We start from the raw sequence: 50,802 nt of genomic DNA, 5'->3' as shown, positions 1-50,802 counted from the left end.
GCCCACCGGGCGACACCCCGGCGGTGGTACCCGGGGGGGGGGGGGGGGGGGGGGGGGGCGGCCCCCCCCCCCCCGCGACCCGGACACCCGCCCGGACGCGTTCGCGACCTGCCCACGTCCGTACGAACGAAAGGTTTTCCGATGAGCGTCACCGCACCGTCTCGCTCGCCCAGTGCGGCGATGCGGGGCCGGGGCCGTGCCCGCGGCCGCAAGGCGCTGCTCGGCTGGCTCTACGCGACACCGACAGCGGTCTTCGTCGCGGCGTTGTTCGTCGTGCCGCTGCTGCTCGTGGTCAGGATGTCGCTGTCGAGATGGCCGTTGCTCAGCGGCGACCAGGGGATCAACGCCCCCGACAACTTCGTGAAGGCGGTCAACCACCGCTTCTTCACCGACTCGGTGGTGTTCACCGTGAAGTACACCGTCCTCGCCACGGTGCTCCTGCTGGCTCTCGGGCTGGGGCTCGCCCTGCTGGTGCAGGAGTCGAGCCGGTGGAACAACCTGCTCCGCGCGTCGTTCCTGATCCCCAGCGCCCTCGGGCTGGCCTCGGCGTCCCTGCTGTTCTACGCGCTCTACTCGCCGTACGCGAGCCCGCTGGCGCCCGTCATGGAGAGCCTGGGCTTCACCTTCCTCGGCTCGCCCACGGCGGCGCTGGTGTCGACGACCTTCCTCATCGTGTGGCGCTACGCCGGCTTCTACATGGTGCTCATGCTCGTCGGCCTGCAGGGCATCCCCGCGGACGTGTACGAGGCGGCCCGCTCGGACGGCGCCAGCCGCTGGCAGATCTTCCGGAAGGTCACCCTGCCGCTGCTGCGCCCGACGCTGGCCCTGACGACGGTGCTCTGCGTGACGGGCTCCCTGCTCGCCTTCGAGCAGTTCTACATCCTCACCAAGGGCGGCCCGGACAACAGCACCATCACCGTCGTCCAGCTGATCTACATGGTGGCGTTCCAGGGTCAGAACGACCTGGGTCTGGCGGCGGCCATCTCCGTCATCGTGCTGCTCGCCCTGATCCTCATCAACGCCCTGCAACTGCGCGCCTTCCGCACCGAGGAGAGCTGACGCCGATGGCCGTCGTATCCCGATCCCCCTCGACCGCCACCGACGGGTCCCCGCCCCGGCACGGCGGAAGACCCGGCCCGGCGGCCAGGTCGACAGGTGTGACCATCGCCGGCATCGCGCTGCGGACGCCGTACTGGGTGTTCACCGGGGCGGTGGGTCTGATCTTCCTCGCCCCGCTGCTCTGGACCGCGGTCGCCTCGGTCGCCCCACAGGCCGGCACGAACCAGGTGGACGGCTGGGGGTTCGGCAACTACGAGACGCTCACGAGGTATCAGGCCGGCATCTGGCGCTACCTCGCGAACTCGGCGTTCGTCTCCCTGCTCACCGTCGCCCTGACGCTGGTGATCTCCCTCCTCGGCGGCTACGCGTTCGCGCGCTTCCGCTTCCCGGGCCGCAACATCCTGTTCCTGGCCACGCTGGCGATCCTCATGGTCCCGTACGCGACGTTGCTGATCCCGCTGTACGTGCTGCTCAACGAGGTGGGCCTGCAGAACTCGCTGGTCGGTGTGGCCCTGGTGCTCACCATGTTCCAGCTGCCCTTCGCGACCTTCCTCATGCGCATCTCGTTCGAGGCGGTGCCGCGTGAGCTCGACGAGGCCGCGATGGTCGACGGCTGCTCGTCGTTCAGCGCGCTGCGGCGGGTGCTGATGCCCGCGGTGAAGCCGGGCCTGATCACCGTGGGGCTGTTCGCGTTCCTCGCCGCCTGGAACGACTTCATGGCGCCGCTGATCCTCATCAACGACACCGAACGCATGACCCTGCCGCTCGCGGTGTCCAACCTGCGCGGCCAGGTCCAGGGTGTCGTCGACTACGGGGCGACCGAGGCGGGGGTGGTCGTCCTCGCCCTGCCGTGCATCGTCCTGTTCCTCCTGCTCCAACGCCACTACGTCCGCGGCTTCATGTCCGGGGCGATGAAGGGATGACCATGAGCGGCACCGCTCTTACGGCCGCACCCGTGCTGCCTGTCCGCGGACGGCTCCGGCCGCTGGGCCTCGACGAGGTCCGGATCACGGACGGGTTCTGGGCCGAGCGCCAGTCGATCAACGGCGTCGCGACGCTCGAACACATCGCGCACTGGCTCGAACGGGAGGGGTGGATCCGGAACTTCGACCTCACCGCGCGAGGCGGCCCCTCGCACGAGCGCCGGGGACGCGAGTTCTCCGACTCGGAGATCTACAAGTTCCTCGAGGCGTTGGCGTGGGAGATCGGCCGGACGGGCGACGCCGGCCTGGAGTCGACGTTCCGCGACACCGTCCGGCGGGTGGCCGCGGCGCAGCAGCACGACGGCTACCTCAACACCAACTTCGACCGCCCCGGCCAGGCGCCGCGGTGGTCGGATCTGGAGTGGGGCCACGAGCTGTACTGCGTCGGTCACCTGCTCCAGGCGGCGGTCGCCCGGGCGCGGACGCGGCCCGGCGCGGACGACGGTCTGGTCGAGGTGGCGCGTCGTGCCGCGGACAACGTCTGCGCGACGTTCGGGCCGGACGGCATGGACGGCATCTGCGGCCATCCGGGGATCGAGACCGCCCTGGTGGAGTTCTCCCGGGTCACCGGGGACGACCGCTACCTGCACCAGGCCGCTCTCTTCGTGGACCGGCGCGGCCACGGGCGGCTCGGTGACGTGGAGTACGGCCGGGAGTACTTCCAGGACGAGCAGCCGGTCCGGCAGGCGACGGTGCTCCGCGGGCACGCGGTGCGGGCGAACTACCTCGCGGCGGGCGCCGTCGACGTCGCGGTCGAACTCAAGGACGCCAGCCTGTTGGAGGCGGTGCGCACCCAGTGGCGGAACGCGGTGCAGCGCCGGACGTACGTCACCGGCGGTCAGGGCTCCCGCCACCAGGACGAGGCCTTCGGCGAGGACTGGGTGCTGCCCCCGGACCGGGCCTACTCGGAGACGTGCGCGGGGGTCGGCTCGGTGATGCTCGCCTGGCGGCTGCTGCTCAGCGACGGCGATCCCCGCTACGCCGACCTCATCGAGCGGACCCTGTTCAACGTGGTGTCGACCTCGCCGTCGGCGGACGGGCGCAGCTTCTTCTACGCCAACACGCTGCACCGCCGCCGGCTCGGCGCCCGCCCCGAGGACGACCGGCCCAGCATCCGCGCGGCGGCCAGCCTGCGGGCGCCCTGGTTCGAGGTGTCCTGCTGTCCGACCAACGTGGCCCGCACGCTGGCCAGCCTGGGCGCCTACGTCGCCACCACCGACGACGAGGGTCTCCAGCTGCACCAGTACGTCCCCGGCACGGTCGCGCACCGCCTCCCCGACGGGCGCAAGGTCGGCCTGACCGTCGCCACGGAGTACCCGCGTGACGGGCAGATCCGGGTGCGGATCGACAGCGACGACCCCCGCCCCTGGTCGCTGTCGTTGCGGGTGCCCGGCTGGGCGACGCGGGGCGCGACGGTGACCGTCGACGGGGCCACCCGGCCGGTGGGGCCGGGCGTCGTCACGGAGCACCGGTCGTGGCGCCGCGGCGACGAGATCCTCCTGTCCCTGCCGACGGCCCCGCGCTTCACCTTCCCCGACGAGCGCGTCGACGCGGTCCGCGGGTGCGTCGCGGTGGAGCAGGGCCCCCTCGTGCTCGCCGTGGAGTCGGTGGACGTGCCGGGCGTCGAGACCGTCGACGAGCTCCGCGTCGACACCGGGCAGCCGCCCCGCGTGGTCGACGGCCGGGTGACCGTGCGCTGCCGCCGCGTGCGCCACCGCGACCACGACTGGCCCTACCGCGCCGACGGGGCCGAGGCGGCACCGACCGCGGGCGAGGTGCTCGACGTGCCGCTCGTGGAGTACCGCGCCTGGGCCAACCGGGGGCCCTCGACGATGCGCGTCTGGCTCGCCACCGACGCCGGGCAGGGCTGACGGCCCGCCGGCATGGCACCGCGACGGACCCGATCCGTCCGGTCCCGGATGTTAACGCTCACAACGTCCCGTCACCCGCTCCCGCACCGACGACCGACAGTCCAGCCGCACCGACGACAGGGAGGAAGGCCATGACCCGTAGACGCGTGAGGAGGGTGCCCCTCGGGGCAGCCCTGGCCGCGCTCGTGCTCGCAGGGACGGTCGCCGTAGGCTCACCGGCCCACGCCGACGGCCCGGTCCTGCCCGGCAACGAGGGCGACGTCGGGGTCTACACCGACGGGCGGAGCCACGCCATGGACATCGGCGACCCGGTCTACAGCAACCTCGGCGACGTCGCCGACCAGCTCAAGCCCGGTGTGCCGTTCACCGCGGGGAACATGCACCAGTCGATCTTCGAGAAGGACCTGGCCGCGGGTGGCACGGACTACTACCTCGACCGGATCCTGGGAGTCCAGGGCACGATCGGGTCGCCGGTGCTGATGACGCGCGGTCGCAGCCTCTACCTGCGCGGCTCCAGCAACACCAACTTCACCGTCATGGGCTTCGCCGGCAGCGCGTACGTCGGCGGACCCAACAACCTCGGCAACCTCTACACGGTCACCGTGCCGGGGCAGACCGTCACCGAGGTGAACGCGAACCGGTTCAACGCGCCGAGCCACGCGAAGAGCCGCTACACCGTCGGCGGCACCGGGGTCACGGCCAAGCTGACCAAGTTCATCACCTACGACAACGTGGCCGTCACCGCCGTCGAGTTCGACAACCCCGGCGACGCCCCGGCCACGTTCACCGTCCGCGCGGCCTCGCCACTGGCCACCCAGCCCGGTCGGAGCGCGGCCGAGCTGACCGGCACCCGCACCATCACGAGCGGGTCCAACAACGGGCTCGTCGACACCGCGTGGGACTCGATCCGGATCGACCTCACCGGCGCCGGCTTCACCCGCTCCGGGACCAACCTCGACCGGGAGGTCACCGTGCCCGCCGGCGGCTCGGTGTCGGTGTCGGTCGTCGGCGCCGTCTCCTCGGCCACGCTGCCCGAGACGGTGGAGAGCTACCAGGAGTACGCCGCCCTGTCGCCGGCCGAGGCGGTGCGCGCCGGCATCACGGCGTTCCACCGCCGCTGGGCTCAGGACGTCCCCTACATCGACGTGCCCGACCCGGCGCTGGAGAAGGCCATCGTCTACCGCTGGTGGGGCGAGCGCTACAACAGCCTCGACGCCAACGCGTCCGGCCACGTCTACCAGTACCCCACCACGATCGAGGGGGTGAACCTCTACCAGAACGCCGTGGCGCTGACCCAGCCGATGCACCTGCAGGACACCAAGTGGCTGCGCACGCCATACCTGCCGTACGGCCAGGTGCTCAACATCGGTGAGCTCTCCGGCTCCTCGGCGTTCCTGGACAGCCCGGGCCACACCAGCTGGAACAACCACTACTCGCAGTACCTCGGCACGGCCGGGCTCGAGGCGTACAACGTGCACGGTGGCGGCAAGGAGATCGCGCGCAAGTTCGCCGGCTACTTCGAGGGCGACGGCGTCGGCCAGCTCGAGCACTACGACGGCAACGACGACAAGCTGATCGCGTACGACACCAACTACATGCCCGGCAACGACGCCGACGCCATCACCTTCGGCTTCCCGAAGGCGAACGCCGGCGCTCCCGGGGCGCGGACCATCGAGCGCCCCGAGTCGGCGTACGTGTGGGGCGCCTTCGACGCCGCCCGCCAGCTCTACCAGCTGGCCGGCGCCGACCAGGCCAAGGTGGACCAGATGGCCGGCAGCGCCGACGAGATCCGCACCGCGATCCTCGACCGGCTGTGGAGCCCGGACATGCGGATGTTCCTGGCCGGGACGTCGCACGGCGCCACCAGCGCCGCCACCGCCAACGGGCGGCCCAACCCGCTGCCCGCGACGGCCCGGGACCTGATCCCGGCGCGGGAGTCGAACCTCTACGACGTCTACGCGGAGAACCTCATCCCGTTCGACCAGTGGCAGACCTACGTCGACGGGTTCCGCTTCCTGACCTACGGGGACAACTTCCCGATCTTCCCGTTCTACACCGCCAACCAGTACGACCGGACGGCCTACGGCATCGGCGGCTCCAACAACTTCTCCAACATCAACTTCACGGTCCAGTACCGCGGTGTCCGCTCGGCGCTGCGCCACTACGACCCGGAGCAGAAGTACATCGACCCGGCGTACGCCAAGCGGCTGCTGGACTGGATGGCCTGGAGCATCTACCCGAACGCGGACCTGCGCGCGCCGAACCAGGCGGAGTACTACTCCAACTGGAACCCGAGCACGAAAACCTACAACCGCAACAACCCGAACCACGTGATGCTCGGCAACATGAACTACATCTTCGTCGAGGACATGGCCGGCCTCCAGCCGCGTTCCGACGACAAGATCGAGCTGTGGCCCATCCAGTTCGGATACGACCACTTCATGGTCAACAACCTGCGGTACCACGGGCAGGACGTCACCGTCGTGTGGGACCCCGACGGCAGTGAGTACGGCCTGGGGGCCGGCTACAGCCTGTTCCTCAACGGCGAGAAGAGGGTCAGCACCGACAAGCTCGGCAAGCTCACCTACGACCCGAACACCAACCAGGTCCAGGCCGGGGAGGGCCTGACCGTCACGTTCACCGCCGAGGGCGGCACCGAGTTCCCGAGTGCGGTGGACACCCCCATCACCGACGAGCGGGTCGTCTCGTACCTCAAGACGGCCGGCATCGACCTCACCGAGGACGCGCCGAACCTGGCGGCGGGCGCCGACCTCAGCTCGTCGTACACCCAGCAGGGCATGCGGCCGACGCCGTGGCGGCAGTTCCACACGCCCGGCTGGAGCACCACCTCCATGAACTACACGCCCGGCGCCGTCAAGGAGACCGAGCGCCCGGTGTCGCTGGCGGCCGTGACCGACGGCGTCACCGCCAACGAGCCCTACTGGGGCAACTACGGCACGAACGAGAAGAACGGCTACGTCGAGCTCGACCTCGGCTCGGCCCGCTCCTTCGACAACGTCAAGGTGTTCTTCGTCAGCGACCGGCAGGCCGGCGGCTACCGCGAACCCGCACGCTGGTGGGTGCAGGTGCCCGACGGCGACGGCGGCTGGAAGGAGGTGCCGGGCCAGTTCAAGAACCCGACCGTCCCGTCGGCGAAGTTCAACGAGGCGCTGTTCCGGACGGTGACGTCGGACAAGCTGCGCATCGCGTTCACGAACAACCCGACCCACTTCACCGCGATCTCCGAGATCCAGGTCTTCGACTCGGGCCGCGACGTGCCGGAGGTCTCCAACCGGGCGCCGGTCGTCACCGCGGCACGGGACGGCTCCGCGGACGGCAACCTCTCCACCCGGCTGGTCGGCACGGCGACCGACGACGGCATCCCGTACGACGACGAGCTCACCTTCGGCTGGGAGACCGTCTCGGCCCCGCAGGGCGCGGGCGTCATCTTCGCCGACCAGAAGGCGTTGGCGACCCGGGTCACCGGCACCGTCCCCGGCGACTACGTGTTCCGCTTCTTCGCCACCGACGGGGAGAAGCGGACGGAGGCGACCGTCGCCGTGACCCTCGCCGAGCGCGACATGGTGGCGGAGTTCGGCGGCTCGGCCGCGATCACGACGAGCGGCACCGCGTCGTGGGAGAACCACCAGCGGGTCAACGAGAGCACCACGCCGAGCAGCTCGAACCCGGGGGCCGGCAACGGCTGGGGCAACTGGGGCCAGACCCAGAACGGCACCAGCCTCGAACGGGCGGCGTGGATCCAGTACCGCTGGACGGCACCGGTGCGGCTGTCGTCGACCGACGTCTACTGGTACGACGACAACGGCGGCACCCGCCGGCCCACGGCCACGACGTACGCCGTCGAGACCTCCGCGAACGGCACCGACTGGACGCCGGTCACGCTCGTCAACGGCTCGACGTACGCCGGTGGGCTCGCCACCAACACCTACAACCGCTTCGAGTTCGAGCCGGTCACCACCAGCTACCTGCGCATCCGCATCTGGGGGGTGCAGGGCGGCGGCGCCGGCACCGGCGTGCTGCGCTGGCGCGCCAACGGCGAGACGGTCGACTCGGTGCGCTCCCCGGTGCTCATCCGCACCGGCGTCGGCCAGGTGCCGACGCTGCCGAGCACCCTCGACGCGGTGTACGCCAGCGGCGCGCGCGGCACCGTGTCGTTCAACTGGCAGCCGATCACACCGGAGATGGTCGCCGAGCCCAACGTCGACCCGTTCGTGGTCTACGGCACGAACGACGCGTACGGCCTGATCGCCGAGGCGCGCGTCTACGTGCGGCCCGAGATGTCCAGCGGCGGCATCTCGATCCAGGGCGCCGAGACCTTCGAGCAGGCCGTCGACGTGGGAGAGCTGCCCTACCTGCCCGACAAGGTGGAGGTCTCCTACAACGACGGGTCCCGGGACAACCAGGCCATCGGCGTCGACTGGAACTTCGACGAGAGCGTCGTCGACACGCCCGGTCGTTACACGATCATCGGCGACCTGATCCTGCCCGACTACGTCAGCGAGGCCGGCACCACCCGGACCACACTGACCCTCACCGTGGGTGACCCACCGCCGACCTGGGACGTGGAGGTGCAGGCCCGCACCCAGTGCACCGGCGGCAACGTCTACGTGGCGGTCAGCGCCCGCAATGCCGACGACGTGCCACTCACCATCGAGCTGGTCACGCCGTACGGCTCGCGCACGGTGACCGACGTGGCACCGGGCAGGTCCGCCTACCAGGCGTTCAACACCCGTGCCAAGACCGTGTCGGCCGCGACCGCGACGGTGAAGGCCACCGGCGTCGTCGACGGTGAGCCGGTGACCGCCGAGCTGCCGGCGCCCTTCGGCGCCCTGAGCTGCGGCTAGCCCTCCGGGGTGGCGGCGCTTCCCGGCGCCGCCACCCCCGGCTCGACAGTGAGGAGATCGACACCGTGAACACCAGCGTGGTGCCCGGCGGCGCTCCACCCACGCCCCGGCGGTGGGGCCGGTTCCGCAGGGCGGCCGCCACGGCGGCGATCGCCGGCCTCGTCGCCGGCGGCCTGGCCGGGGTCGCGACGCCGGCGCGGGCCGCCGACTCGTACACCTTCACCAACACCACCAACCCGATCCTCGGCGACGGCAGCTACTACTCGGCCGACCCGGCGCCGCTCGTCGTGCCGGCCGGCGCGCCCGGCAACGACGGCGGCGCGGACCAGCTCTACATCTACACCGGCCACGACCAGGCCGGACCGTCCACCAACGACTTCGTCATGAACGAGTGGGGCGCCTTCCGGACCACCGACGTCGAGGCCGGCGAGTGGACCCACTACCCGTCGCTGATGCGGCCGGAGCAGGTCTTCGCCTGGGCCACACCGGGCCGCGCGTACGCGGGTCAGGTCGTCCGGGGTGTGGACGGCCGCTACTACTGGTACGTGCCGATCAACGAGCGCGACAGCCCGGCGTCGGACAGGTTCGCGATCGGCGTGGCCGTCTCGGACAGCCCGACCGGGCCGTGGACCGACCACGCCGGCGGGCCGATCATCTCGCAGCGGGTGCCCACGCCCAACACCATCCACAACATCGACCCCACGATCCTCATCGACGGCACCGCCCCGAACCAGCGGGTGTACGTCTGGTGGGGCTCCTTCAGCCAGCTGCGGATGCAGGAGTTCCAGCAGGACATGAAGACTCCCGTGGGCCCGCAACGGACGGTCACCGGGCTGACGGGATTCTTCGAGGCGGCCTGGATCTTCAAGCGCGGCGCCACCTACTACCTGGCGTACGCCGGGAACAACGCCGGCCCGACCTCGCAGTGCACCCCGGCGAACTACCACGCCTGCATCGCCTACGCGACGGCGTCCTCGCCGGAGGGCCCGTGGACCTACCGGGGGACCATCCTGCGCCCGGTCTCGTCGACGACGAGCCACTCCGGCATCCTGGAGTTCGACGGCCGGTGGTACATCGCGTACCACACGGCCGACGCGGTCGGCGGCGGCCACTTCCGCCGCTCGGTGGCCATCGACCCGATCGAGTGGGACGACACGCAGAACCCGCCGCGGATGAGGCCGGTCACCGCGACACCGGTCAGGGGACGTGACCTCACCCCGCGGCCGAACATCGCCCAGGAGGCGCGGGTCACCGTCTCCAACGAGCCGGTACCCACCCAGTACTGGGTGAAGGCCCTCAACGACGAGATCGTCCGCGCCAACCCGCTGCCACCGGACATGTGGGGGACCTGGACCGGCAACAACCCGCCGCAGCAGTGGGCGCAGTACACCTGGGACCAGCCGATGCGGATCACCGGTTCCGAGATCGACTTCTGGAACGACCAGCCGCAGGGCACCGGTGTGGGCGTCGCGGCGCCCGCTCGCTGGCGCCTCCAGTACTGGACCCTCGACACCGGCCAGTGGGCCGACGTGCCCAACCCGAGCGGGTTCCCCACCGGCACCCAGGGCCCGCAGACCACCACGTTCGATCCGGTGACCACCACGCAGGTACGCGCGGTCTTCGATGCCTCGACCAACGGCAGCACGTACTCGGGGGTCGCGGTGGAGGAGTGGCGGATCCTGGCGGCGCAGCCGGAGTCCGCCGTGGTGGCGCCGCCGGTGACGGTGGAGGTGGGGGAGACGGAGCTGCCCGACGGTGTCCCCGTGTCGTTCGGCGCAGAGACGCTGCGGGTGCCCGTGTTCTGGGACGCGGTGACGCCGGCGGACGTCGCCGCGCCCGGGACGTTCACGATCCGGGGCACAGTGCTCGGTTACGCCGCCGAACGGGTCTCCGCCCAGGTCACGGTCATCTCACCGGGTGACACCGACGGCGACGAGACCCCGCCGACGCTGACGCTCACGCCCAGCGGCAGTGCGGGTGGTGCCGGCTGGTTCCGGTCCCCGGTGCGGGTCCGCGTCGCCGGTGTCGACGACCGTGGCGGTCGGATGACCATCTCCTCCAGGGTGGACGACGGCCAGCCGAACGTCGCCACCGACGTGCGGTTCGTGGACGTCACGGTGTCCGGCGACGGCCGGCACACGGTCACGGCGACCGCGACGGACCGCGCCGGCAACACGTCGGCGTCGGCGGACCTCGCCGTACGAATCGACGCCACGGCGCCGGTCAGCACGGCGACCGTGAACGGTGCCACCCGTGCGGTCACGCTGGCCGCGAGTGACGCGACCTCCGGGGTGGCCCGGATCGAGTACGCCATCGGCGCGGGTGCGTGGGCGACCTACACCGGTCCGGTCGCCGCGCCCGACGCGAACCGGAACACCCTGGCGTTCCGGGCGGTCGACGCGGCCGGCAACCTGGAGACGGCGAAGACCGTCACCATCCCGGCGGACCTGTCCGGGCCGCTCACCGGCAACATCGGGCCCATCGGAACGCCGACCGCCTCCTACACGGCGGGCTGGAACAGCGTCACCGCGCTCAACGACGGCGCCGACCCGCCGAACCCCAGCCAGGCCCAGATCTGGGGCACCTGGTCCGGCACCCGACCGGCGACTCAGTGGGTGCAGTACGACTGGGCGCGCCCGGTGCGCCTCACCGGCACCGAGCTGAAGTTCTGGCGGGACTCCAACCGGGGGACCGGCGAGGGCGTCGCCGAGCCCGACGGCTGGGTGCTGCAGTACTGGGACGAGACCGGCGCGACCTGGCGGGACGTGCCCGGCGCGTCCGGCTACGGCACCAGCACGACGGCGTTCAACACCGTCACCTTCGATCCCGTCACCACGCCGCGGGTGCGCGCCACGATCCGGGCCAACGGCAACGGCACCACCTACTCCGCGGTGGCCGTCACGGAGTGGCGGGTCTTCGCCGACGACCCGGGTGTCCGAACGGAGCTGCCCGTGACGGTCAGCGCCCAGGCACGGTGCGTCGCCGGCAAGGCGTACGTCGCGGTGCGGGCGCGCAACGACCACGACGCACCCGTGGACGTCGTCCTGGAGACCGCACACGGGAAGCGGACATTCGAGGACGTCGCCGCTGGCGGGAACGCGTACCAGTCGTTCGCCACCCGGGCCGCCTCCGCGGCCGCGGGAGAGGCGACGGTCCGCGTCACCGGGTCCCTCGACGGCGCGGAGCTGACGACCGTCCGCACCATCCCGTACCCCGGCGTCAGCTGCGCCGGCTGATCCCTTCTGCCCAGTAACGACAACGGACGATGGAGCATCGAATGAACAGATGGAGTCGTAAGCGGTTGCTGGCGGCCGGTGCCACGGGCGCGCTCCTGGCCGGGGCGGCGGCGTTGCCGTCCCCGGCGGTGGCCGAGCCCGGGGACAGCGCGGACGTGGAGGTCACCGTCGACATCGAGGAGATCGAGGAGCCGGGTGTGCTCGCCATGTCCATCGCCGGTGACTCGGTGGCGCTGGCGGAGGACGGCTCGACGCTGCTGGTGCGTCAGTTCGTCGGTCGGCTGCCGACGGTGACGGTGACGGACACGCGGACGCCGGAGGAGGTGCCGGAGAACGCGGCGTGGGCGGTGCTCGGTAACGCCACCGACTTCGTGGGCAGCGCCGGCCAGGCCCCGATCGGCGCCGGTCACCTCGGCTGGAGGCCGCGGTTGATCGACGGCGGTGACACCGGGCTGGTCAGCGAGGGCGAGGAGGTGGTGACCGTCCTCGACGAGCCCACCCAGCCCGGCAACAACGTCGGTCTGGTCGACCAGGAGCTGCTGGTCTCGACGTTCGACTCCGGGGCGGTGGCGGGTGACGCGTACTCGGTCGACGCCGACCTGTTCCTGCGGACGCCGGCCGACGTCGAGGCGGGGTCGTACACCTCGACGTTGACCTTGTCCCTGTTCGAGTAAAACGATGGTGGGGACCGCCCCGGCGGTCCCACCCCACCCCGCCGCGTCGGAGGCGCCGCCATGATCCGAACCGTGCCGCGGACACTGGCCGTGCTGGCCGCGGTGCTCGTCAGCGTGTTCCTCGCGCCCCACCCGGTGACGGCGCAGCCGGCGAACCCGACGCTGACCTGGGCGGTGCAGCCCGCCGACGAGAACGGGCCGGACGGGCGCCGGTGGATCGAGGTGACGCTCGACCCCGGCCAGGTCGTGACCGAGCACCTGGCGGTGCGCAACCTCAGCGACAAGCCGGTGGTCTTCGCGTTGAAGGCGGCGGACGGCTACCTCACCGACAAGGGCCGGTTCAACATGCTTCCCTCCGACCGCCGGTCGGTGGACGGCGGCACCTGGATCACGGTGCGGGAGACGGTCACCGTCGGCGCCAAGCAGACCACGGTCGTGCCGTTCACCATCACGGCGCCGCCGGACGCCACGCCCGGGGACCACCCGGCCGGCATCGCGGCCACGGTCACGAGCAGCGGAGGCACGGTCGCGGTCGAGAGCCGGGTGGGGTTCCGGGTCATGCTGCGGGCCAGCGGCACCGTCACGGCCGCCGTGGCGATCGGCGACGTCCGGGCCACCTACGAGCGGTCGTGGAACCCCTTCTCGGCCGGCACCCTCCACGTCCGCTACACCGCGCGGAACGAGGGCAACGTGGCGGTGACCGGCGACGGCCGGGCGAGCGTGGCCGAACTCTTCGGTCTCTCCCGGTCGGAGGCGCCCGCCGACGTGGCGGAGCTGCTCCCGGGCGACAGCCGGGCGGCCGAGGCCCGCGTGAGCGGCGTGTGGGGGTGGGGTGCGCTCCGGACGACCGTCGAGGTGACCCCCGCCGTGGTCGCGGGGGGCCGGGCCGGGGCCGAGATCAGGGCGGGCTCCGCCACGGCGACGGCCTGGGTGCTGCCGTGGCCGCAGCTGGCCCTCGCGGCGCTCCTCGTCGCGCTCGTCCTGGTCTACCGGGCCGTCCTCCGCCGACGGCGGCGGCGGTTGGCGCGACTGCTCGCCCGCGCCCGGGACGAGGGTCGGGAGGAGGCCCGCAGGTCCGCCCTCGCGGGCGACTCCTCGACGGCCTCCTGATCGACGCCCAGCTTTTGCTGAGAAATCAAAAAGTTTCGTTCTATCTATCTAAAGTGGTAGTGTCAGCGATCGATCTTTCGTGTCGGGAGATCGTACTGACCGGTCCACGGGAGAACGTGGCACGGCTCCTCTCCGGCCGGGACCCCCACCCACAGGAGGAACCTTGACCGCACCCAGCCGACGGCGCCGACGCCGTCGATCCCTGCTCGCCACCGCGGGCGCCGCCCTGGCGACCCTGCTCGCCAGCGCCCCCGTCACCCCCGCCGCGGCGGCACCCGCCGCCGACGTCCCGCCGCAGGAGCCGGGCGTCACCCTGCGCTCGTACGACATGGGCGTCCCCCTCTCGGCGCTGTGCACCCTGAAGCCCGCGCAGACGCCGAACGTGGACCGGCTCATGCCGCAGATCAACTGGACCACCACCGACGAGTTCGGCCTCTCCGACCGGTTCATCACCCACGCCATCGGCAACCTCGCCGTGCCCACCGACGGCACCTACACGTTCCGCCTCACCAGCGACGACGGTTCGCGCCTGACCATCGACGGGCAGCGCGTCATCGACCACGACGGGCTGCACGGCGAGACCTCCAAGGAGGGATCGGTCACGCTGAGCGGCGGCCTGCACCCGCTGTTCGTCGAGTTCTTCGAGAACGGCGGCGGCCAGGTGTTGCGGCTGGAGTGGCGGCCTCCGGGCGCGGACACCTTCTCGCTCGTGCCGACCACCGCGCTGAGCACCGACGCGGGCGTCGTCCGCGTCACCGCCCCCGGGTGGAAGTACTGCGAGGGCGCGACCGACTCGGCCGGCGACGGCCTGCCGCTGGACCGGGTGCACCCCGGCTACACCCTCACCGACCTGCGCCCCGAGGGCTTCCAGCCGCAGGTCACCGGCATGGCGTTCCGGCCCGACGGCGACCTGGTCCTCTCCACCTGGGGCGGCACCGACAACGCCACCGGCGAGATCTACGTCGTCGAGAACGCCACCGGCCCGACCGGGCCCGAGCGGGTCACCTACCGCAGGTTCGCCGACGGGCTGCGCGAACCCCAGGGGGTGGCGGTCGTCGACGACACCGTCTACGTCAGCCAGAAGCACGAGCTGACCGCCCTGCGCGACACCGACGGCGACGGCGTCGCGGACACGCGGCGGACGGTCGCGACCTGGCCGTGGGGCGGCAACTTCCACGAGTTCGCCTTCGGCCTGCTCTACCGGGACGGCTACTTCCACCTCAACCTCTCCGTGGCCATCAACCTGGGCGGCGCCACCACCGTGCCCCAGCCCGCCCCGAACCGCGGCACCTCGATCAAGGTGAACGCCCGGACCGGCGAGATCACGTACGTGGCCGGCGGGCTGCGCACGCCCAACGGCATCGGGTGGGGCCCGCGCGGCGAGGTCCTCGTCACGGACAACCAGGGCGGCTGGCTGCCCGCGTCCAAGCTCGTGGAGATCAGGAAGGACGCGTTCTTCAACCACTACACGACCCCCGACGGGCCGTTCGACGACCAGCCGGTGACGCGCCCGATCGTGTGGCTCCCGCAGAACGAGATCGCCAACTCGCCGTCGACCCCGGTGCTGCTCACCAAGGGGCCGTACGCGGGCCAGCTGGTCGTCGGCGACGTGACCTACGGCGGCCTGCAACGCGTGTTCCTGGAGAAGGTCGAGGGGCAGTACCAGGGCGCGGTGTTCCGGCACACGCAGGGCCTGGAGGCCGGCGTCAACGAGGTCACGCTCGGCCCGGACGGCGCGCTCTACGTGGGCGGGCTGGGCGCCGGCGGCAACTGGGGGCAGGAGGGCAAGCTCACGTACGGCCTGCAGAAGCTCACGCCCAACGGCACGTCAGTGTTCGAGGTGAAGCGGATGCGCGCCACGCGGGGCGGGTTCGAGCTGGAGTACACCGAGCCGCTGTCGGCCGAGACCGCCGGGGACCTCGCCGAGGCGTACCGGGTCACGCAGTGGCGCTACGGCGCGACGAGTCAGTACGGCGGGCCCAAGCTCGACCAGGAGACGCTCACGGTGACCAGGGCCGACCTGTCGGCCGACCGGCGCACCGTGCGGCTCACGATCCCGGGTCTCAAGGAGAACCGGGTGGTGCACGTGCGGTCCCCGCGTCCGTTCTCCTCCGCCGACGGCGAGGAGCTGTGGAACACTGAGGCCTGGTACACGCTCAACGAGATCCCGGGCCGGGTGGTGCAGCCCCAGACCTTCTTCGAGGCCGAGGAGGGCCGGACGGTCGGCGTCGGCATGGCGACCGACCACGCGGCCTACTCCGGCTCCGGCTTCGCCGCCGGGTTCGCCGAGGACGGCTCTTCCACCCGCATCTCGGTCGACGTCCGCAAGACCGGCACGTACGACCTGGCGATGCGCTACAGCAACGGCCCGAACCCGTACTCCGGCGAGAAGCAGCTCAGCCTGTACGTCAACGGCCGGCGGGTGGAGCAGACCGTCTTCCCGTCGACCGTGACCTGGGAGGAGTGGGGCACGGTCACCACCACGGTGCGCCTGAAGAAGGGTCGCAACGTGGTCGAGTACCGCAAGGAGGCCGCCGACTCCGGGCACGTGAACCTCGACGTGCTCGCCGTCCGGCCGCACGGCGAGCGCATCAGGCTGTTCGACGGCGGTGACCTCACCGAGTGGCAGCACACCGACGGCCGGGAACCGGAGTGGTCGGTCGCCGACGGCGCCATGACGGTCCGCAACGGTGACCTGCGCACGGTGGAGGCCTTCGGCGACTTCCGGCTGCACGTGGAGTTCAACCTGCCGCTGTACCCGCCGGACGTGACCGGCCAGGCCCGCGCCAACAGCGGCGTCTACCTGCAGGACCGCTACGAGATCCAGGTGCTCGACTCGTTCGGCATCGACCCGCCGCAGGTCAACGACGCCGCGGCGATCTACAACCAGAAGGCCCCGGACGCCAACGCGGCCCTGCCGCCGGAGACCTGGCAGACGTACGACATCGTCTACCGGCAGGCCCGCTACGACGCGGCGGGCAACAAGGTCGAGAACCCGCGCGTCACCGTCGTGTGGAACGGCGTCACCGTGCAGGACGACGTCGAGATCCTCGGCCCGACCGGCGGCAGCCGGCCCGAGGGTCCGGCCGCGGGCGCCATCCGGCTCCAGGACCACGGCAACCCGGTCCAGTACCGCAACATCTGGATCGAACCGCTCGACCGGTAGCTCCACCGACGGTCGGACCTGGACGGCCGGGCACCGCTTCGCCGGGGCCCGGCCGTTCGCGTTGCCGGCGGCGGGCCCCGCCGCCCGCCGTTCTCGCGCTGCGTCGAAACTTCCCTTCCGGAGAGTGAACCCGGCCGGCCTTGGGCGCGTGCCTCCCAGTGGGGCCAACGGTCCCGGCGCGGCCTCGCCGGGGCCGCGCCGACAGGTGAGCCGGCCTCTGGTCCGGCCGGTCCAGCGGGGCACGGGCTCGGTCGTCGCCGTCGGGCCCGCCCGGCCGTATCACCCCGGGCCCGCGCCCGCGTTGGACGAGAGGGGGTCGCCACACCGCACCGCGTACTCGGCGGCGCCGGCTCCAACCGGCCGGCGCCGCCCCGGAACACTCTCTGCCACCCGGCAGGAAGGAGCTCGGCATGCACGTACGACATGTCCGCACCGTCCATCCACGTCGCACGGCCGCGCACGCACCGGAGGGATCACCGGGCGGGAGCGGGGCGGCGCGGCCGGCCCGCCGTCGCGCGCGAGCTACCGTCACGGTGCTCGCCCTGGCCGCGTCGGTGCTCTCCGCCACCGCGTTCGGGGCCCCGGCCAACGCCGAGGCGGACGGCCCGACGATGCTGGACCCGCGGCTCGCGGTGCGTACCACCGTCACGGGCCTGGTCACCCCCACCGGTATGGCGTTCCTCGGCGACGACGACATGTTCGTGATCGAGAAGTCGACCGGGCGGGTCCAGCACGTCGTCGACGGCGCCATCGTGGGCACGCCGCTGGACCTGGCCGTCAACTCCGCGTCCGAGCGAGGTCTGCTCGGGATCGCCCTGCACCCCCGCTTCCCGGCCGACCCGGGCGTCTACCTCTACTGGACGGAGAGCACGACCGGGGCGGACACCACGGCCGTCGCCGAGACGCCGCTGCTCGGCAACCGCGTCGACCGGTTCGTGTGGAACGGCAGCACCCTCACCTTCGACCGCAACCTGATCCGCATCCGTGCCGTGCAGGAGGACGCCGGCCAACCCGCACGCGGCAACCACAACGGCGGGGTGATCACCTTCGGCCGGGACCGGAAGCTGTACGTCTTCACCGGCGACCTCGGTCGCCGCGGCCAGTTGCAGAACCTCACCTGCGGCCCGACCGCCGTCTGCCCCGGGCCACGGGTGCCCGACGACCAGTTCGGTGGCCCGAAGCCGGACGCCGCACACCTCAGCGGCGTCGTGCTGCGGCTCAACGACGACGGCAGTACGCCGTTCACCAACCCCTTCTTCCGGGTCGGGGCGGTGATGGGCGGCGAGGTCGGCGCGACCGTGCAGAAGATCTACTCGTACGGCCACCGCAACGGCTTCGGCATGGCGGTCGACCCCGACACGGGGAACGTGTGGATGCAGGAGAACGGCGACGACAGCTTCAGTGAGCTGAACCGGCTGGAGCCGGGCATGAACGGCGGCTGGATCCAGATCGCGGGGCCGGTACGCCGCGTCGCCGAGTTCAAGGAGATCGAGACGACGTTCGGCGGGCAGAACCTCCAGCAACTGCGCTGGCCGCCGAGCAACATCGCCGACACCCCGCGCGCGGCGCTCAGCCGGCTGTTCCTGCTTCCCGGCGCCCACTACAGCGACCCCGAGTTCAGCTGGAAGTGGGAGGTGGCGCCCGGCGGCATGGGCTTCCTCGACAGTCGGGCGCTCGGCCCGCAGTACGACGGTGACCTTTTCATGGGCGCCGCGACGCCGGCCCTCGACGGTGGGTACCTCTTCCGCTTCAACCTGACGGGCAACGGCCGAGCGATCGCCGTCGACGACCCGCGGCTGCGGGACCGGGTGGCCGACAACCTCGCCAAGCACGACATCACGGAGAGCGAGAGCCTCCTGATCGGCCGGAACTTCGGGGCGGTCACGGACGTCGAGACCACCCCGGACGGGGAACTGGCCGTCCTCTCGCTGACCAACGGCACGATCTACACCATCCACCGCCGCTGACCGGTGACGGCCTGCCTGCCGCACCACGGGGCGGGCAGGCCGTCACCCGGCCGCACAAAAGGGATGCCGTCGGTCCGCAGCGGGGCGGGGCCTCCCCGGCCACGCCTCGGTCACGGGCTCCGCGGCGGAGCCGACCGCCGCGGAGCCCGTGACCGCCGACGGTCAGACCGCCGGTTGCGCCGCCTGGCGCGGGACACGCTCGCCCGGCCGGTAGCGCCGCTCGACGTGACCCCGCAGGTCCTCCGGGTAGAAGTAGACCGGCCGGAGGTCGCCGCTCGCGTAGCGTTCGGCCTGGTCGTTGAAGTGCGGCGAGTCGGGGTGCCCGCTGGCGCCGCCGGCCGTCACGGCCCACGCGCGCACCCGCTGCCCGAACTCGACGACCGCCACGAAGCTGTTGCCACTGGTGCCGTAGTACCGCTTCGTCCCGGGGTAGCGCCGCGCGCCGAACGAGGCGAGGGAGCCCCACTGCGCGGACGTGAAGGGCACCGGGATGCTCGGCTTGGTGTCGTCGAAGGTCTGGACGATCTCACCGTCGTTGCGCTGGAACCGGTTGATCTCGCCCCAGGGCACCTGCCAGCTCCCGAAGTCCTGCGTGAGCCGGTCCACCGCCGCGTCGAGCGCGGTGAGCCGCTGCGGGTCGGTGGCGCGCTCGGCCAGGTAGTCCCACATCGACATGCCCGCGTCGCGGGCGGCCTGGGCCAGGGGTGCCCAGAGCGCCTCGCCCCAGAACACGGCCAGCGACGTGGCGGTCGACTCCGCGCCCCACCGGTGGTCCCAGTCGCGCAGCAGGCCGACCGGCCCGGCCAGCCTGGCCCGCTGCGGGTCGCCCTCGGGCAGCGCGTCCCAGGCGGCGACGACCTGCGGCACGAGCCGGGCGAAGGCGGTGAGGTAGCGGTCGAAGGCGGCCTCGATCAGGGTCTGCGGGGTGAACCGGCGGCGGGCGGTCAGCACCCGGATCGCCTGCGGCCCGCGCGGGTTCTCGCCGGCCTGGTCGAAGTAGCGCGGGTAGTCGGCGGCGTCGGGACTGTCCGGGCCGGCGGCCGTCCAGGGCCAGTTGTTCGTGTTGAACGCCCAGCCGGTGCGCGGGTTCACCGCCTGCGGCAGGCTCCGCAGGGTGTGCAGCCCGCGCCAGTCGGTCGCCGGGTCGCTGCCGTCGACCGGCCTGCGGTAGTCGAAGCGGTCGTCGCGGACGGGCATGAACTGCGGCACCAGGAAGGCGATCTCGCCCTTCGAGTCGGCGAAGAGCGTGTTGTTCGAGCTGTTCGCCTTGAGCCCGGCCACCTGGATGAAGTCCGCGTAGTCCCGCGTCTTGGTGCGCAGGAAGCTCTGCTGCAGCGCCTCGACGGGCCGGTTCATGAGCGCGAACGCGATCCACTTCCCGTCCGCCTCACGCACGATGGGGCCGTGGTGGGTGGCGAAGGTGGTGAAGGTGCGCCGGGCCCGGCCACCGTCGGCCGTGCGGTACGACAACGTGATCGTTTTCTTGGTGACCGGCCGTAGGTCGTCGCCGTAGCGGTAGAAGCGCCTGCCGTCGGCGCGGGTCACGATCGTCTCGGCGAACTCGTCCACGTTGTCCACGCCGCTCGACGTGTGCATCCAGCCCGTGTGCTCGTTGAAGCCCTGGTAGATGAAGAACTGGCCCCAGGTGGCGGCGCCGTAGACGTCGAGCCCTTCCCGGCTGGTCACGTGCTGTTCGGAGCGGAAGAAGAAGCTGGTGTGCGGGTTGATCAGCAGCAGCGCGTGGCCGTCGCGGGTGTGGCTCGGCGCGATCGCCATGCCGTTCGAGCCGCTGGGCTCGCGGAACAGCAGCCCCCGCTCCTCGTCGGTCATCTCCACCGGGCGGTTGTCGTAGAAGGCTTCGAGCTGGGTGAGCGGCACCCGCTCGATGTCGCCGCCGATGCTGCCCTCCGAGAAGCTCAGCGGCATCCACGGCTCGAACCGGGTGATGACCCGCGGACGCACCTCCGGGTGCGTCGCGAGGTAGTAGTTCAGCCCGTCCGCCCACGCCTGCATGAGTGTGCGCAGCCAGGCCGGGCACGCCGCGTACTCCCGCTTCAGGGCGCCCGGGTCGATGAAGAGTCGCTGGCGCAGGTCCTGCCAGATGGCGCTCTCGCCCTCGGCCTCGGCGAGGCGGCCGAGGCTCACCAGATAGTTGCGCTCGATCCGGTTGAAGTCGTCCTCGGCCTGGGCGTACATCATCCCGAACACCGCGTCCGCGTCGGTGCGGCCCGTCACGTGCGGGATGCCCCAGTCGTCGCGCGTGATCGTCACGTCTGCCGCCTGCCGACGCCAGCGGGCGAGGTCGGGCGTGGTGCGCGGGGGAGTGGCGGACGCGGCGCCGGGGTGCAGGCCGGTCGCGGCGGCCGCGGCTCCGGCGGCCAGCCCGGCCGCCGCGCCCAGCACGCGGCGCCGGCTCAGTGCTGGCTTCTGCCCGTGGTTCATGCGTTGGTCACCTTCCTCGGCGTTGCGGGATCGTGCGGGATCTCCGGGCGCCGGTGCGGAGCGCCGACCGGTCTGTCCACCTCGGCCGGCCCCGCGCCCGTGGGTCGTGAAGAGGTCGGGGCATCGGCGAGCGTATGTTGTATACGACGACAGGCGCAAGACCTGCGTCGATGCGACGACGAGGCCTCCTACCGGGGCGGGGCCGGTGCGCCCGCGGTGACCCGCCCGTCGCGGAGCACCGCGTGCGCGCCGACGGTCTGGTTGACGATCTGCGTCACCCGCACGTCGACCGCGACGCTGGCCAGCGCCACCGCGTCCGGTCGGCTGATGTCGTACCGGCGCTGCATCAGCGTCAGCATCGAGTCCAGGGCCATGAACGTGGCGTCGTCGAGGGTCGCGCCGACGCCGAGCGTCAGCCAGGCGTCCGCGGTCCGGGCCACCGGCCCGGTGACCGGACAGTCGTCACGGATGTCGAAGGTCAGGGTCACCTCGTCCATCGGGCACTCGATCGCGGTGCCGCCGACCTCCCCGTCGCCCTGCGCGGCGTGCCCGTCACCCACCGAGAACAGCGCGCCGTCGACGGGGATCGGCAGCAGCAGCGTGCTGCCCGCGGTCAGCTCCCGGCAGTCCAGGTTGCCGCCGAAGGGCCGGGGTGGGACGGTCGAGTGCCGCCCCGGCTCGGCGGGTGGCATGCCGAGCACTCCCATGAAGGGACGCAGCGCGACGGTGTGACCGTGCTGGTTGCGCCCGGTCATCCCCACCGGGTCCAGGTCCCACGCGTGCACGACCCCGTCCTCCTCGACGCCGTACCGCTCGTTGAAGCCGCTCGGCCAGCCGCCGGCCACTGTCGTGCCCCAGCCCGCCGGGACGATCGCGTCGATGCGTACCTCGAGGGTCTGGCCGGCCCGGGCGCCGCGGACGGCGACCGGCCCGGTCAGCGCGTGGCCGCAGTCCGGCTGGTACTGCGGGACCCGGGGACGCTCCCGGTGCCGCCCGCCCGCGTAGGGGCCGGCCGACCACCAGCAGTCCAGGGTGCGGTAGGTGACCGTGTCGCCGGGATCGATCGTGAGCACCGGCGGAAGGTCGGGGGAGAAGTGGCCGTGCAGGGTGTCGTCACCCGGTACGAGAGTGTGTCGCATCCGGGCAGGCTAGTACCGGAGCCGTCGATCGTCGTGCGCCCCCGGCCCCCGGTCTCCGCCACCGGCGGTTGCCCGCCCGGTTCCCGGTCGCGACCGTGGTCGTCGGCGGGCTCCACGCGGTCCTCGTGGCGCGGGGCATCGGTGCGCTCACCGTCCGCCAGCTCTCGGCCCGCCTGCCGGAGGCCTTCGCGCGCCCGCGCCGTCCGGGGCTGGCGCCGCCCCGGCGCCGCGGCGGCCGGCTCGCCGGCCAGACCGGGACCGAGGCGGTCAAGGCCGCCGCCGCGAGGGCCAGGACGGGAGGCTGAACCCGCCGTCCGCGCCGACCGGCGCTCCTATCCGCCGAAGCTCGACCTCGGCACGGTCGCGCGTCGCGTGATCCGGTTCGGCCCGGCCGGCGAGGGGCGTACGTCGAAGTCGAACATCGCGGTGGGGAGGTAGACCGTCGCGCACGAGTTGGGGATGTCCACCACGCCCGAGAAGCGGCCCTCGATCGGCGCGGCGCCGAGGATCAGGTACGCCTGCTCCGGGCTGTACCCGAATGTCGTCAGGTAGTCGATCGCGTGCAGGCAGGCCCGCTGGAAGGCCAGCTGCGAGTCCAGGTAGCGCTGTTGGCCGTCGAGGGTCACCGAGACACCGGAGAAGGCCAGCCACTCGGAGTACTGCGGCGGCGTGTTGCCGGGCAGGAACATCACGTTCTCCGTGATGCCGTACGTGCGCATCCCGTCCTTGAGCACGTCGACGTGCAGGTCGATGAACCCACCCATCTCGATCGCGCCGCAGAAGGTGATCTCGCCGTCGCCCTGCGAGAAGTGCAGGTCGCCGACCGACAGGTTGCCGCCGGGCACGTAGACCGGGTAGAACGCCCGCGAGCCCTTCGTGAGGTTCTTGATGTCCTGGTTGCCGCCGTTCTCGCGCGGCGGGGCGGTCCGCGCCGCGACGGCGGCCGCGCGCTCGTAATCGGCGCCGGTCAACGAGCCGAGGATCGCGTCCCGCGCCAGCGGCGGCAACGACAGGGGTGGCACGCGGTCCGGGTCGGTCTCGGCCAGCGCCCGCTCCCGGCGGTTCCACCGCTCCAGCAGCTCGGCGGAGGGCGCCGTGCCCATCAGGCCGGGGTGGATCATCCCGGTGAACGAGACCCCGGGGATGTGCCGCGAGGTCGCGCGCTGCCCGGTGAAGTCCCAGATCGCCTTGTACGCGTCCGGGAACTGCTCGGTGAGGAATCCGCCGCCGTTGCGGGTGGCGAAGATGCCGGTGTATCCCCAGCCCTGGCCGGCGAGCGGGCCGGAGTCCTCCTGCGGGATGGGTCCGACGTCCAGGATGTCGACCATCAGCAGGTCGCCCGGTTCGACGCCCTGCACGGCGAACGGCCCGCTCAACGCGTGGACGATGGACAGCGGCGCGTCACGCACGTCGTCGGCGGAGTCGTCGTTGTGGATCTCACCGTCGAACCACTCCCGGCAGTGCACCCGGAAGATCGCGCCGGGCTTGACCGTCGCCACAGGCGGGATGTCGGGATGCCACCGGTTGTGGCCGATCTTCTCCTGCTCCCGGAACCTCTTCGTCGAGTCGAGCGGAAAGATCACCTCAGGCATCGCAGCTTCCCTTCGTGCCACCCCGGGCCGCGGCGCCGGCCGGCCGGCGCCCGCCCTCGGCGGCGTTCCTCGTGCCCGACGGTGACGAGCCCACGCGCTGGTGTCTCGGTGGTGTCAGATCCGGGGCAGCTGGGCGCGGCCCGGGTGGCGGGACGCCGTCGCCGGCGGCCCGCCGGGGATCCGTGACACCACCTCGGGCGCCTCCGCGCTCCGCTCGGCCCGGTCGACCGCGGCCCGCAGACCGCGCGGCACGCGGGCCAGCCGCGGCGGGGACCAGATCCGAGAGGCCTCGCCCTGGCAGGTGCCGCAGCGCGCGACCCGGGCCGCCTCGCCGAGGGGGAACCGGAGTTCGAAGTCGCCGTCGACGGGACAGCGGTACTCGTACGTCGCCACGCCGTCTCCTCCCGGGCATCACCGCCGCCGGTCGACCACCGTCCGCCCGGACGCCGCGCCCGGGCAGGTCAAGCATCCGACGCCCCGGAGCGCCCCGCAGGCCAACCTTCAGGTCGGCCGCCCGGGCCGCCCGATCGGGTGACCTGTCACGACCGGCTCCGGGCACGTCTTCGACGCGCTCGGCACGGTCCGGCGGTGAAGAGGCGCGACCACCGCGTGCCGAGGCGACGGAGCCGGGCTGCCCGGCGGCCGGTCAGCCCGGCGGCGCCGGAGGCCGGGCGGAGGGGCGGCCGGCCGGCACCCGGGCGAGGTGCAGGCGGACGCCCTGGCCGGCCAGCTCGTCGAGGACGTCGCGGGGGGCGGTCTCGTCGGTCACCAGGTGGTCGATCTCGTCGGCGGGGACGGTCTGCGCCATGGTGTCGACTCCGATCTTCGTGTGATCGGCGAGCACGACGACCTCCTCGGCGGCGCTCGCCAGGGCACGGTCGACGTGGGCGACCTGGAGGTTCGGCGTCGAGAGCCCGCGCAGGGCCGTGAGGCCGTTGCCGGAGATGAAGGACCGGCGCACCCGCAGCCGGGCCAGCGACTGCTCGGCGGCGCTGCCGACGAGCGCGTGGATGGCGCCGCGCAGCGTGCCGCCGGTGAGGACGACCTCGACGCGTGGCGCGTCGGCGAGCGCGTGGGCCACCAGGAGGGAGTTGGTCACCACGGACAGGTCGGTGTGCCGGGTGAGACGCTGGGCCAGCAGCTGGGTGGTGGTGCCGGCGCCGATGACGACGGCGTCGCCGTCCTCGACGAGGGAGGCGGCGAGTTCCGCGATGGCGGCCTTCTCGGCGGCGGCGACCTGGGCCTTCTGGGCGTAGGTCGGTTCGCGGGACAGCGCGCCGGGCAGCGTCGCGCCGCCGTGGTGGCGGTGGAGGAGCCCGTCGGCCGCGAGGACCCGCAGGTCGCGCCGCACGGTGACCTCGGACGAGCGCACCGCCCGGGCGAGGTCGCGCAGCGAGGCCGCGCCGTTGGCGCGCATCAGCTCGAGGATGCGCTGCCGCCGTTCCGCCGCGAACATGCTGCGCCGGCCCTCCGTCGCCGCCCGGCCGTCGTCGCCCGGTGTCACGGATTCTCCGCTCCCGAGAAGAAGAGTGGGGTCCGATCGTACGCGTCCGGGGCCGATCGCGGGGATGCGCGTACCGGACCGGTTCTGACCGATCGGGGATCGAAACTGATCGGATGATATTGACTACGGATCGATGACAGTGGTTGATTGGTAACCCACGGCTATTGACGGGTGTCTACCCGACGCGGCCGGCGCCCTCGGGCCCGCTGTCCTGGCTGACCGGCCTGCCCTCACGTCCTCCGTGAGAAAGGGGTCCTGACCCATGAAGGCATTCACGGCGCTGGTGGCCGCCGCGCTCGTGCTGACCGGCGCGCCCACCGTCGCGCGCGCCGACACCACCTGGCAGCCGGGCACACCACCGATCGCCACACCGTGGACCGACGAGGTCTCTCCCGACAACGCCCTCCCCGAGTACCCCCGCCCCCAACTGGTCCGGGCGAGGTGGCAGAGCCTCAACGGCGTGTGGCAGTTCGCCGGCGCCGCCGAGGGCGAGGCCCCGCCGCTCGGCGAGCAGCTCGCCGAGCGCGTCCTGGTGCCCTACCCGATCGAGTCGGCGCTCTCCGGCATCCAGCGGCACGAGGACCGGATGTGGTACCGGCGCACGTTCCAGGTGCCGGCGAGTTGGCAGGTCGGGAAGGGCGACTCGCGGCTGCGGCTCAACTTCGGCGCGGTCGACCACGAGGCGACGGTCTGGGTCAACGGCGTCCGGGTCGCGGAGCACCGCGGCGGGTTCGACGGCTTCAGCGTCGACGTCACCGACGCGCTGCGCGGCCGGGGCAGCCAGGAGCTGGTCGTGGGCGTCACCGACCGGACCGACCAGACGTGGCAGCCGGTCGGCAAGCAACGCAACGTCCCGGACCGCGGCATCTTCTACACCTCGGCGTCCGGCATCTGGCAGAGCGTCTGGCTGGAGCCGGTGTCGGCGAGCCACGTCGAGCGGTTGCAGATGACGCCGGACCTCGACGACCAGAGCCTCCGCCTCACCCCGCACCTCGTGGGTGGCGACGGCACCCGGGTCGAGGCCGTCGCGTACGACGGCAACCGGGTCGTCGGTCGCGCCTCCGGGCCGGCCGGCGCCGAACTCCGCGTTCCGGTGCCGAAGCCGAAGCTGTGGTCGCCGGACTCGCCCCACCTGTACGACCTGAAGGTCCGCGTGCTGCGCGGCGCGAAGGTCGTCGACGGGGTCGACTCCTACTTCGGCATGCGCGAGGTGGGCAAGGCCAAGGGCGCCGACGGCAAGCTCTACCTCACCCTGAACGGCAAGATCCTGTTCAACATGTCCACCCTGGACCAGGGCTACTGGCCGGACGGCATCTACACGGCGCCCACGGACGAGGCGCTGCGGTTCGACATCGCCGAGACGAAGCGGCTCGGCTTCAACACGATCCGCAAGCACATCAAGGTGGAGCCGGACCGCTGGTACTACTGGGCCGACCGGCTGGGCCTCATGGTGTGGCAGGACATGCCCTCGATGCGCACCGGGGGCACGCCGCCCGCCGACGCGCAGCAGGAGTTCGAGCGGCAGCTGCGGGAGATCGTGACCGAGCACCAGAGCTGGACCTCCATCACCGTCTGGGTGCCGTTCAACGAGGGCTGGGGCGAGTGGGACCGCGCGGCCACGGGCCGGATCGCCGACGAGCTCCGCGCCCAGGACCCGAGCCGACTCGTCAACGCCCACAGCGGCGTGAACTGCTGCGCCTCCAAGGGGGACTCCGGCCGCGGCGACATGATCGACTTTCACCAGTACGTCGGTCCGGCCGCCCCGTCACCCACCGCCGACCGGGTCGCCGTGGACGGCGAGCACGGCGGGTTCGGGCTGGAGGTCGAGGGCCACATGTGGTTCGGCGAGGGCCACGCCTACGAGATGACCCCGGACAGCGCCACCCTCACCCGCCGGTACGTCGAGAACCAGCGGGACCTGCTGACCGTGGCGAACCGGTGCGGGCTCTCCGGCGGCGTCTACACCCAGACGACGGACGTGGAGCACGAGGTCAACGGGTTCTACACCTACGACCGGCAGGTGCCGAAGATGGACTTCGCCCGCGTACGGGACGTGAACCGGGCCATCATCCGCTCGGTGGACGGCACCGGTGAGAACGTGCCGCCGCCCGCGCCCGGCACGCCGGGGCTGACCGGTGTGGGGTACTGGCCGCTGGACGAGGGCAGCGGCACGGTGACCGAGGACCGGGCCGGCGACCACGACGGGACGCTGGTCAACGGCGTCGGCTGGACGGCGGGCCGGACCGGGAACGCCGCCCAGTTCAACGGCGTGAACCAGTACGTGGACACCGGCGCGGCGATCCTCGACACCACGGGCAGCTACACGGCGTCGGCCTGGGTGCGGCTGGACAGCCTGGGCGGCTTCGCCACCGCCGTGAGCCAGGACGGTGACCGGACCAGCGCGTTCTTCCTCCAGTACTCCGGCGCGGACAACCGCTTCGCGTTCAGCTTCGCCGGGGTGCGGGCGCTGGCCCCCACCGCGCCGGAGCCCGGCCGCTGGTACCACCTGGTGGGCGTGCGCGACGCCGCCGCCGGCTCGCTCACGCTCTACGTGGACGGTCAGGTGGCGGGCACGGCGAGCTCCTGTCTCGGCGAGGCGTCCACCGGCCCCACCGTGATCGGTCGTGCCCGGTTCAACGGCGGGCCCGTGGACCACTGGCGGGGCGCGATCGACCAGGTGCACGTCTACGACCGCGCCCTGACGGCCGGCGAGGTCGCCCAGCTCCACGCCTCCGGCCAGTGACCGGCTCGGGCAGGGGGTAGGGCGCCGGAGCGTCGGGCCGTGGTCACCACGGCCCGACGCCCGCCGTCGCGCCCGAACACGTGCGCGGGGGCCGGCCGGTCGCGCGTCTGCCGCCGTCTCACCCGGGACGTGCACGGGGCACGGCGGCGATGTGGTGACCCGGCGCCGCGCCGACGGCTCAGCCCGCGGCGTCGACGGGCCGGGCCGCCCATTCCGCGGCGACCCGCCCGGGGTCGCCGACGCGGAACTCCGGCTGCTCGTGCATGAGGAAGCCGTGGTGGCTGATGTTCCAGGCGTACGCCCCGGCCATGCCGAACGCCAGGACGTCACCCACCCCGATCGGCCCGGCCCCCGTCGCCCGCGACAGCACGTCCTTGGGGGTGCAGAGCTGCCCGACGACGGTGACCGGGCCGCCGTCGGTGCGCGGCCCCGCGGCCACGGCGCGGCGGTGCACGGTGAACGGCTGCGCGTGCCCCTTCGCCGCCGGGGTGCGCAGGTGGTGGGTGCCGCCCGCCACCACGACGAACCACTCGCCGAGAGACCGCTTCACGTCGACCACCTCGGTCAGGTACGCCGCGCAGTAGACGGTGACCGACCGGCCGGGCTCGACCCGCAGCACCAGCTCCGGGTGCCGGCCGAGGACGCCGGCCAGCCGCCGGCCGTAGCGGGCCCAGTCGAAGCGGGTGGTCGGGTCCGCGTAGTCGACCGCCATGCCACCACCCACGTTCACCTCCGTCGCACCCGCCTCGGACACCGCCCAGTCCACCACGGACTCGGCGACGGTCGCCGCGGTGTCGGCGTCGAGCCCGCTCGCGAGGTGGGCGTGCACCCCGCGTACCCGCACCCCGTCCGGTGGCCGGCGCAGGCACCGCAGCGCGTCGTCGGGTGACATGCCGAACGGGCTCGGCGCACCGCCCATCACGAGCACCGCGCCGGTGACGGTGACCGGCAGGTTGACCCGCAGCAGCACGTCGGCGGCCGTGCCCGCCGCCCGGGCCAGCCGGGCGAGCCGGTGCAGCTCGGTGGGGGACTCGACGTGGATCCGGCGCACGCGCGCGGCCAGCGCGGCGCAGAGGTCCTGGTCGGTCTTCCCCGGGCCGGCGAGGGCCGCGGGCGCGACGCCCGGCAGCACCCCGCCCAGGTGTCGCAGCTCCCCGCGGCTGGCCGCCTCGAAGCCGTCGACGATCGGGGCGAGGGTCCGCAGCATGCCCGGATCCGGGTTGGCCTTCGTCGCGTACAGCAGCTCCACCCGGCGCGGCACCGCGGCCCGGATCGCGGCGGCGTGCGCGGCCAGGGCCGCGAGGTCGTGCACGTAGACGGGACGGGTCACCGGGCACCGCCGAACGGGTTGGGCACCGGCACGTAGGGCGCCTCCCGGTCCGGGGCGCGGTGCCACCGCACCAGCAGGTTGGCCTTCGCCACCAGCGGCGCACCGGCCAGCAGCTCGGCCAGCTCCGGCGGGCCGCCGAGCCCGTCGGCGACCTCGGCCACGACCTCGCGCACCACCCGCCACAGCCGCGGTTCGACCCCGGGCCGGGTGTCGGCCAGGGCGGTGCAGAGCGCGGCGAGGTGGTTGACGAAGAGGCAGTAGAGGACCCGCCGCCGGGCGTCGGCGGGCGCGTACGCGACCTGCCGGGGCAGCCCCTCGGGCCACTCCGGCCAGCGGCCGGTGTCGAGCTTCACGCCCTCCAGGTCACGCAGCAGCAGCCCGACCGGCCGGCGGTGGGCGTCGAGCACCACGAGGACATTCTGCAGGTGGGCCTCGTGCACCACGCCGTGCGCGAGCCAGAGCCGCAGCACCGCCGGCACCAGCAGCCGCACGTACGCGCGCCACCACCCGACGGGGTCGGGCACGCGCAGCGCGGTGGCCGCCAGGGCGCCGGCGAGCACCGGCGTCTGGCCCGGTCGCAGGTGCGGCCGCAGCCCGGCGCGCAGGAGCGTGCCGTACGCCTCGTCGGCGCCCGGCAGGTCGACGGTGCGATAGGCCGGCTCGGCGAGCAGCCGTACGCCGGCGGGCAGCGGCAGGTCCGCGAGCAGGCGGCTCAGCGCCACCGCGCCGGTCAGCTCGTAGCGGGCGTTCTTGCGCAGGCAGTTGGTGATCCGCACGTGCAGGCTGGTCTTGCAGAACAGGTCGGCGTCGGGTGCGTAGCAGGTGCGCACGCTGGCGGTCGGCCGCACCTGCACTCCCGCCAGGCCGAGGACGCGCAGCCGCCGGTCGCCGGGCGGCACCAGAGCGAGCTGCCACGGGTGCACCGGCAGCGCCCGGTGCCCGGCCGGCACGGCGGGTGGGTCGAGTGCCGCGATCAGCTCGTCGAACGGCCCGGCGCCGGCCGCCAACTCGTCCGGCACCGCCAGCCAGTGCAGCCGGAACGCGGCACGCAGCTCCGGGGCGTACCGCCGCCAGTGGCCGACCGCGCCGGTGCGCCACTTCGGGGTCGGGTGCTGTGGGTGCCCGAAGAGCAGGGACTGCTCGGAGTCGACGTACGCGTCGATCACCGGATCGCCGGTCGGCGTGGGGTCCCGGTGCGGGCGCTCGGCCAGCAGCTGCGTCGTCGTGGCGCGGCTCTGGGCGACCTGGTCGACGAACTCGTCGTTGCCGACGCCGGTGCGCGCGGTCAGGTCGGCCGCGAGCAGGCCGGCCAGGTCGGTGGCGGTGATCGGCTGCCAACCGCGGTGCGCCCCGCCGGCCGCCGCGGTCGCCCCGCCCGGCGGGGACGACGCCGGGTCCGCGTCGCGCCGGTGCACGGGGCCCTCGTACCGGTGGGCGTGCACCGGTGACACCCGCGCGACCGCGCAGCGCAGCACCACCCCGAGCTGCCGCAGCCGGATCCGTGCCTCGCCGCCGCCGACCTCGGCGTCGCCGGCCGGGACCGCCACCTCCCGGAGGTGGCAGCCGAAGAGGGCGTGCGCTGCCGCCAGGTCGGCGATCCGCTCCGGCGCGTCCGGCCGGTCGTGCCGGGACCGGCACGCCGCTGTCCGCGCGGCGGTCACGCGCCCACCCGCAGGTAGTTCGGGCCGGTCCGCCGGTAGTACTTGTTCACGTCGGCGCAGCCGAGCCGCTGTTTGGGCAGCAGCGTGCCGGCCGTGAGCATCGCCTTGACCGGCAACGCCTGCGCGTCGAGCACGCGGTCGACGAGCCGACGGTCGCGCGGGCTGTCGGCCCACCGGTCCCGCGCGGCGCGCAGGAGCGGCGGCAGCGCCTCACCCGGTGACGGCACCCGGAGGCCGCGCTCGGCGAGCGCGCGCAGCGGTGCGGCAGCGGCCAGGTGCAGGGTGATGGTGACGAACATGTCGGCCAGCTCCTGGAGATCGTCGACCCACATGCGCCGGTCGTGCAGGGCCGGCCCGCCCGCCCCCGTGGCGTGCCGGCTGTGCAGCCGGGCACCGTCGTTGTCCTTGTACAGCAGGCGGACCCCGCCGTCGGGGTCGATGAGCAGGTGGACGTTCTGCGGGTGAGCCTCCAGGGCCACGCCGTACCGTAACCAGAGGCACACGTGCCAGTCGAGCAGCAGCTCCAGATAGGAGCGCAGCACCGGCAGCGGGTCGCCGCCGCTGACCCGTTCGACGACCGTGCCGCCGTCGGGATCGGCGGCGGCCAGCGCGGCCACGGGAACGACCCGCGAGCCGGCCAGCTCCGGCGGGAACCGGCGCAGCAGGAACGCGCGCAGGTCGTCGGTGCCGCAGTGCCCGTACGTGCGCTCGTCGGCGTGCAGGATCCGGCCGGTGAACGTCGGCTCGGCGGCGGCGATCCGGTCGAGCAGCCCGGCCACGGCGGCGCCGTCGTCCAGGGTCTCCGGGGCGAGGGCCCGCCGGTTGCGGGCGCCGAGGGTCGCGGTGGCCAGCGGCAGCTTCAGATGGGTGTACGGGTCGCAGGCGACCGCCACGGTCCGCATGGAGAGGGTGGGGCGCACCGCGATCCCGGGCCGCGCCACGACCGGCAGGCCGGCGCGGACCGCGGTGACCGGGTGCACCGGCAGCAGCAGGTCGCCGTCGCGCTCCGGCGCCGGCCACCAGCCCGGCAGGTCGCCGGTGAGGCGTACCGAGGCGGCCGGCACCGGCAGCCAGCGCAGCGGGAAGGTCGGGGCGTGCTCGGGGGCGTACCGGCGCAGCTCCTCGGCGTCCAGCCCGTGCCGGCACCGGTCCGTGGGATACACCGGGTGCCCCGCGTGCGCGGCGAGCACGTCGTCGTCGAGCGCCCCCGCCATGCCCGTCGCGACGCGGCGACCGGCGACCTCCGCGTACACCCGGGGGCGGCTCGCCGCGGCGAGCCGGCGGGCGAGCAGGTCGTCCCGGCACTCGGCGGCGAGCGTGCGCCAGCCGGCCTCGGCCTCGGCGTCGCCGGTGGGAGCGAGCAGGTCGAGCAGACCGGCCACGGTGTCCACCCGGTACGCGGGCCCCCGGTCGGGGTGGACGTGCACCCGCGGCGCCGCCGCGCGGACCGGGTGCTGGAAGCCGTCGGGCCGCACCGGGATGCGCAGCCGGCCGGTCGGGTGCGCCACCTGCCACCAGTCCGGCCCGTCGGAGTGGCCGCGGCTGGTGAGCCCGAGGTGGTCCTCGCGCAGCAGGGCGTCGAGCACGCGGGCGAAGAGTTCCCGCTCGGCGGCGTCGGTCACGGCTCGATCCGCCAGCACAGGTCGTCGCGGAACTCCGCCAGCGCCCGGCGCACGGCCGCGGCGTCGGGCCCGACGCCGTGCAGCGCGGCCAGGTAGTCCCGGTTGGTGCCGGTCCGCTCGGCGGTCACCCCGGTCGCCCGCAGCGGCCGGCAACCGAGCCGCACGCCGTGACGGTGCGCGTCGACGGCACCGGGAGCCGCGACGAGGGTGCCGGAGCGGTCGGCGCAGACGTACTCGACGCGGGCGTGCCGGTCGACGGCGACCGGGTCCGGCAGCGTGAGCGCGGTGAGGGGTTCGCCCAGGTGCAGCCGGATGACGGCCGCGAAGAGGGGGACGTCGATCAGTTCGGCGAGGACCAGGTCCATCCGGTCGCCGATCAGCCGGTAGTTGACCTCGATGAGCCGGATCCGGCCGTCCTGCACGACGTACTCGGTGTGGCAGGCCCCGAGGCCGACGCCGAGGGCGTCGAGCTGCGCGCGCAGGCCGGCGGACGTCGCGGCGGGGGGAGGCGCCCAGTCGAGGGCGAGTTCGGTGAAGGTGGGCGGCGGGCCGAGCGTCGTCCGCCAGCCGCCGATCACGCACAGGTCGACGCCGTCGCCGAGGGTGTCGTGCGTGCGTACCTCCCCGTCCAGGTACTCCTCGACCACCAGCGACACGTCCGGCCGCCGTCCCCGGATCCCGGCGACCCGAGCGGCCAGCTCACCGGCGTCGGCGACCAGGTAGGCGTCCTCGCTGGCCACACCGTCGCGCGGTTTGACCACGGCGGGGAACAGGTCCGCGTCGACCGCGGCGGGCGCGCCGGGCTCCAGTACGGCCGTCCGCACCACGTCGAGACCGGCGGCGGCGAGCGCCCGCCGGGCGGCGGCCTTGTCCTTGCACCGGCGGGCCGCGTCGGGGTCCTTGCCGGGCAGCCCGAGCCGACGCGCGGCGAGGGCCGTGGCGGCCTGGAGATGGTCGCTGTTGGACAGCAGACCCGCCGGGGGAGGGCCGGCGCGGACGGCCGCCTCGACCGCGCCCGCGTCGCGGACCTCGCACGGCGTGACGGGCGTGCCCGCCGGCCACCGGTCCGGTCGGTCGGTCAGCACCGTGACCGGCAGGCCCAGCGTCTCGGCCGCGGGCAGGAAGCCCTCCCGCACGGCGTCGGTCGGGTTGAGCGCGGTCAGGTACAACCGCCCGGTCGCCCCGCTCACCGCGACCTGCCGGCGGGCGCCCAGGCGGCCGGGTACGACCCGGCCCCGGCGGCGACGGCGGGTAGCGCCGCGCCGAGCTGGGCGAGGCACAGTACCGCGAGGATCAGCCACCGGGAGGGGAGCCGCGCCGCGGTCGTCGGGGCCCGGCCGCTGTGGGCCGGGCTGGCGACGCCCGTCACCGGGCACCGGCGGCGTCGCCCACGACGGCGGGTGCCGGCGCCGCGACCGTGACGTCGAGGGACGGGCGGCGGTAGCGGCGCTGGTGCGCGACCCCCACCACCACGCCGGCGGCCACCAGCACCGTCGCCGCCACCGCGACCGCCGGGTAACCCGTCCGGCTCGCCACGGCGAGCCCCACCGAGGACGCGAGGAACGAACAGATCAGCCCGAACGACGACAGCACGGTGAAGTCGGTGCCGCCGGTGCCCGGCCGGGAGTAGTCCATGTTGACCGTGTAGAGCACCACGTTGGCGGCCGTGTAGGCGGCCATGAAGCAGCCCAGGGCGGCCACCGTCAGGCCCCAGGGCGCGTGCCCGTTGAGCAACGGCAGCATGAGCACGGTGGACAGTGCCAACCCGGCGCCACCCGTGACGAGGACGCCCGCCCGGCCGATCCGCGAGACCAGCGCCCCGGCGAGCAGTCCGGCCAGGATCGCCGGGACGCTGATCACCACGCCGGTGACCACACCGATCCGCTCCAGGGACCAACCGGCGTCCACCAGGGCTGGCGTCACCAGGGCGTACGCCGCGCCGGCACCCACGTAGACCAGCGGTACGGTGCCGAAGGTCCACCAGCGACAGCCGGGCTGGCCGAGCACCGACAGCAGCGCCCGGTAGGCCTGACCGGCGGTCACCGGCCGGTCCTCGCGGGTGGGCTCCCGCAGCCGCAGCACCACGACCAGCGCGACGGCGGTCAGCGCCGCGAGCAGCCCGATCGCGGCGACCCACCCGAACCGGTCGTAGACCACCACGCAGGCGCCACCGCCCAGCAGGGTGCCGACGTAGCTCGCGGCGACCTGGATCCCGTTGCCGGCGCCCCGTTCACGGTCGGCGAGCAGGCGCACGGCGACGGCGTCGACCGCGATGTCCTGGGTCGCGGAGAGGAACACGTACGCGGCGCTGACGGCGACGACCGGGCCGAGCTGGTCGGCCGGCCGGCCGAACGGCAGCAGCGCGAGCAGCGCGACCACCAGGCCGGTCTGCAGCACCAGCAGCCAGGACCGGTAGTGCCCGCGTCGCCGGGAGCCGAACCGGTCGAGCAGCGGCGCCCAGAGGAACTTGACCGGCCAGACCAGGCCGATGACCTGGAGCAGGGCGAGGGTGTCGAGCGAGGTGCCGCCGTCGCGGAGGATGGCGACGAGCCCGACGGTGATGAAGCCGATGCCGAGGTACTGGCTGACGTAGAGCGCGGCGAGGGTGCCGAGCCGGGAGGTCATCCGGCGCTCCAGTAGCCGAGGGAGCTGACCTGCTGCTTGCCGACGCCGAGGCCCCGGCGGATGTGCTTGGTGATGGTGCGGGTGCTGGCCGCCTCACAGGCGACCCAGTAGTAGGAGTCGTCGGCGGCGGGCAGCGCCGCGCAGACCGTGTCGACGAGGTGCCGGCCGTTGTCGCGACGCGGTACCCACACCACCTCGTGGTGCGGGCGGGCGCGTGGTGGCAGCGCCTTCTCGCCCTCGTGGGCGAACTCCAGCCAGATGGTGGCGGGGATGCCGTCGGCGGCGTCCAGCAGGCTGTTCACGGCGGGCAGCGAGGCCGCGTCGCCGATCAGGTAGAGGTGCCGGGGCGCCGGGTCGGGCAGGCTGAAGGCGCTGCCCTGCACCGTGGCCTCGATGGTGTCGCCGGCGCGGGCCGAGGTCGCCCAGCGTGCCGCGCAGCCGTCGTGCAGGGCGAACTCGAGGTGGAACCGCCCGGTCTCCGGATCGGGGTCGACCAGCGTGTAGGCCCGCTGGTGGGGGCGGCCGTCGTTGTCGAACCAGAGCCGGACCCACATGGTCGGGTGTACGCCGCAGCTCTCCAGCAAACCACCGCCGTCCACAAGCACGCGCTGGTAGTGCCCGTTGACCGCTTCGGAGTCGAGCACGGTCAGCTGGAAGTCCCTGCCGCCCATGGCCTTGAGCACCAAGGCTTCCCAGTTCCGCTTCATGCACCCCTCCAGTACCGTCGCAAGTTAGGTGAGGGTAACCTAACTCGCGGGTTCTGGGGAGACGTGGACAGCGGGCGCCGCGGCGGCGCACCGATCACGAAAGAAGGCACGCGTTGTACCAGGAGAAGATCCCCGACTTCGGCACGTTCTCCCTCGCACCGGTGGACCCCCGCGCGCACGCCGAGCTGCTTCACGGCTGGGTCACCCAACCCCGCGCCGTCTACTGGGGCATGGGTTCCTACACGGTGGACGAGGTCCGCGAGGTCTACGCGTTCCTCGACGGGTTGTCGACGCACCACGCGTACCTGATCCTGCTGGACGGCGACCCGGTGGGGCTGTTCCAGACCTACGAGCCGGACGCCGACCCGGTGGGTGAGCGCTACCCGGTGCGGCCCGGCGACATCGGCATGCACCTGCTGCTCGCGCCGGGCGCGCGTACGCCCCGCGGCCTGACCGACGCGGTCGGCCCGGTGCTCGTCCGCTTCCTGTTCCGCGATCCCACCCGCCGGCGCATCGTGGTGGAGCCGGACGTGCGCAACCAGATCGCGCTGCGCCGGCTGGAGCGCTCCGGCTTCACCTTCGACGACGAGATCGACATGCCCGACAAGCGAGCCCAGCTGGCCTTCCTCACCCGGGCGCGGTTCGAGGCGGACCACGCCGAGGCCCGCTGAGCCGCGCGCCGCTCACCGGCGGCCGGGGACCTCACCGGCGGGAGGCCCGTCGTTCGAGGAGGTAGCCACCGAGCGCGAGCGCGATCAGGGCGTCCTGGGTGACGAGCGACGCGGGCAGTCCGAGCAGCCGGATCGGCGGCCCGCCCTCCTCGTACGGAGACGTGCCGGGCACGGCGAGGGTCACGTTGAAGGGGCCGTACCGCAGCAGCGGCAGCAGCGCCGCCACGCCGGTCGCCAGCCGCCGGTCCCGCCGTACGCCACGGGTGAGCAGCCACAGCATCACCAGGCCGCAGGAGCTGGCACCGATCACCTCCGACGTGCCGTGCCACCGGGCGTGCGGCCCGTACCCCGGTCCGAAGGTGTGCCGCCGGTTCCAGTCCGCCAGCCACGGCACCACCGTCATCGCCCCGGCGCCGGCGGTGAGCAGGTACCGCCCCCACCGTGATCGCATGCGTCCCCCCTCGCGGTCCGCGCCGACGCGGCGCGCCTCCCGGTCCCCGGGGGAGACCGGGAGGCGCGATCGTCAGTCGAGGGCGTCCTTGACCTTGCGGACGACGTTGGTGAGTCCCTGCGCGTGCGCCCCGCCCGCGTCGCCGGCCATGCCGGGGCCGCGGGAGCCGTCGTAGGTGGCGTACAGCTTCGGGTCCGGCGGCGGCGGCAGAGCGGTGTCGTCGGTCAGTGGCACCGGTTCGGGCAGGTAGGTCAGGTCGGGGCCGCCGATGAGGCTCGGTCCCTGCGCCCAGCGGCCCTCGCCCGCCTGGCTGTCCGCGCTGAAGCTCCAGAAGGTGTGGTTGTGGTCCTTGTTCTCGATGTCGCCGTTGGAGTTCTCGATGCCGTGCTCGACGAAGCCGTCCTCGATGAGCTGTTCGATGCCGAGCAGCCACTGCTGCTGGTGGTAGGTGTCGCGGGCCAGGTTGAACCGCAGCATCTCCTTGACGCCGGGGTCGTCGGTCATGTTCATCACCCGGCTGGTCTGCAGCCGGCTCTGCGCCTCGGCGGCGACGTTGGAGCGGAAGTCGGCCAGGAGGTTGCCGCTGGCGACGATGTAGCCGGCGTTCCAGGGCACGCCCTGGCTGTCGCGCGGCAGGGGGCTGCCCCCGCCGACGATGGCGTGCTGCGGGTTCATGCCGCCGATCACCGCGGCGAGGACCGGGTTGGCGGCCACCGCCTTCTCGGTGGTCTCGGCGGGGGCCCCCTCGAGCAGCCGGGCGAGCATGGTCGTGAGCATCTCGACGTGACCGATCTCCTCGGTCCCGATGTCCATGATCATGTCCTTGTACTTGCCGGGGACGCGGCAGGTGAAGCCCTGCCACAGGTACTGCATCATCACGGTCATCTCGCCGAACTGGCCGCCGAGGACCTCCTGCAGCTTCATCGCGAACAGGGCGTCCGGCTTTTCGGGCTTGGCTTGGAACTGCAACTGCCGGTGATGGCGGAACACGGTGGGCCTCCGATCGGTGATCTGGACGCACCGCCCCAGGCGGCGCGCTCTGCGCATTTCCCGCGTCGGTGGCCCCGCGGTGCCGACCCCTGACCCGTCCGGGCCACCCCGCCCCGGCCCGAACGGGCCGCGCGACCGACAGTCGCCTCCGGGTCCGCGCCGTAGCCGCGCGCCGCTCGGCATGTTCGGAGCGCCCGGGGGTAGGTCGACACGCACCCGAAGCGGAATGAGGTGGACGATGGCGGGATCGTGGTTGCTGGGATCCAGGCCGGGCGTGGAGCGCCCCACGGCGGTGCTGGTGGCGGTGCGCGGGGAGGACGGCGTTACCGGCAGCGGACCGGGCTCCGACACCTCGCTCACCGAGCTGCGCCGGCTCGCCGACACCGACGGCCTGGCCGTCGCCGACGAGGTCGTCCAGAACCGGCCGCACCCCGACCCGGCGACCTTCGTCGGCTCCGGAAAGGTGGACGAGCTCGCCGCGCTCGCCGAGCGGTCGCGGGCCGATCTGGTGATCGCCGACGGGGAGCTGACCCCGGGCCAGGTACGCAACCTGGAGGAACGGGTCGGGGTGCGGGTGGTCGACCGCACCGCGCTGATCCTCGACATCTTCGCCGAGCACGCCCGCACCAGCGAGGGCCGGGTGCAGGTGGAGCTGGCCCAGATCGCCTACCAGCTCCCGCGCCTGCGCGGCGACGGCCGGTCGATGTCACGGGTCGGTGGCGGCCGGACGGCCGGTGGCGCGGGCATGGGCGTGCGCGGTCCGGGTGAGATGCGGCTGGAGACCCAGCGTCGGACCCTGCGGCAACGCGCCACCCGGCTGCGCCGCAGCGCCGCCGAGCTGGCCCGGCGCCGGGACCGCACGCGCAGCCGCCGCGCCCGCAACCAGGTGCCGTCGGTGTCCCTCACCGGCTACACCAACGCCGGGAAGTCCGCTCTGCTCAACCGCCTCACCGGCGCCGACGCCCAGGTGCAGGACGTCCTGTTCGCCACCCTCGACCCCACCGTGCGGCGGATCGGCACGGGCAGCCTCACCTACACGGTGACCGACACCGTGGGCTTCGTCCGACACCTGCCGCACCAGCTCGTCGACGCGTTCCGTTCGACGCTGGAGGAGATCAGCCGCAGCGACCTCGCGATGCACGTGGTCGACGCGTCCGCGCCGGACGCGCTGGACCAGATCACCACCGTGCACGGCGTTCTGCACGAGATCGGCGCCGGGGACGTCCCCGAGCTGCTGGTCCTCAACAAGATCGACGTGGCGCCGCCCGAGTGGGTGGACGCGCTGTGCCGGGCCCACCCGGACGCCGTCCCGGTCTCCGCGTTGACCGGCCAGGGCGTCGACCACCTCCGCGATCAGCTCGCTCGCCGCCTGCGGCAACGCTGACCCGCCCGTCCGCTCCGGCGTCGGCCCCGGTCCCGGTACGACGCTCCACTGTGGGATCATGGCGGCGATGTGCGCGATCTTCGCGCCGGAGCATCTGGAGGACTGTGTGCGCGGACTGACGCGACGACTGGCCATCTCGATCCTCTCCGCGACTGTCGCCGCGGTGACGCTCGCCTCGCCGGCACAGGCCGCGGCGAACCCGTTCACCGGGGCGCAGGCGTGCAACAACGACTTCGGTGGCTCGTGGGCGTACGCCAGTGACGGCCACCGGTCGATCACCGCGCCCGACGGCACCAGGGTGGGCGACGTCTACCTGCTGTACAACAGCGCCACGGCGTACAACTGCGTCGTCACCCTCAAGCGGGTGTCCGTCGGGTCGACGACCGGCGTCTCCGCGGGGATCCGGGTGGAGGGCGGGTCCTGGGCCTACGACCCGGGGAACTACAAGTACTACGCCGCGATCCAGCGCTCGGCCCGCGACAAGTGCGTGATGTACAGCGGCGAGGTCCTCTACGGCACCAGCTGGCAGGGTGCCGGCCGGTCCAGCTGGGGCAACTGCGGCTGAGCGGCCCCCGGCCCGTCGTACCGATCGCGTGCCCCCGGTCCCGTCCGGACCGGGGGCACGCGCCGTCTCCCCGCCCGCGACCGGTTCCACCTAGGGGCCGAAGGTGAAGACGTACGCCCGGAAGCCGGGTTGGCCGCTGACGACGCTGAGCAGGTGGTCGTCGCGCGACGCGCCGGCCACGAGCCGGACCATGGCCGCCCGGTCGACGTGCACCACGCCGTCCGGGTCGACGTCGGCGCCGCCCGCCTCGCCGACGGGCCGCCCGTCGAGCAGCACCCGCACCTCGGCCCGCCCCGACGGCCCCGGGTGGACCACGAGGTTCACCTCGCCGGCGTTGAAGGGCAGGGCGATCTCGCCGGTGCCGCCCGCGAGCTCGACGTGGTCCCCGCTGTCGCGCCAGCCGCCGGTGAGGGTGAAGGCGCCCGGCACCCGCCGGTCCACGCCGAGGTACGTCTCCTCGGTCACCCCGGCGTACGACGGCGGCTCGTTCGCGCTGAACGCCGTCACCTCGGGCGTCACCGGGGGCAGGGCGGCCTCGGGCACCCGGGCGGCGAGCAGCTGCCGGATCATCGCCTCCGTACGGTCGTAGTCGCCCTCCCCGATCCACCGCTGGACGAGCGCGCCGTCCGCGTCGAAGAGGTACCGTGCCGGCCACGCGATGTTGCCGAGCGCATCCCAGACCGTGAAGTCGTTGTCGAGCGCGATCGGGTGGGTCAGCCGGTGGTCGCGGATGCCCTGGTCGATGTTCTCGGCGTACCGGCCGAACTCGAACTCGGGCGCGTGCAGGCCGATGACCGTGAGCCCCCGGTCGGTGTAGTCGCGGTGCCAGGCCCGGACGTAGGGCGAGGTGCGGATCCAGTTGACGCAGGTGTACTCCCACACGTCGACCAGGACCACCCTGCCGCGCAGCTCCCCGGGGGCCAGGGGCGGGGAGTTCACCCACCGCTGGACCCGGAACTCCGGGAGCCGCACGGTCATGTCGTCCATCCACGGCACCGCCGACTTCGACATGGGACTCCCCATCCTCGTGGTCACCGGAAGATGCCGGGGGCCGGGCGACCGGACGCGGTCCGGCGCGGCGAGCGCGAGCCACGGCGTCGGGCGGGCGGCATCCGGCGGGCGACCGTCCGGAGGCTCTGCGGCACGTCAGGCCCAGCCTAGCGACGGCCTCCGGGCCGGGGAGCCGGATCGCGGACATCCCGGTCGGCGCGGCCCGCGCACCGGGACGGAAGCGTGGCCCGGGGCACATCGGGTACCCACGGGGATGAGTGTCGTCGCGCGGGGGCGCATCTCGCCCGGAGCATCCCTGGTCCTGCTCGCCTCGATCCTCGTGTCGTTCCTGGCCGCCTCGTCGGCCCCGACCCCGTTGTACGGCATCTACCAGGAACGCTGGCACTTCTCGCCGATCGTCACCACCGTGGTGTTCGCCGTCTACGCCCTCGCGGTGCTGGCGTCGCTGCTCACGTTCGGCAAGCTCTCCGACCACGTCGGGCGGCGGCCGGTCCTGCTCGTCGCGATCGCGGTCCAGATGGTCGCGCTGGTCATCTTCGTCGTCGCCAACGGGGTGCCGACGCTGCTGGCCGCCCGCGTCGTCCAGGGGCTCGCCGCCGGCGCGGCCACCGGCACCATCGGCGCCGGCATGCTCGACATCAGCCGCGCCCGTGGCACGCTCGCCAACTCCCTGGCCCCGGGCATCGGCACCGGCACCGGCGCGCTGCTCTCCGCGCTGCTCATCCACTTCCTGCCCGCGCCCACCCGTCTCGTCTACCTCGTCCTGCTCGGCGTCCTCCTGCTCCAGGGCATCGGGGTCCTGCTGATGCCGGAGACGGTCACCCCGATGAGCGGTGCGCGGCGGAGCCTCCGGCCGGACGTCACGCTGCCCCGCGAGGTACGCGGGCCGACGCTGCTCGTGGTGCCGGTGGTCTTCGCGGTCTGGGCACTGGCCGGCTTCTTCGGCGCGCTCGGACCGGCGCTCGTACGCACCTTCATGAACACCTCGATCGTCATCGCCGGCCTGGTCCTGTTCGTCTTCGCCGTCTTCGGGTCGCTGGCCGTCCTGCTGCTGCGCAACGCCCCCGCGCGAACCGTGATGCTCACCGGCATCATCGCCCTCATCCTCGGGATGATCACCACACTGGTGTCCGTCATGGCCGAGTCCGTCCCCGGCTTCTTCGTCGGGCTCGCGCTCGGCGGCATCGGGTTCGGCGGCGGCTTCCAGGGCAGCCTCAAGACCGTCCTGCCGCTCGTGGAGCCACACCAACGCGCCAGCGTGCTCTCCGTGCTCTACATCGTCTGCTACGTCGGTTTCGGCGTGCCCACCGTCATCGCCGGGTTCCTCGTCGTCTACGGCGGTGGTCTACCGCGCACGGCCGACGAGTACTCGGTGGCCGTCATCCTGCTCGCCCTGGTCGCGCTCCTCGGGCTGCGCCGGGCCACGAAGTCGGCACCCGCCTGACCCGCCCGCCCCGCCGGGTGGCGAGCCGGTCACCGGCGACTGTCGACGGCGCGGGTCAGGGCTGCGACCAGGCGGTCTGGACGACGGTCGGATCCTCCCGGCGGCGCACCAGGATGCCCCGGCCGGGCGGCATCGGGCGTGCGCGCTGCCCGCCGAGGAGCACGCCCTCCTCGCGGCTGCCGGACATCAGCAGGCCCGGCGCCTCCAGCTCGCGCAGGCGTTGCAGGACGGGCTCGTAGAGCGCGCGGGAGGCGCCGCCGGCACGGCGGGCGACGATCAGGTGCAGCCCGATGTCGCGTGCCTGCGGCAACAGGTCCAGGAGCACGCCGAGCGGGTTGTTGCCGGCGGAGGAGACCAGGTCGTAGTCGTCGACCAGGAGGTAGAGGTCCGGTCCCTTCCACCAGCTGCGGTTCCGCAGCTGCTCGCGGGTGACGTCCGGGCCCGGCAACCGGTTCACCATCGCCTCGCGTACGGCGCTCAGCCCGTGGGTGAGCGCCGCCTGGGACGGGACGTGGTCGAGCAGGTGGCCGGGGTCGACCGCGTCGAGCAGACTGCGCCGGTAGTCGACGATCATCAGGCGGGCCTGCTCGGGCGTGCGCCGGGCGGCGATCTGCCGGGCGACGAGGCGGAGCAGGTTGCTCTTTCCGCACTCGGAGTCGCCGAACACGATGAGGTGCGGCTCCCGGTGCAGGTCGAGGCTGACGGGAGCCAGCGAGGACTCGTCCACCGCGATCGGTATCCCCGGCGCGGCCGGGTCGGCCAGCGCGTCGAGTTCCACGACCGTCAGCCGGCGTGGCAGCAGGCGTACCCGCGGGGCCGGCGGACCGGGCCAGGCCTCCGCCACCGCCCGCACCAGCTGTGCCGTCGCGCCGGCCAGGTCGTCCACGCCGTGCCCGCCGTCGACGCGCGACAGGGCGGTGAGGAAGTGCCGCTTGTCCGGCGACAGGCCGCGGCCGGGCGAGCGGGGGAGGTTCGCGGCGGCACGGCGGTCGAACTCGGACTCGCTCGGGTCGCCGAGCCGCAGTTCGAGGCGGGTGCCGAACACGTCCCGCAGGGGTGACCGCAGCTCCGCCCAACGGGCGGCGGTGAGCACCACGTGCACGCCGAAGGGCAGGCCGCGCTGGGCGATCTCCGTCACGACCTGGTCGAGCTCCTCGTACTCCTGGCGCAGGGTGTGCCAGCCGTCCACGACGAGGAAGACGTCGCCGAACGGGTCGTCGGCGAACTCGCCGGCGGCACGACGGGCCCGGTAGGCCGCCATGGACGGGACGTCGTGCGCCAGGAAGTGCCGCTCCCGGGCGTCCAGGACGGAGTTCACCTCGGCCACCGTGCGCCGCACCGCCTCGGTGTCGCGGCGGGTGGCGACCCCCGACACGTGCGGCAGCCCGGTGAGGGCCTGCAGCGCCCCGCCGCCGAGGTCGAGGCAGAAGAGCTGGACCTCCCGCGGCGTGTGGGTGAGCGCCAGCGCCGCGGCGACGGCGCGCAGCACTGTCGTCTTCCCGGACAGCGGTGCGCCCACCACGGCGACGTTGCCGTCGCCGCCGCCCAGCTCCAGCCAGAGGGGCTCGCGGGCCTGCCGGAAGGGGACGTCGACGATGCCGACCGGCACGCGCAGCGACCCGGCCCCCCGCTCGGGGGTGAGGCCGCGGGCGGGATGCCGGCGCAGCGGTGGCAGGAGCTCGTCCAGGCTCGGCGGCTCGGCCAGCGGCGGCAGCCAGACCTGGTGCGCGGGGGTCTGCCGGCCGCGCAGCCGTTCGACGACGATCTCCAGGAGGCTGCGGTCGAGCAGCTCCGGGGGCGCCAGGTCGTCCGGGTCGGCGAGCGGGCCGGAGACGTACGAGGCCCGGAAGGCGCGCATCTCCGCGCCGGCCTTCAGGTAGCCGTGCCCCGGTGCGCGCGGCAGTTCGTACGCGTCCGTCACGCCGAGGACGGCCCGGCTCTCCATGGCGGAGAAGGTCCGCAGACCGATCCGGTACGACAGGTGAGCCTCCAGGCCCCGCAGCCGGTCCTCGTCGAGCCGCTGGCTGGCGAGCAGCAGGTGCACCCCGAGGGAACGGCCGACCCGGGCGATCTGCACGAAGGTGTCGATGAAGTCGGGCCGGGCGGTGAGCAGCTCGACGAACTCGTCGCAGACGACCAGCAGGCTGGGCAGCGGTGGCAGCGAATCGTCGGCGTCGCGGGCGCGTTCGTAGGCCCACCGGTGCGGGTGGTTGCCGGCGACGCGCAGCAGGTCCTGACGGCGGTGGAGTTCGCCGCTGAGCGCCTCGGCCAGCCGGTCGACGAGGGCCAGGTCGTCGGCGAGGTTGGTGATCAGCGCGCTCACGTGGGGGAGCCCGGCGAACGGACGGAAGGTCGCCCCGCCCTTGAAGTCGACCAGGACGAGGTTGAGCTGCTCGGTGGTGTGCCGGGCGGCGAGGGCCACCACGATCGTCCGCAACAGCTCGCTCTTGCCCGAGCCGGTGGCGCCGACGAGGAGCCCGTGGGGACCCATGCCCTCCCGCGCCGACTCCTTGAGGTCGAGCAGCACGGGCCGGCCGCGCTCGTCGAGGCCGATGGGCACCTTCAGGTGGTCCACCTCCGGGCCGCTGCGCTGCCCCTGGAACCGCCACAGCGCCGCCCGGTCGCGCACGCCCAGCACGAGCAGCGCCTCGTCCGGCCGGTCCGCGGCGGGTCGGTGGACCGGCGCACCGCCCTCGGACGCCGTCTCCCACGCCTGGGCGATGGTCGACACCATGGCGCCGGTGCCCTCCAGGGCCTCGGCGTCGGCGTCCGTCTCCGGGTCGGCGGCGCTGGGCGCGAGGTCGGGCAGCGCGATCCGGAAGGTGCGCCGACCGTGGATGGCCCAGCCCGGCAGGTTCATCGGCAGGCGACCGGCCTGGTCGGGGTTGACCAGCGACTCGTCCGGCTGGGACAGCCGGGTCTCGATCCGGATCTGCGGCAGCTCCCGCAGCTCCTCCGGGATGACCCGCCAGCTGCGCTCCACGACGACGACGTGGAGCCCGTACCCGAGGCCCTTGTTGGCGAGGTCGACCACGCGCGGGGTGAAGTCCGGCAGCAGGGCGGCGAAGTCCTGCCAGCGGTCGACGATCAGGAACACGTCCGGGCACGGGCCGGTGTTGAGGTCGGCCCGGCGGGCGCGCAGGCTGGTCGGGGATTCCAGCTCGTGCTGGCGGAAGAGCTGCTTGCGGTCGCGTACGTCCTGCTCCAGCCGGTCGAGCAGCTCGCGGACGGCGTCGACCTCGTCGTCGCCGAGCACCGCGTCGACGTGTGGCAGCCGGCGCATCGGGCCGAGCCGGTTGCCGCCCGACTCCAGGCAGTGGATCGCCACCTCGTCGACGGAGTGGGTGAGGGCGAGGCCACCGATGATGGTCCGCAGCAGCGTCGTCTTGCCGGTGCCGGCGCGCCCGACGACGAGCAGGTGCCCGTCGGAGGACGCCAGATCCAGCCAGATCGGCTCGCCGACCGGCTGGTCGAGCCGCTGCACCCGGCCGACCGGGATCTTCAGCAACCCGCGCCGGCGCCACTCGGTGGCCTGCAACTTCACGGTCTCGGCCGGCTCCAGCGGGCCCAGCAGGTCGCCGAGGCGCGGCCCCCGGTGGTCGCGTTGCCGCCGGTGCCGCTGCTGGCCGTCGCGGGACAGGGCGATGTGGATGTCGTCGCTGGCGCTGCCGAAGTGGCACGGCGTCTGCGCCGACCGCTTCGGCAGCTCCAGGTGCACGTACCGCCAGAGGTCGCCCGGGGTGATGCGGCCCTGCCCGGAGATGTCGGCGGCGCCGGTGCTGAGCCCCTGGATGATGGTCTCGGTGAAGGCGGAGCGCTGCCGCGGCTCGGTCGCCGACGCCGGGCGCCCGTCGTCGGCGCGCTCCACCGAGTTCGTCGCGGTGATGACGTAGCGGCCGTAGCCGGTCTTCAGCTCGCCGTCGATGGCCGGGTCGTCGGTCGTCTTCAGACCGTGGCCCTCGAACGCGCCGCTGTAGCAGCAGTCGAGCAGGATGACCGAGCTGGCCGCGTCGCACTCGTCCAGCAGCTCGCGGATGAACGAGGCCGAGATCGCCGTGGAGGAGAGGTGATCCACCTCGGTGTTCGCCACCGCGAGGTGCAACCGCCCGCGCTTGCTGCTGCGGACGCCGTGACCGGAGAAGTAGAGCAGGACGAGGTCCTCCGGCCCGGCCGCCCGCAGCATCGACTCGATCGCGCGCTCGATGGAGCTCTTCGACTCGTTCTCCAGCAGCACCGTCTGGTCGAACGCGCCGACGTCCGCGTCGGCGAGGAGGCTGAGCAGATCGCGGGCCTCCTCGCGCGGCGCGTACAGGTCGGAGAGGGACTCGTCGATGTAACGGTCGTTCGCGATCAGCAGGGCCCGGCGCTGTCCCATTGTCAGCTCCGGGCGGGGGCGCTCCCGCCGTCGCCGGACGTGGCGGGCAGGGCCGTGGTGGTGGGGTCGGTCGCGGCCGCGGGCTGGCCCAGCAGCCGTGCCAGCTGCTCGACGAGCTGCGGGTCGACGCGGGTGGCGCCGGTGAGGACCAGCTCGTTGTCGCCGCTGCGCAGCCGGATCGAGCGGGCCTTGACCCGGTCGGCGTAGGCGATGGCGATCTGGGCGAGCGCCCGCATCGTGGTGGCCGAGAAGAGGCCGCCGACGACGAGCATGCCCAGCTCCCACGCCTGCTGCGACTTACCGGGCGCGTCCGTGGGACGCTGGCCGTGCGCGACCCGCAGACCGCGCACGGCACGCAGGTCGTCGGCGAGCCCGGTGGTGAGCGCGTCCACCCGCTCGGCGGGGAGCGCCGCGGTCGGCTCGATCAGCAGGGTGAGGTCGGACACGGGCACCTCCATCGGCACGGGTGTCTACATTCAACACCACGCGGGCGTGCGGCTCGGACCGCCAGCGAGGTCGACGACCCGGTCGGCCCAGCGGTCCATGAGGGTGCGGTCGTGGGTGACGACGAGGACCCCGGCGTCGTGCTGCCGCTGGTAGTCGCCGATGACGGCGGCCACGTGGGCCTGGGTGGAGGCGTCGAGCATCGCGGTCGCCTCGTCGCAGAGCAGGTAGTCGGGCCGGTGCACGAGGGCGCGCGCCAGGCAGGCCCGTTGCAGCTGCCCGTCGGAGACCGCGTGCGGCCGGCGGGTGAGCAGGTCGGCGGTGAGACCGACGAGGTCGGCCAGTTCGGCCACCCGCTCGTGGACCACGCCCTCGGGCGTCCGGACGGCGCGCAGCGGCTCGGCGACCAGGTCGGCGAGGCTCAGCCGGGGGTCGGCGGCGGCACGGGGGCTCTGGAAGAGGACGGCGACCCGGGTGCGCAGGGCGACCGGTACCGCGTACCGGACCCCGGTGACCTCCGTGCCGTCGACGTTGACCCGACCCCGGTACGGGCGGTGCAGGAGGGCGAGCACCCGGACCAGGGTGGACTTGCCGCAGCCGGAGGGGCCGTGCAGCCCGACCGTCTCGCCCCGGCCGACGCGCAGGGTGGCGCGGTCGAGCACCACCTGACGGCCGTAGGCGACGGTCACCTCGTCGGCGAGCAGGTGCCTCGGGCTGGTCACGTCACGGCTCCCGTGGAGATCGGGTGGTGGCAGGCCACCGTGCCGTCGCCGGCCGGCGCGGGCCGCGGCAGGGTGGCGCAGCGGTCGCTCCGGCGCGGGCAACGGGGCGCGAAGGCGCAGCCGGCGGGCAGGGCGGTGAGCATCGGCGGGTGCCCGGGGACCGGCCGGAAGGCCCGGTCCGGCAGGGCGTCGATCAGCGCCGCCGCGTACGGGTGGGTGGGCGCGGCGAAGAACGGTTCGGCGGCGCGGTGCTCGACGACGCGGCTCGCGTACATGACGGCGACGGTGTCGGCCACCCGGCGTGCCGCGGCCAGGTCGTGCGTGATGAGAACGACGGCGGCGCCGGCGTCGCAGCGGCGGCGCAGGAGGTCGAGGGTGTGGTCGACGAGGGGCCGGTCCAGGCCGGTGGTGGGCTCGTCGGCGATCAGCAGCGGCGGGTCCGGCGCCAGCGCGAGCGCGGTGACCAGCCGCTGGGCCATGCCGCCGGAGAGTTCGTGCGGGTAGCGGTCCAGGTCCGCCGGGTCGAGCCCGACGTCGGAGGCGAGGCGGTCGGCGTCGGCCCGGGGCCGGCCGTGGGCCCGCAGGGTCTCGGCCAGCAGCCGGCGTCCCGTGCGGACCGGGTTCAGCGCGGTGGCCGGGCTCTGCGGCACCAGCCCGAGCCGGCGACCCCGGACGTGCCGGGCGAGGTGACGCTCGCCGCAGGTGACCAGGTCGACCGGCTCGGAGTCCGGGTGGTGCAGCACGGCGTGGCCCGTGACGGCGGCGTTGCGCGGCAGCAGGCCCAGCAGCGCGTGGGCGAGGACGGACTTGCCGCAGCCCGACTCGCCGACGACCGCCACCAGCTCGCCCGCGCGCACGGTGAGGCTGAGGTCGGTGACGGCGTGGACGGTCGCCTCGCGCAGCCGGAACCGGACGCCGAGCCGTTCGACGGCGAGCAGGGGAGGGCGGGTCGCGTCAGTGGGACGGGCCGGTGCGGCGGTGGATTCGGTGGTGGTCACAGCTGCAGCTCCGCTCGTACCCGGGGATCGAGGCGGTCGCGCCAGCGGGCGGCGAGGACCGCGATGGCGAGGGTGACGACGACGATCACGGCGCCCGGCGCGAGGCTGGCCCACCACGCCCCGGTCAGCAGCGACCCCTGCCCGTCGTTGATCATGTTGCCGAGGGAGGCGAGGTGCGGTGGCAACCCCAGGCCGAGGAACGACAGCGCGGTCTCGTGCCACACCGCGTGCGGGATCATGAGGGTGGTGGCCAGCGCCAGCCGGGGGAGCACGTGCGGCAGCAGGTGCCGCACCAGGACCCGCCCCCGGCCGGCGCCGCCGTTGACGGCGGCGTCGATGAACGGCCGGGTCCGCAGGCTCAGCAGCTCGGACCGGACGATGCGGGCGGTGGAGAGCCAGTGGGTGAGCCCCACGGAGGCGATCACCGCGCCGAGGCTGGGCCGCAGCATGGCGACGACGAAGATGCCCAGGAGCAGGTGCGGCAGGGCGGCGATGGTGTCCACGATCCGCATCAGGGCGCGGTCGACCCGGCCGCCGAGCGTGCCGGCCAGCCCGCCGACCACGCCGCCGATGACCGTGGCGACCAGCGCGGCGACCACGCCGACGAGCAGCGAGACGCGCAGGCCGTAGACGGCGCGGTGGGCCACATCCCGGCCGAGGTCGTCGGTGCCGGCGAGGTGGCTCCAGGACGGCGCGAGCCGCGTCCGGTCCAGGGCGACGGCGCTCTGGTCGAGCGGCCACACGACCGGGGCGAGCAGCGCGCCGACGACGGCGACGAGGAGGACGAGGCCGGCCACCACGGCACCGGCCCGGCCGGAGCGCGGCCGGGACCGGAACGGCCGGAGCAGGGGCCGGCGGGCGGCGAGGTCAGCCATCGAGTCGTACCCTCGGGTCGGCGGCGGCGTACGCGAGGTCGGCGGCGAGGTTCGCGGCCAGCACCACCGCGGTGGTGAGCAGCGTGATCGCCGCCAGCAGCGGGAAGTCGCCGCCCAGCGCGGCGGAGACCGTGACCGCGCCGAGGCCCGGCAGGGAGAAGACCGTCTCCACCAGCACCGCCCCGCCGACCAGTTCGGGCAGGTGGGTGCCGACCAGGGTGAGGAACGGCAGCAGCGCGGTGCGCAGCGCGTGCCCGAACAGGACGGTCCGCCCGGGCAGCCCGCGGGCCCGCGCGGCGAGCACGTGGTCGTCGCGCAGGCTGTCGGCCACCGCGTCGCGGACGAACAGCAGGAACCACGGCGCCTGGGACACCGCGAGCACCCCGACCGGCAGGATCAGGTGGTGTGCCACGTCCGACCAGGACGTGCCGGTCGCCGTGACGTCGGTGAGCCCGCCCGCCGGCAGCCACCCGAGCGCCAGCGCGAACACGGCTATCGCCGCGAGGCCGAGCCAGAAGACCGGCATCGACTCGACGGCGTAGGCCGCCGTCCGCAGGGCGCGGTCGAACAGGCCAC

Annotated in this window: 36 protein-coding genes (1 of these 36 only partly in view); 15 read left to right on the top strand and 21 right to left on the bottom strand. The window is 73.4% G+C overall.

Features of this window, described 5'->3' with window-relative positions; all coding sequences use genetic code 11:
• Window positions 1-141: 141 nt before the first annotated feature.
• The 9 genes from SM573_RS23700 to SM573_RS23660 all read left to right on the top strand — a co-directional run bounded on the left by SM573_RS23700 (window position 142) and on the right by SM573_RS23660 (window position 18,931).
• Window positions 142-1,059, top strand: a complete 918-nt coding sequence (locus SM573_RS23700) for a carbohydrate ABC transporter permease (protein WP_474617100.1) — start codon at window positions 142-144, stop codon at window positions 1,057-1,059.
• A 98-nt stretch (window positions 1,060-1,157) separates the two neighbouring features.
• Window positions 1,158-1,982, top strand: coding sequence for a carbohydrate ABC transporter permease (locus SM573_RS23695; protein ID WP_474610768.1), 825 nt, complete (start codon window positions 1,158-1,160; stop codon window positions 1,980-1,982).
• 2 nt (window positions 1,983-1,984) lie between these two features.
• On the top strand, window positions 1,985-3,913 hold the full coding sequence (locus SM573_RS23690; protein ID WP_474617099.1) for a glycoside hydrolase family 127 protein: 1,929 nt from the start codon (window positions 1,985-1,987) through the stop codon (window positions 3,911-3,913).
• A 131-nt stretch (window positions 3,914-4,044) separates the two neighbouring features.
• Window positions 4,045-8,778 carry a discoidin domain-containing protein gene (locus tag SM573_RS23685; RefSeq protein WP_474617098.1) on the top strand — a complete coding sequence of 1,578 codons (4,734 nt, stop codon included), beginning with the start codon at window positions 4,045-4,047 and terminating at the stop codon, window positions 8,776-8,778.
• A gap of 65 nt (window positions 8,779-8,843) precedes the next feature.
• Complete coding sequence (locus SM573_RS23680; protein WP_474617097.1) at window positions 8,844-12,014, top strand: OmpL47-type beta-barrel domain-containing protein; 3,171 nt, start codon at window positions 8,844-8,846, stop codon at window positions 12,012-12,014.
• A 41-nt stretch (window positions 12,015-12,055) separates the two neighbouring features.
• Window positions 12,056-12,688, top strand: a complete 633-nt coding sequence (locus SM573_RS23675) for a hypothetical protein (protein WP_474617096.1) — start codon at window positions 12,056-12,058, stop codon at window positions 12,686-12,688.
• A gap of 72 nt (window positions 12,689-12,760) precedes the next feature.
• On the top strand, window positions 12,761-13,798 hold the full coding sequence (locus SM573_RS23670) for a hypothetical protein (RefSeq protein ID WP_474610763.1): 1,038 nt from the start codon (window positions 12,761-12,763) through the stop codon (window positions 13,796-13,798).
• A 163-nt stretch (window positions 13,799-13,961) separates the two neighbouring features.
• Window positions 13,962-16,964 carry a 3-keto-alpha-glucoside-1,2-lyase-like domain-containing protein gene (locus tag SM573_RS23665; protein WP_474617095.1) on the top strand — a complete coding sequence of 1,001 codons (3,003 nt, stop codon included), beginning with the start codon at window positions 13,962-13,964 and terminating at the stop codon, window positions 16,962-16,964.
• A gap of 410 nt (window positions 16,965-17,374) precedes the next feature.
• Window positions 17,375-18,931 (top strand): PQQ-dependent sugar dehydrogenase, encoded by a 1,557-nt coding sequence (locus SM573_RS23660; RefSeq protein ID WP_474610761.1) that lies wholly within the window; start codon window positions 17,375-17,377, stop codon window positions 18,929-18,931.
• A 162-nt stretch (window positions 18,932-19,093) separates the two neighbouring features.
• On the opposite strand, the gene SM573_RS23655 is transcribed toward SM573_RS23660, so the two are convergent.
• Window positions 19,094-21,373 (bottom strand): penicillin acylase family protein, encoded by a 2,280-nt coding sequence (locus tag SM573_RS23655; protein ID WP_474617094.1) that lies wholly within the window; start codon window positions 21,371-21,373, stop codon window positions 19,094-19,096.
• Window positions 21,374-21,561: 188 nt separating this feature from the next.
• Window positions 21,562-22,512: an acetamidase/formamidase family protein gene (locus SM573_RS23650; RefSeq protein WP_474617093.1), complete on the bottom strand. Its 951-nt coding sequence runs from the start codon at window positions 22,510-22,512 to the stop codon at window positions 21,562-21,564.
• A 68-nt stretch (window positions 22,513-22,580) separates the two neighbouring features.
• Between SM573_RS23650 and SM573_RS23645 the strand changes: the two genes are divergently transcribed.
• On the top strand, window positions 22,581-22,817 hold the full coding sequence (locus SM573_RS23645) for a hypothetical protein (RefSeq protein WP_474610758.1): 237 nt from the start codon (window positions 22,581-22,583) through the stop codon (window positions 22,815-22,817).
• A gap of 27 nt (window positions 22,818-22,844) precedes the next feature.
• Here the strand turns inward: SM573_RS23645 and fmdA are convergent, their stop codons facing one another.
• The 3 genes from fmdA to SM573_RS23630 form a co-directional block, all read right to left on the bottom strand.
• Window positions 22,845-24,104 (bottom strand): formamidase, encoded by a 1,260-nt coding sequence (fmdA, locus tag SM573_RS23640; RefSeq protein WP_474617092.1) that lies wholly within the window; start codon window positions 24,102-24,104, stop codon window positions 22,845-22,847.
• Between the two features lie 114 nt (window positions 24,105-24,218).
• Window positions 24,219-24,497: an FmdB family zinc ribbon protein gene (locus SM573_RS23635; protein WP_474617091.1), complete on the bottom strand. Its 279-nt coding sequence runs from the start codon at window positions 24,495-24,497 to the stop codon at window positions 24,219-24,221.
• Between the two features lie 253 nt (window positions 24,498-24,750).
• Window positions 24,751-25,608 (bottom strand): DeoR/GlpR family DNA-binding transcription regulator, encoded by an 858-nt coding sequence (locus SM573_RS23630; RefSeq protein WP_474610755.1) that lies wholly within the window; start codon window positions 25,606-25,608, stop codon window positions 24,751-24,753.
• Between the two features lie 262 nt (window positions 25,609-25,870).
• Between SM573_RS23630 and SM573_RS23625 the strand changes: the two genes are divergently transcribed.
• Entirely contained in the window at window positions 25,871-28,351 is a 2,481-nt protein-coding gene (locus SM573_RS23625) for a LamG-like jellyroll fold domain-containing protein (protein WP_474617090.1), read from the top strand.
• 178 nt (window positions 28,352-28,529) lie between these two features.
• On the opposite strand, the gene SM573_RS23620 is transcribed toward SM573_RS23625, so the two are convergent.
• The 7 genes from SM573_RS23620 to SM573_RS23590 are packed head-to-tail and all read right to left on the bottom strand — an operon-like array spanning window position 28,530 to window position 36,296.
• Window positions 28,530-29,681 carry an alanine racemase gene (locus tag SM573_RS23620; RefSeq protein WP_474617089.1) on the bottom strand — a complete coding sequence of 384 codons (1,152 nt, stop codon included), beginning with the start codon at window positions 29,679-29,681 and terminating at the stop codon, window positions 28,530-28,532.
• Window positions 29,678-31,342 carry an IucA/IucC family protein gene (locus SM573_RS23615; protein ID WP_474617088.1) on the bottom strand — a complete coding sequence of 555 codons (1,665 nt, stop codon included), beginning with the start codon at window positions 31,340-31,342 and terminating at the stop codon, window positions 29,678-29,680. Before SM573_RS23615 ends, SM573_RS23620 begins: the two co-directional genes overlap by 4 nt.
• A complete protein-coding gene (locus tag SM573_RS23610) occupies window positions 31,339-32,964 on the bottom strand; it encodes an IucA/IucC family protein (protein ID WP_474617087.1) in 1,626 nt (541 codons plus the stop codon). Before SM573_RS23610 ends, SM573_RS23615 begins: the two co-directional genes overlap by 4 nt.
• Entirely contained in the window at window positions 32,961-34,154 is a 1,194-nt protein-coding gene (locus SM573_RS23605) for an ATP-grasp domain-containing protein (RefSeq protein ID WP_474617086.1), read from the bottom strand. The genes SM573_RS23610 and SM573_RS23605 overlap by 4 nt, the downstream gene beginning before the upstream one ends.
• Window positions 34,151-34,333, bottom strand: a complete 183-nt coding sequence (locus SM573_RS23600; protein WP_474610749.1) for a hypothetical protein — start codon at window positions 34,331-34,333, stop codon at window positions 34,151-34,153. Before SM573_RS23600 ends, SM573_RS23605 begins: the two co-directional genes overlap by 4 nt.
• Window positions 34,330-35,589, bottom strand: a complete 1,260-nt coding sequence (locus SM573_RS23595) for an MFS transporter (RefSeq protein WP_474617085.1) — start codon at window positions 35,587-35,589, stop codon at window positions 34,330-34,332. Before SM573_RS23595 ends, SM573_RS23600 begins: the two co-directional genes overlap by 4 nt.
• The gene (locus tag SM573_RS23590) at window positions 35,586-36,296 is read right to left on the bottom strand and encodes a siderophore-interacting protein (protein WP_474610747.1); all 711 of its coding nucleotides are present in this window, start codon (window positions 36,294-36,296) and stop codon (window positions 35,586-35,588) included. Before SM573_RS23590 ends, SM573_RS23595 begins: the two co-directional genes overlap by 4 nt.
• 113 nt (window positions 36,297-36,409) lie before the next feature.
• On the opposite strand from SM573_RS23590, the gene SM573_RS23585 reads away from it, so the two are divergent.
• Window positions 36,410-36,967 (top strand): GNAT family N-acetyltransferase, encoded by a 558-nt coding sequence (locus SM573_RS23585; RefSeq protein WP_474617084.1) that lies wholly within the window; start codon window positions 36,410-36,412, stop codon window positions 36,965-36,967.
• Window positions 36,968-36,998: 31 nt separating this feature from the next.
• Here the strand turns inward: SM573_RS23585 and SM573_RS23580 are convergent, their stop codons facing one another.
• Together SM573_RS23580 and SM573_RS23575 are read right to left on the bottom strand one after the other, a co-directional pair.
• Window positions 36,999-37,418 carry a hypothetical protein gene (locus SM573_RS23580; RefSeq protein WP_474610745.1) on the bottom strand — a complete coding sequence of 140 codons (420 nt, stop codon included), beginning with the start codon at window positions 37,416-37,418 and terminating at the stop codon, window positions 36,999-37,001.
• Between the two features lie 72 nt (window positions 37,419-37,490).
• Window positions 37,491-38,408 carry a manganese catalase gene (locus SM573_RS23575; protein ID WP_474610744.1) on the bottom strand — a complete coding sequence of 306 codons (918 nt, stop codon included), beginning with the start codon at window positions 38,406-38,408 and terminating at the stop codon, window positions 37,491-37,493.
• A gap of 274 nt (window positions 38,409-38,682) precedes the next feature.
• Here SM573_RS23575 and hflX point away from each other — a divergent pair, with 274 nt between their 5' ends.
• Both hflX and SM573_RS23565 read left to right on the top strand, forming a co-directional pair.
• Window positions 38,683-39,792, top strand: a complete 1,110-nt coding sequence (hflX, locus tag SM573_RS23570) for a GTPase HflX (RefSeq protein WP_474610743.1) — start codon at window positions 38,683-38,685, stop codon at window positions 39,790-39,792.
• Between the two features lie 58 nt (window positions 39,793-39,850).
• The gene (locus SM573_RS23565; RefSeq protein ID WP_474610742.1) at window positions 39,851-40,357 is read left to right on the top strand and encodes a hypothetical protein; all 507 of its coding nucleotides are present in this window, start codon (window positions 39,851-39,853) and stop codon (window positions 40,355-40,357) included.
• Window positions 40,358-40,447: 90 nt separating this feature from the next.
• On the opposite strand, the gene SM573_RS23560 is transcribed toward SM573_RS23565, so the two are convergent.
• Entirely contained in the window at window positions 40,448-41,368 is a 921-nt protein-coding gene (locus tag SM573_RS23560) for a thioredoxin family protein (RefSeq protein WP_474617083.1), read from the bottom strand.
• 253 nt (window positions 41,369-41,621) lie between these two features.
• Here SM573_RS23560 and SM573_RS23555 point away from each other — a divergent pair, with 253 nt between their 5' ends.
• Window positions 41,622-42,812, top strand: coding sequence for an MFS transporter (locus tag SM573_RS23555; protein ID WP_474617082.1), 1,191 nt, complete (start codon window positions 41,622-41,624; stop codon window positions 42,810-42,812).
• A gap of 55 nt (window positions 42,813-42,867) precedes the next feature.
• On the opposite strand, the gene eccCb is transcribed toward SM573_RS23555, so the two are convergent.
• The 6 genes in view from eccCb to SM573_RS23525 are tightly spaced (at most 30 nt apart) and all read right to left on the bottom strand, a layout consistent with a single transcriptional unit that may run on beyond the window.
• A complete protein-coding gene (eccCb, locus tag SM573_RS23550) occupies window positions 42,868-47,187 on the bottom strand; it encodes a type VII secretion protein EccCb (protein ID WP_474617081.1) in 4,320 nt (1,439 codons plus the stop codon).
• A gap of 2 nt (window positions 47,188-47,189) precedes the next feature.
• A complete protein-coding gene (locus SM573_RS23545; protein WP_474610738.1) occupies window positions 47,190-47,633 on the bottom strand; it encodes a hypothetical protein in 444 nt (147 codons plus the stop codon).
• A gap of 30 nt (window positions 47,634-47,663) precedes the next feature.
• Window positions 47,664-48,353, bottom strand: coding sequence for an ABC transporter ATP-binding protein (locus SM573_RS23540; protein ID WP_474617080.1), 690 nt, complete (start codon window positions 48,351-48,353; stop codon window positions 47,664-47,666).
• Window positions 48,350-49,351 (bottom strand): ABC transporter ATP-binding protein, encoded by a 1,002-nt coding sequence (locus tag SM573_RS23535; protein WP_474617079.1) that lies wholly within the window; start codon window positions 49,349-49,351, stop codon window positions 48,350-48,352. Before SM573_RS23535 ends, SM573_RS23540 begins: the two co-directional genes overlap by 4 nt.
• Window positions 49,348-50,226, bottom strand: coding sequence for an ABC transporter permease (locus SM573_RS23530; protein WP_474610735.1), 879 nt, complete (start codon window positions 50,224-50,226; stop codon window positions 49,348-49,350). Before SM573_RS23530 ends, SM573_RS23535 begins: the two co-directional genes overlap by 4 nt.
• Window positions 50,219-50,802, bottom strand: partial view of an ABC transporter permease gene (locus SM573_RS23525; RefSeq protein ID WP_474617078.1) — the 3' portion only. Its footprint extends 424 nt past the window's final position; only the last 584 of its 1,008 coding nucleotides appear in the window; its start codon lies off the right edge, out of view; the stop codon is at window positions 50,219-50,221. The genes SM573_RS23530 and SM573_RS23525 overlap by 8 nt, the downstream gene beginning before the upstream one ends.

This window comes from Micromonospora xinjiangensis (genome assembly GCF_056150165.1).
This window is presented reverse-complemented; position numbering and strand designations above follow the sequence as displayed.

Coding starts and splice junctions, on each gene's coding strand:
- SM573_RS23700 (WP_474617100.1), top strand. CDS start 142: ATGAGCGTCACCGCACCGTCTCGCTCGCCCAGTGCGGCGATGCGGGGC.
- SM573_RS23690 (WP_474617099.1), top strand. CDS start 1,985: ATGAGCGGCACCGCTCTTACGGCCGCACCCGTGCTGCCTGTCCGCGGA.
- SM573_RS23685 (WP_474617098.1), top strand. CDS start 4,045: ATGACCCGTAGACGCGTGAGGAGGGTGCCCCTCGGGGCAGCCCTGGCC.
- SM573_RS23675 (WP_474617096.1), top strand. CDS start 12,056: ATGAACAGATGGAGTCGTAAGCGGTTGCTGGCGGCCGGTGCCACGGGC.
- SM573_RS23660 (WP_474610761.1), top strand. CDS start 17,375: ATGCACGTACGACATGTCCGCACCGTCCATCCACGTCGCACGGCCGCG.
- SM573_RS23655 (WP_474617094.1), bottom strand. CDS start 21,373: ATGAACCACGGGCAGAAGCCAGCACTGAGCCGGCGCCGCGTGCTGGGC.
- SM573_RS23650 (WP_474617093.1), bottom strand. CDS start 22,512: ATGCGACACACTCTCGTACCGGGTGACGACACCCTGCACGGCCACTTC.
- fmdA (WP_474617092.1), bottom strand. CDS start 24,104: ATGCCTGAGGTGATCTTTCCGCTCGACTCGACGAAGAGGTTCCGGGAG.
- SM573_RS23625 (WP_474617090.1), top strand. CDS start 25,871: ATGAAGGCATTCACGGCGCTGGTGGCCGCCGCGCTCGTGCTGACCGGC.
- SM573_RS23595 (WP_474617085.1), bottom strand. CDS start 35,589: ATGACCTCCCGGCTCGGCACCCTCGCCGCGCTCTACGTCAGCCAGTAC.
- SM573_RS23590 (WP_474610747.1), bottom strand. CDS start 36,296: ATGAAGCGGAACTGGGAAGCCTTGGTGCTCAAGGCCATGGGCGGCAGG.
- SM573_RS23580 (WP_474610745.1), bottom strand. CDS start 37,418: ATGCGATCACGGTGGGGGCGGTACCTGCTCACCGCCGGCGCCGGGGCG.
- SM573_RS23565 (WP_474610742.1), top strand. CDS start 39,851: ATGGCGGCGATGTGCGCGATCTTCGCGCCGGAGCATCTGGAGGACTGT.
- SM573_RS23560 (WP_474617083.1), bottom strand. CDS start 41,368: ATGTCGAAGTCGGCGGTGCCGTGGATGGACGACATGACCGTGCGGCTC.
- SM573_RS23555 (WP_474617082.1), top strand. CDS start 41,622: ATGAGTGTCGTCGCGCGGGGGCGCATCTCGCCCGGAGCATCCCTGGTC.
- eccCb (WP_474617081.1), bottom strand. CDS start 47,187: ATGGGACAGCGCCGGGCCCTGCTGATCGCGAACGACCGTTACATCGAC.
- SM573_RS23530 (WP_474610735.1), bottom strand. CDS start 50,226: ATGGCTGACCTCGCCGCCCGCCGGCCCCTGCTCCGGCCGTTCCGGTCC.